Raw genomic sequence first — 57,671 nt, forward strand, 5'->3', positions numbered from 1 at the left:
CATCGGAAGCCAGGATAATGCTTTGCTGGGGTTTGATTTCAGATGGCTGGTTGGAAAAAAGGCATCTATTTACAGTCAGTTTGTTTTAGATGAATTTTTGACAAAACATATGTTTAATGGCGACGGATCCTGGACCAATAAATACAGTTTTCAGTTAGGCGGGAAGTATATTGATGCTTTTGGAATTCCTAATCTGGATTTGCAGACTGAGTTAAATATTGTGCGGCCTTATACCTACTCGCATAAAGACGGTGGGCGAAATTATGTTCATTATAATCAATCGCTGGCGCATCCGTTGGGAGCCAATTTTAAAGAGTTGCTGGGCATTGTAAGGTATAAGGTTACGCCGCGACTTTCGATCTACGGCACGCAAATGTTTGCGAAACAGGGAAAAGATCCGACAGGATCGGGGGCAAATTTCGGGAGTAATCCCTTGCTGGATTATGATACCAGGACAGCTGTAATCCCGGGGAATAATAATCTGGGCCATAAGATAGGGCAAGGTATGCTGGCAAAAACATCCTTTACTGATTTACGTCTGACCTATTCACTGGCACATAATTTCTTTCTGGATGCCCGTTGTTTGTTCAGAAATTTAAAATCAGAGGATGTCAACGTTGCGGAAAAGTCTAAAATTTTCTCTTTTGCGATCCGTTACAATATGGCATACCGGAATCAGACCTTCTGATTTTTTGTGACTTCATTATTAAAAAAACGTATTCATAAAGTATTGAAGATGACGAATAATTTCTGTTATGATTTTATTTAATTCTTCAATACAGATCATTCTCAAAATATGGAAACCAACCCACACGTATTACGCGATTTAATTCAGTTGGCATTGCTGGAAGATATCGGCGACGGAGATCATTCTTCCCTTTCCAGCGTCCCGGCTGGTGCGATGAAAAAAGCGCGTTTATTGGTAAAACAGGAAGGAATTTTGGCGGGTGTTGAAGTGGCGCTTGTTATTTTAGAAGAAACGGCAACTTTATACAATCATCCAAAAGCGAAAGTTGAAGTGTTAATTCACGACGGAACGCGGATAAAAGTTGGTGACATTATTCTGACGATCGAAGCAAGTGCGCAGCTGATCTTAAAGGCAGAAAGATTGCTCCTGAACATTATGCAGCGTATGAGTGGTATTGCCACTTACGCGAGGGAAATGGTTGATATCATTGGTGATCTGCCGGTGAAATTACTGGATACGCGTAAAACGACGCCTAATTTCCGTCTGTTTGAAAAAATGGCAACAAAAATTGGTGGCGCGGTAAATCATAGAATGGGCCTTTATGATATGATTATGCTGAAAGATAATCACGTTGATTATGCCGGAGGCATTGAGGCGGCCATTACCAACGCAAGAAATTATCTGAAGGCTACGGGAAAAGATCTGAGAATTGAAATAGAAACACGTAGTCTGGCTGAGGTGGATGAAGTTTTACGTGTCGGCCAGGTTGATATTATTATGCTTGATAATTTTTCTCTGGAAAATATGCGTGAAGCTGTGAAGCGGATTAACGGCCGTTTTGAAACAGAAGCTTCCGGAAATATTACTGAAAAAACTTTACGCGCAGTCGCAGAAACCGGCGTTAACTCCATTTCCAGCGGCGCATTGACACACCAGATACAAAGTCTGGATTTAAGTTTGAAGGCTTTCTAACCCTGCTAAACAAATCCGTAAAGGATGACGAACGATAAAGAAAAATCGCACATGAAGCCGCAATACAGGCATTCATGTGCGATTTTTCGGTTAGGTGTTTTAACACTTTTTTGCATATTTTTTCTTGCCACAAAACTTTCCGCCCAGGAACCGCCACGTCCGGAAATTGACATCAACCAGTTTATTCAGGATCTTATTCCGATTGCTACGGAAGAAAATAGTAATGAAGGTTTGTATGAATTGTTATTTCAATTATATACCAATCCGCTGGATCTGAATACTGTTACGACGGATGAATTAACGGCTACACTAATTCTGTCAGAAGTACAGATAAGATCATTTTTTGATTACCGTCAGAAGCTGGGGCCATTTTTATCGCTTTATGAGTTACAGGCAGTGCCGGATTTTGATATCATTACGATCAGAAAATTAATGCCTTTTGTAAACGTCAGACCGAAAGCATTGCCTTTTAAGGAATCCTTACAAAATCCGTCTCAGCATTTTTTATTGTTAAGGTCCGGCCGTGTACTGGAAAAACAAAAAGGATTTACGTCGATCGATACGTCTGGCCGTTCAACTTCCCGCTATCAGGGAAAACCCTTGTATGGAAATATCCGTTATCGTTATGCCCGGGCGGGTTCATATAGTTTTGGTTTTGTCATGGAAAATGATGCCGGCGAAGTTCTGAGCTGGCAGCCGAAAAAACAGATTTTTGGTGCTGATTTTTCTTCTTTTCATGCACAGATCATGAATCGAGGCAAATTAAAAAATCTGATTATCGGAGATTATCAAATGCAGGCCGGTCAAGGTATGATCATGTCCGGCGGATTTTCTTTGGGAAAAGGCTCGGAAGTGATCAGGACAACTTATCGCAGCACGTTGGGATTACGACCTTTTACTTCTGTTTTAGAATCAGGTTTTTTCAGAGGTCTTGCTGCAACTTATGCGCTCAGAAAACAACTTGATGTTACATTATTTTATTCCTACACAAGACGTGATGGAAATCTGGAAAACAATGCCACTATTCAGGACGAACTTACGGTTTCATCGTTACAAATTTCCGGTTATCACCGCACAAAAACAGAGCGTGAAAACCAGGGAACGATTGGTGAGCAAAATGTAGGTTTTCATGCGCTTTACAAATTGTTATCCCAACGCGGACAGATTGGAATTACGGTTTTGAATACCTTTTACAGTGCAACTTTACATAAAAAGGATGAGCTCTTTAATAAATTTGAATTTGAGGGAAACCAAAATACCGTAATAGGAGTCCACGGAGATTATCGCTGGCAGAATATGCACTTTTTTGGAGAAGTTGCAAGATCTAAAAGTGGCGGATTGGGTGGAGTTGGAGGTTTGATTGCAGGCTTGGGAAGAACGATCGATTTCACTCTTTTGCTCCGGCATTACGACCGGAATTTTCACTCCCTTTATGGCGGTTCAATCAGTGAAGCAACACGTCCAATCAATGAAACCGGTACTTACTGGGGACTCCGTTATTCGCCAAACCGGCGCTGGCAATTCAGTGGATTTTATGATCGTTTTTATTTTCCATGGCTGAAATATCAGATAAACGCGCCTTCGGACGGGGTTGATTATTTCCTGCACGCACTTTGGAAACCGAATAAAAAGCTAAATATGTATGCCGTTTTTCACGAAAAACACAAAGCGCATAACGAGCCGGATTCTCCGTTTCCGATACCGCAGGTTTTAACAACGATTCGGCGAACTGCGATGATTAATTTTGAATATGAAATTCCGTTAAAATTCTCAGTTCGTACGCGCTTGCAGGGTGGTGATTTTTGGTATGAAGGAAAATCGAAATCTTCCGGATTTACCATTGTGCAGGATATCACTTACCGGCTTTCCAAACTGGAATTGAGCGGACGAATTGCTTTTTTCAAAACAGACAATTACGATAGTCGGCAATATGTTTATGAAAAGGATATGTTGTACGCTTTTTCACTTCCGGCTTATTATGACCAGGGAACAAGGCATTATTTGATGCTGCGTTATCCATTGACACAAAAGATGAAACTCTGGCTCCGATGGTCTCGGACGAATTACTCAAAACTGGAAACGATCAGTTCCGGACTTAATGAGATTGAAGGTAAAAAACGGAGTGAATTGAAAGCGCAGGTCATGTATCAGTTTTGAATCGTTACTTTTGCGGATATTTTCGTTTTATAATAAAATACATACCGGATTTGACATTAGGAATAATCCCTGAGTTCGAATTTATATTGGCTTACCGCTTAGAAACCACTTCATCATGTCTATAAATAAAGAACAGGCTCTAAAACAATATTTTGGCTACGATACTTTTCGTCCACAGCAGGCCGAAATAATCGATACCGTAATGGCCGGAAAGGATTGTCTTGTACTGATGCCAACTGGTGGAGGAAAATCGGTTTGTTTTCAGATCCCCGCCATCATGCGTGAAGGTTTGACAGTTGTGATTTCTCCGTTGATCGCTTTGATGAAAGATCAGGTTGAGGCACTCAGGGTAAATGGCGTTAATGCAGCTTTTCTGAATTCTTCACTTTCTTCGGCAGAACAGGATCAGGTGATGTGGCAGGCAAAAATCGGAGAATTAAAATTACTTTATATAGCACCGGAACGGTTATTTTCAGGAAATACATTTGAGTTTTTGCGGGAGTGGAATGTTTCTCTTTTCGCCATTGACGAATCCCATTGCATTTCTTCCTGGGGCCATGATTTTCGTCCGGAATATCGTCAGCTGAATGCGTTGAAAAAATATTTCCCGGAAGTCCCGGTAATAGCTTTGACAGCCACAGCCGACCGGGTAACCCGCCGTGATATTTTAAAACAAATTGGTATAGAAGAGGCACAAACTTTTGTCGCCAGTTTTGACAGACCGAATTTGAGTTTGAATGTTTTGCCGGGAAGAGGCAGGATTCAACAAATTCAAACCTTTCTAAAAAAACATAACGGTCAGGCCGGAATAATTTATTGTCTGAGCCGGAAAGGTACAGAAACAGTAGCTGCCAGTTTGCAAAAAGCAGGATTTGAGGCTGAGTTTTATCATGCCGGACTAGCCTCCGAAAAACGATCCAAAGTTCAGGAACAGTTTCTTCGGGACGATATCCAGATTATTGTTGCAACAGTGGCTTTCGGAATGGGGATTGATAAATCCAACGTCCGCTGGGTTATCCATTATAATCTGCCTTCCAACGTAGAAAGTTTTTACCAGGAAATCGGCCGGGCAGGGCGTGACGGGTCGCCTTCTGATACGGTTTTGTTTTATAGTTATATGGATATCATCACCCGCCAGGAAATGATAGCGAATTCGGATCAGTCCGAAGAACAGAAAGAATTATTGAACGCGAAACTAAACCGGATGAAGCAATATGCCGAAGCGGATATTTGTCGGAGAAGGATTTTGCTAAGTTATTTTAACGAAGCCGTAGATCATGATTGCGGAAATTGTGATGTTTGCCGGAATCCACGGTCACGTTTCGACGCGACTGTAATTGCGCAAAAAGCATTGTCAGGAATTGCCCGTACAAAAGAAAAAGTGGCAATGGGTATGCTGATTGACATTTTGCGTGGCAGCCGGAATAAAAATGTTTTGCAATATGGTTATGACAAATTGCCCACTTTTGGCGTAGGTCACGATCTGCGCGGGGAAGAATGGGCGGAATATATCAGCCAATTATTAAATTCCGGAGTGATGGATATCGCTTATGATGAAGCGCATTCCTTCAAATTAAATCCTGCAAGCCAACAGGTTCTATATGGAAAAAGGAAAGTGGAACTGGTAAGATTTATCCCGCTTTCTGAAAGAAAAGCGAAAGAAGAAGCGCAGCTTCCAAAAGAAAAACCGAAACAGGAAATTATTCGTGATGCCTTGTTTGAACGTTTAAGAATGCTTCGCAAGCAAATTGCAGATCGTATGGGTGTTCCGCCTTATGTCGTTTTCACAGACTCGACGTTATCTGAAATGGCACAAAAAAGGCCTGTATCCGAAGCACAGATGAAGGCAATTTCAGGTATTGGTACGGAGCGTTTCCGGAATTATGGAGAAACTTTTATCAAGGAGATTGTTGATTTTGCAAGGGAAAATACCAAACCCGGAACACGTGTAGCCAAAGGAATGACTTACGTTGAAACCTGGGATTTATTCAAAGCGGGTTATTCTTTAAAAGTAATAGCAGAAAAACGGGACCTGAATCCGGTAACGATCATTTCTCATCTGGTGAAATTAAAGGAAGACGGCCATGAGATCAATTTGAAGGCATTAATAGATCCGAACGTCTATAAAATCATTGTAACGGCTGCACAGGAATTAAGTATCCGCCGCGACGAGCCTCTGAAACCTCTTTTTGAAATGTTGAATGAAAAGTATGATTATGGGCAGATTAAGCTGGCGTTGGCGGTTTGGGAGGAAGAAAATCAAAGATAAAAAGTAAATTTACCTCAACTAAGGCCACAGTACTAGTTATATTTATAGTTTTGAGGTAAATTTACCTCATTATGATAGGAGATATTCTAAATAGAAGTTTTTTGGTCGAAAAATCTATTAAACAATTGTTTAATAGTAAATTGGATGAGGCTGGTCTAAGTAAAACACAGTTCGAAAAGCTTTCCGGCATTCAAAGAAGAAGCCTGGATGGTATACTTGATAAATCATCAAAGCAAACTGATATAATTCATTTGCTAAAATTGAGCGAGTTTTTGGAGCTTAGTGTTGATGAAATTTTAGTTTATCATTTTAAAGACAGAGCTTCCGAAGAAATCAGAGAATTACAAGAAGCTATTGAAATAACATTTATTAATAAATACTTTGACTTGAAGGCCTTGTCTAATCTAGGTTTTTTCGAAAAAGAATCTTCACTGTCAGCGTTAAAGGATCGTATCTGCAAGTTTTTTCTATTCGAGACTATTTTCGACTTTGAGAATGACTTGAATGGGGTTCTTTATAGTAGAACCAAAAGGTCGTTTAGTGATAAGATGAAAGATTTTTGGATCAAATCATCATATAAATACTTTGAGCTTATAAATAATCCGAATGAATATTCAAGAAAGGATTTGGTTGAGCTAATTCCTAAAATCAAACCTTATACACAAAATATAGAAAAAGGGTTAATTACAGTTTTTAGAGCCTTGTATAATGTGGGTGTTACAGTTGTGTTCCAACCCTTGTTACCTAAAACACAGATAAGGGGTGCAACTTTTATCGTAAACAAGAAGCCCTGTATAGTAATAACTGATTTCAACAAAAATTATGCAACGATATGGTTTTCATTAATTCATGAGTTACACCATGTTTTGTACGATTTAGAGTTGTTGGAGCGCATAAAATATCATCTTACAGGAGAGCCCGATTTATTTTTAATCCAGGAAGATAAAGCAAATAAATTTGCAGGAGAATATTTGCTGTCGTCTGAAAAATTGCAATACATCGAGCCAATGATACATAACTCGTTCATGGTTAAAAATTTTGCATCTGAATGTCAAATTCATCCTTCGATCATTTATTCTCAATATCAATTTAGACAATCCGAAATTGGAAATAATTACTGGGCTGCTTTTAAAGATTTTTTTCCTGATATGGAAAAAGTAAAAAGAGGCTTAACTGTCAATAATTGGGACACCGAATCATTAGAAGAAGCAGCGGTCAAAACGAAGTCGTCACTCACTATTTAATCATTCCAATGGCTAAAATAATTAAGAAACGGGATCTGACAAAAGAGGATATCGAGCGGCTTGAATTACTTCAAAAAGCGGAGGAAGTAAAGGGAGAGCAGCTGCAACTGGATTTGAGTGAAGGTGTACGCATTGAAAATGAGGCAGAGAGACTAATTGGTCAGAAAATTGATGACCCGGTAGCAAAATTTCAGTTGTATTATAAGGGATTAAATAATCTTTTAAGGGAAAATCTGCCCTCTGGAAAGGATAATGAGCTCGTCAGGAGAGTTATTTATGACGAAAAGAATATTCTGATTAACAGAGGTGCTAAAAAGGATGAAAAAGGGATAAGGGGTAGTGATGGTCGAATGGCGTACCTTGAAGATTTGGAATTAGCAATCCAGGTTGTAGCACAATGGCTTTCTAGGAGAGGTACATATCAGGATTTGTATCTAGCCTTTTGGGATAAAAATGAAGAGCTGAATTATGGTCATCAAGATTAGATTATTTTAAATTTTCCTAACCTCCAAATACACCGGACACCCAACACTATGCGCACCAGGCAAATACCCGGTGCTCATGAGGAATTCATTTACAATTTCTCCGCCAACAAATTTGAAATTCTTCTTGAATAATTTCAGCCAATCGGGTAACGTTAATGGATGATGCGCATCCAGCCAACCTTTAAAAGAGCCGTATTCCAGTTTCAGCAAAACAATTTTTTGTGCGTTAAAAATGGCTGCGTTAATCTTTAACCGATTACGGATAATTCCCGGATCAAGTAACAGTCGTTCACGATCTTCTTCTGTACAGGCCGCAATTTTTTCGATACAAAAGTTACTGTAAGCCTTTCTAAAACCTTCTTGTTTTCTTAACATCAACGTCCAGCTCAAACCTGCCTGATTAATTTCCAGAATAAATCTGCCAAAAAGCTCATCATCGTCATCAATCTGAAAACCATATTGATGATCGTGATAATGCTTGTGCAATAAATAATCCGGAAGTTCGGATGGATTGTTGTTGACGTAATCGCAGTAAGACATAGAATTTTAATGCTCGGTAATCCCTATTTGAATTTCAGTAATATTAGCTTCCGGATTTTGAAAATCCATATTTAAATAAATTTCACGATTTTCTCCACTCATGTTCAATCCGCCAGAAATGATGGTCGGAATTAATGATCCGTATGTTTCGCCTAATTTATTCCAATCCCCTAAATGTTGCTCCGAAACGCATTGAAATGCACGGAGGCTTTTTAGTTTGAAATCTGAGTTTTCAAGATGTTTTTCTTTAAACGAAATTGGCAGGGCAATTGTCAGTGAAAAAATAGTTTCGGGATTTCCATCCATACCTTCATAAACCCAGTAAACCGGTCCGGTGATTTCAAGGTCATTTTGGACGGCTGTCTGATACATCTTATGCGCAACCACGCGAACAAATTCTCCAATTTCTGAAAGTTTAGTTTTTGTTTCAAAACATAAAACCTGCATTGGATGTATTTTCTTCAATTCCATAATCATTTATTTTGTTTGTTGTTCAGGCAAAATAAACGACGCCTACCGACAACCCTATGTCAGCAGGAACTTAGAAATGGAAATTATTTTTATTTATTTCTTCCGGATTCGACGAACCTTCTGTTTCAACCACGGATAACTGATGTAAACGACTTTTGTCGCAGCAATACCAATTCCTGCACCCATCAGCACGTCCGCAAGCCAGTGTTTATTTTTAAGAATACGCATTGTACCAACGGTTGTTGCGGCAGTGTAGCCACCTACGCTATACCAAACACTTCGTTGACCATACTCTTCATGCAATATTGTGGCACTCGTAAAAGCGTTGCTGGTATGTCCTGAGGGAAAAGAATGGTTATCTTCTCCGTTTGGACGAGGATATTTCGATATCAATTTTAAACTGCCGGTAACACCTTGGGCAACAAGATTGGAAAGCAATGCAAGAATAAGCTGATCGCCAAAAGAATGTTTTCCCTTCACACCGGATGCGCCCAGACTTAAACTGACTACGGCCGGTAAATAGTGGAGGTAATTATCAAAATTTTTTGTGTTGAAATTTGGATATTCACTTACGACATGAGATTGCAGGTGTCTGCTGATAGATCCTTGCGTCACAAATGCTGCCAACGCGAGCGAAACTGGTGCTACGGCTTCAATAGGCCTAAACTGCCAAAGTTTTTCTTCTTTTTTCTGAACCAGCGTATCGTGATAAACCGAGTCAATCGCCTGAGCAGCTACCTGATTTGAAAATAACCCCTGACAGATAAAAGTTACAAGAAAGATGCAACGTGTAAACTGTTTTTTCATAAAAGAGTTTCTATAAAAATAAGATTGCGGACTGAACCACAATCTTATTTTAAAAAGCAATGATTACAAAATGGACTCTCTAACCCGCACTAATTTTTCCAATAATCCTTCAAGCTGATCAAGCGGCAACATATTGGCTCCGTCTGATTTCGCTTCTGCCGGGTTAAAATGCGTTTCGATAAAAAGCCCGTCTGCACCTACCGCAATGGCTGCTTTGGCGATTGTTTCAATTAATTTAGGCTTTCCGCCGGTAACGCCGGATTCCTGATTTGGTTGTTGCAATGAATGCGTACAATCCATAATAACCGGAACATCAAAAGCACGCATGGCGGGAAGATTGCGATAATCCACGATCAATTCGCCATAACCAAAACTATTGCCTCGATCGGTCAGTAAAACCTGGCAATCCGGATTCGTTTCATTTATTTTTTCAACCGCAAATTTCATTGAAGCACCTGAAAGAAACTGTCCTTTTTTAACATTTACAGCTTTTCCGGTACGTGCTGCCGCTGCAATTAATTCGGTTTGACGACATAAAAATGCCGGAATCTGCAATACATCCACATATTCCGCCGCAAAAGCCGCTTCATGTGATTCATGAATATCGGTAACGGTTGGAACACCAAAAGTCTGGCTGATTTCCTGCAAGATTTTTAAAGCTTTTTCATCACCAATCCCCGTAAAAGAATCGACTTTAGTACGGTTGGCTTTACGGTATGATCCTTTAAAAATATAAGGTATTTTGAGCCTGTCTGTCAGAGTAACAATATGTTCCGCAATACGCAATGCCATATCTCTTCCCTCAATCGCACAAGGGCCTGCCATAAGGAAAAACTGGGGAGAATCAGTGTTTTTTAATTTCGGAATTGACAACATAATACGAATAATCAAAAATTAATAAAGTTCTGTAAAGGTACGGTTATCTGCAATCTTCTCTATGTGATTCGTTGTATTCGTGGAACTTATATGGTTAAGCATTTGATATTCTGTTTCTTTTATTTCCCTTGCTTTTGGGATAGTATTATTACACGTTTTAAAAAAATGTTGACAAAGTGAAGTAGAATATCTTTCTTTGTTGCGATTTTAACCAAAAAGTGTTTACAAAATGTCAGCAATTGCAGAAAGAGTTAAGCAAATTATCGTCGAAAAACTCGGCGTAGAAGAGTCGGAGGTAACGCCAGAAGCAAACTTCCAGAACGACTTGGGAGCGGACTCTCTAGATACCGTTGAGTTGATTATGGAATTTGAGAAAGAATTCAATCTTTCTATTCCTGATGATCAAGCCGAGAACATTGGTACAGTTGGTCAGGCTGTTGCATATTTGGAAGAAAACGTAAAATAGTTTTACGCCTTTCCAGTATCATCTTCTTTTTCTGTCCCTATTTTATGAGTTTTAAGCGAGTTGTAATTACCGGTATGGGCGCTTTGACGCCTATTGGAAATGATGTTCCTACCTATTGGAAGAATTTAGTTGCAGGCGTGAGCGGTGCTGCGCCTATAACAAGGTTTGATGCCGAACGGTTTCGGACCCGATTTGCCTGTGAGGTAAAAGGGCTGGACATACATGATTACATTCCGCGTCAGGAAGCTCGTAAAATGGATCCATTTACCCAGTATGCCGTAATTGCAACTGACGAAGCAATGAAGGACGCCGGCTTTGACGCAGATACACTTGATCTCGACAAAGCCGGTGTAATTTGGGGTTCGGGAATTGGTGGTTTAAAAACATTTGAGGACGAAGTTTTGAACTTCTCAGATGGTGGGAGAAATCCGCGTTTCAATCCATTCTTTATTCCTAAAATGATTGCTGATAGCGCGTCGGGAGTTCTTTCCATTCGTTATGGCTTTCGTGGACCAACTTTCATTACGGTTTCAGCATGTGCTTCCGCAACCAATGCCCTGATCGACGCATTTAATTATATCCGTCTGGGTATGATGAATGTGTGTATTTCAGGCGGTTCCGAGGCGGCAATTACGAATGCAGGTGTGGGTGGATTTAATGCTTTAAAAGCATTATCAGAAAATAACGCTTCACCAGAAACAGCGTCACGTCCTTATGATAAGGATCGGGACGGATTTGTTTTGGGAGAAGGTGGTGCAGCATTGATTTTGGAAGAGTATGAGCACGCCAAAGCTCGCGGCGCAAAGATTTATGCCGAAATGATTGGTGGAGGTATGTCATCTGATGCATATCACATTACTGCTCCGCATCCGGAAGGTCGCGGTGCCTACATGGTAATGAAAAATACGCTTGAAAATGCAGGATTACAGCCAGAAGATATTGACTATATCAATACCCACGGTACTTCAACACCTATTGGTGATCCGCAGGAAATTAAAGCAATCGAGAAATTCTTCGGTGAGCATGCCTACAACATGAGCATCAGTTCTACCAAATCCATGACTGGGCATTTGCTTGGTGGTGCGGGAGCAATTGAGGCAGCTGCATGTATCATGGCGATCCAGGATCAGATTATTCCGCCGACAATCAATCATTTTACGGATGATCCGGAGATTAATCCCCGATTGAACCTTACTTTTAATACAGCACAAAAACGCAAGGTCGATATAGCCCTAAGTAATACTTTTGGTTTTGGCGGTCATAATGCTTCCGTTATTTTCAAGAGGTTCGAGGAATAATTAACTTATTGATTTTGGCAAAACGAATTCTTTTACCGATCCTCGCCCTTTTTAGAACAGGGAGTCCCGAGGATAAGAAATTTAAGGAATCTATTGCGCATGTAATTGGCGACCGCCCTTCAAACCTGGGCGTTTACCAGTTGGCATTTCGCCATACGTCGGCCTCCCGTGAAACAGCTATTAAAGGTTTTCGTGAATCGAACGAAAGGCTTGAATATCTGGGTGATGCGGTGCTGGGAATGGTTGTTGCCGAATTTTTATTTACCAAATATCCTTACAAAGACGAAGGTTTTCTAACTGAAATCCGCTCACGGATTGTTAACCGTGAATCGCTTAATCAAATTTCCCGGAAGCTCGGTTTAGACCGTTTGATCGAATACGATGGAAACCGTCGCGGTATGTCGCCGAGATCTTCCATGTATGGTGATGCGCTGGAAGCATTTGTCGGAGCAATTTATCTGGATAAGGGATTTCGTTTTACACGAAAATTTATCATCAGTAAGCTTTTAACGCATTACGATCTGGACGATATCATCCAGAATAATATCAACTTCAAAAGCCTTATCATCGAATGGGCGCAACGGGAAGGAAAGGAAATCCGCTTCGAAATTCTTGAAGAAAGAGGAACTCGCCATCACCGCGAATTTATCTCCCAAATTTTAGTCAACGAGCAGCCATTTGCTACTGGTAATGGTTTTACCAAAAAGAAAGCGGAACAATCGGCCTCTGAAAGAGCTTGTGAACAGCTTGAATTGAAATAAAATCTTCCAATCGATTTATGAAAATAAGTCACCTTTCGTGAATTAATGCACTGATTTGGTTTTGCTTGCGGTATTTCAGAATCGTAATACTCTCTACATAATAAATTGCATTGCTACAATTTCAATTGCGTTTATGCAATTGCTGCATCTCGTTTTCATGACCAATACGAATTCTAACCATCCTGATCTTTCAATCTAATCTTCAATTATCAAGAAAATATTGTCAGAAATTCTGTCTTAAAATAAAGCTATCGGCCATTGTGTCACTAAAATTTTACTTTTAACTAATTTAGTGTCATTTTGTCTTGTTTTTTAGTCGTTTTTTCTCATCGGTACAAAAGTTTTAAATTCCTTCACATACCGCAACGGTACTTAAACTTTAAATCACAAAAAATTAAAACCTATAAAACCATGAGCACATTAGTAAAAACCCACTTCGCGAATCCTAAATTGTATAACGGATTTTTTGGTAAAGAAGCTTTAAATGAATTTTTCGCACCAGCTTATGCGGGCAGTGTTCCAGCAGTTAATGTCGTTGAAAACAAAGAAGGTTTCAGAATTGAAGTTGCAGCACCTGGCCTTCAGAAATCTGATTTCAAATTGAACCTGGAAAAAAATCAGTTGACAATTTCAGCTCAAAAAGAACAAACTGAGCAAGAAGCAAATGAAACATATTCTCGCAGAGAATTTAAATATAGTTCTTTCCAAAGGACGTTCACCTTACCAAATTCGGTAGACGGTGAAAAAATTGCTGCAACTTACGCGGATGGTATCTTAAAAGTAGAACTTCCAAAACGCGAAGAAGCAATTGAAAAACCATTGCGTGAAATTGAAATTGCTTAAAATTTAATTTCGGAAAAGGCGTTATTTGTCATGAATAACGCCTTTTTTGCTGTATAAATAATTAAATATTGGCGGTGAATATATTACAGTGAATTTTCAGATTCATACCTTTGTTAAAATATGTTAAAAGGCTTAGGAAAGGGAATAGTTTGCAGGTTCGTTTACGTTATTTGTTCAATATAGTTATAACCCCAACATATGGAAATGAAAACAAACTGGAAAGCTTTGGTATTGGTTGGGCTGCTTTCGAGCGCATCAACTCTTGCAGGCTTTAAACTTTTAAATTCAGATAGTGATAAGGATGTTATTTTTAAAGAATCTCCTTCCGAATCACTGGCACGTTTCACCTCGACCGGCGCACCTGCTGGCGCTCCGGGTGATTTTGTATACGCAGCAGAAGCAACTACGCCAACAGTAGTGCATATTAAATCTACGATGACAAGATCATCACGCGGCAGTCAGGGAGACATTCCTGATATTTTCCGTGATTTCTTTGGAGATGATTTTGGTGGCGGCGGTTCTCGTGGACCACAATCGTCAGAAGCTTCGGGATCGGGTGTTGTGATCTCTGCGGACGGATATATTGTAACCAATAACCACGTTGTGGAAGGTGCTCAGGAACTGGAAGTTACTTTGTCGAATAAAAGTAAATTCCGTGCAAAAGTTGTAGGAGCTGACCCATCAACAGATATTGCAGTAATCAAAATTGAAGGCAAAAATCTTCCTGCTATTACCTTTGGCAGCTCTGATGCAGTGAAAGTAGGAGAGTGGGTTGTAGCCGTTGGTAATCCTTTCAATCTGGAATCAACAGTTACTGCCGGAATTATCAGTGCAAAGGGACGTGGATTGGGAATAATTGGACAATCTCAGAATCGTCGCGGTAATGCAATGCCTACTTCGGCAACTACCGGCGATGTTCCTTTGGAATCATTTATTCAAACGGATGCGGTTGTTAACCCAGGAAATAGTGGTGGTGCCTTGGTAAATTTAAAAGGTGAATTGATCGGCATCAATACAGCGATTGCAAGTCCGACAGGTAGTTTTGCCGGATATGCTTTCGCAGTTCCTTCAAGTATTGTGAAAAAAGTTTCTGGTGACCTTATCAAGTTTGGTAATGTTCAGCGCGGATATCTAGGTATATCTCTTGACGAACTTGACAGTCGCAAAGCGGAAGAATACGGTGTGAAAGTGAACGACGGTGTATATGTTCGTGATTTCACAGAAAACAGTGCAGCCAAAGCCGGTGGCGTTACGAAAGGTGACGTAATTGTGAAAGTGGATGGAATGAATACACATTCAATTCCTGAATTGCAGCAGTCAATAGGTTTACACAAACCTGGTGATAAAGTTACTGTGACCGTAAACCGTAATGGTACTGAAAAAGATTTGAGTGTTACATTACGTAACCGCACAGGTGGTGCCGAAGCTTTAAAACGTGATGAATCTGCGGTAGTAATGAGCGTTTTAGGAGCTCAGTTTGGTAATATCAGCGATCAGGAAAAACAACGTCTTACACGTTATAAAGTGGAAGGTGGCGTAAAAGTTCTTTCTATCGATGGTGGAAAACTGGCCAGAACAGGAGTTGAAGAAGGTTTTATCATTACAAAAGTGAATGGCAAACCGGTAAAATCTGTAAAAGAACTGGAAGCTTCACTTGCCGGTAAATCTGATTCTATGGTTCAATTTGAAGGTTTATATATCGATGCTCCTTATGATGTTTATTCATTCGGATTTAGATTTTAGAATAGCTTTTAGCGATTAGGTGTTGGCTTTTAGCTGGTACAAATCGCTTAGGTTGTAGATAAAAAATGGTCCCGGAAAATTAATTTTCCGGGACCATTTTTTATATTTCGTGTTGAAGATTGCTCGATTCATTAAAGCATAAACTTCAATCTAACCACTTCTTTTTCACTTAGGAAACGCCATTTTCCGCGAGGTAAATCTTTCTTGTCTAATCCGGCAAAAACGGTACGATCCAGTTTTTGTACTTCGTAACCAAGGTGTTCGAACATACGACGCACGATACGGTTCTTTCCGCTGTGAATTTCCAGTCCGACAACCATAGCATCCGCAGTGACGATTCCCAGTTCATCAGGTTTCACAAAACCATCTTCCAGTTCTAATCCTGCCTGAAGTTGTTCGAAATCCTCTGTTGTAATTGGTTTGTCAAGTTCAGCCTGATAAATTTTCTTGATTCCGTTTGAAGGGTGCGTCAGCTTTTCAGCCAGTTCTCCATCATTTGTCATCAAAAGTAATCCTGTTGTATTTCTATCCAAACGACCTACGGGATAAATTCGCTCAAAACAAGCCCCTTTAATTAAATCCAAAACTGTTTTACGTTCCTCCGGATCGTCAGTTGTCGTGATATAATCTTTTGGTTTGTTAATCAATACATAAACCAGTTTTTCACGGCTTAATGCTTTCTTGCCAAATTTAACTACGTCAGATGGTTCAACTTTATGACCCATTTCCGTAACAACTTTTCCATTTACAGAAATTTGTCCGGATGCGATCAAATCATCTGCTTCGCGACGAGAACAAATACCCGCGTTGGCAATATATCGGTTCAACCGCATTTCAGAACTTTCCTGCTTTCTTTTTGCGCCTGGTTTTTTATCGTAACCACTTAAATTATAACGTGGTGCAGTTTCAAATCTTCCAACACGGCGGTTGGCTGCTTCTTCAATTGCACGCTGCTCTGTTGTTGGGTCTTGATCAACTACCTCTTCGAAATCACTTTTTTTTTTAAAAGCCGGTTTTTCGTGTCTTCCGTTTGAAGGAGTAGGTTTGAGAGAACGTGGCGCATCGCTGCTTCTTTCTGAACGAGGTTTGTCGAAGCTTCTTCCTTCTCCTCTCGGAGCAAATTCACCTCTTGGCTTAAAGCCACGGGAATCTCCATCACGGTCTGACGAACGTGGTTTGTCGAAAGAAGCTCTTTCAGGTCTGTCTGATCTCTCAAAACGAGGCTTATCAAATCCCGGCTTATCAAAACTTCTTCCTTCTGATCTTTCTCTTGGTGCAAATTCACCTCTTGATCTATCCTGGCCGGGTCTAAATTCACGGGAAGCTCCGTCACGGTCCGAAGAACGTGGTTTGTCGAAAGAAGCTCTTTCAGGTCTGTCTGATCTTTCGAAACGCGGCTTGTCAAATCCCGCCTTATCAAAACTTCTGCCTTCTGATCTTTCTCTTGGTGCAAATTCACCTCTTGGTCTATCCTGACCGGGTCTGTCAGAACCAGATCTTTCAGATCTTTCGAAACGCGGCTTGTCAAATCCCGGCTTGTCAAAACTTCTTCCTTCTGATCTTTCTCTTGGTCTGTCCTGACCGGGAGCAAATTCACCTCTTGGCTTAAAACCGCGGGAATCGCCATCACGATCTGACGAACGTGGTTTGTCAAAAGAAGGTCTATCTGAACCTGATCTGTCAAAGCGAGGGTTGTCAAATCCTGGCTTAGAAAAACCCGGTTTGCCAAAATTCGGTTTGTCGTAACGTGGACGTTCCGAGTCGAAGCGAGGTTTGTCGCCGCTTGGTCTGTCGCTATAAGATCTTGATGATTCAGCACTTGGGCTGGCTACTCTAAGACTGGATTTTTTAATACTTGGCTTGCTGAAGCGGCTTTCTGCTTCCGGACGTTTTTTACCAAATGGGCGGCCTGAGGCATCACCACTTCTTCCTGGAGCGCGCGAAGAGATCGCATCACTCGATTTTGTTATTCTTTTTCTCATTAGGAATGCAGTATCACTACTGGATTTTTTTTCCTCTCTACAAACTTGTCGTTACTTCGGTTAGTGATTTTGATGACCGTTGTCATAACAAAATGCCACTAAAACGCATTTACAAACGTATCTGATGTTCAGAGTACTTATGTGTTATTTATGTTTTGAAATGCAAAGATACACTAATTTTTATTAGTAAATATTTTCGTTTCTTTTATCCGAAAAGTGTCATTACGACGTTACTAATGATCGTTACCTGAATCTTGCTTACCGGCAACAAAGAAAATGCGAAGAAGAGTTCCGGTCAGCAGAAATTTGATTGACGTTTTTTATCTAAAAAACGTCAGTTATTACCCGATATTCATTAAATTTTGCATGTCCTATGCCAACGAATACTCAGTTACAACCACTTTGGAAACCAGGCAAAAAATTAACGGAACAGTCTAATCTCAAAAAATACATGGATTGGCTTTTCGTAAAAAAAGGACTTTATTTTCGTGGATATCATGATTTATGGGAATGGTCGGTGACGGATCTGGAAGATTTCTGGGAAAGTCTCTGGCAATATTTTCATATCAAATCGCATGATATTTATCTGGAAGTTTTGCGCAGGCCAAAAAAGGGAATGATTGGTACACAATGGTTTAGAAGATCAAGCCTTAATTATGCCGAACACATTTTCAGAAATAAAACAAAGGATCATCCTGCCATACTTTTTCAATCTGAAACACAAGGATTAACAAAAATTTCCTGGGAAGAGCTTGAATTGCAGGTAGCTGCTGTTTCAACATGGCTTCGTCAGCGGGGTGTTCGGCCGGGAGACAGGGTAGCGGCGGTTTTGCCAAATATCCCTCAGGCGGTTGTAGGATTTTTGGCTGTTAATGCAATCGGCGCGGTCTGGTCCAGCTGCTCGCCGGATTTTGGAAAAGCAGGAATTGTAGAGCGGCTCTCTCAAATTGAACCCAAAGTATTGTTTGTTACCGATGGATATCATTACAACGGAAAAACCTTCGACACTACGGCGACAACCATGGAGCTTGGATCTTCTCTGCCGTCCGTAAAAGATATTGTCATGATTTCCAACATCGATTCCCGGTCAAAACCCGAAGGTATCAGATCCTGGGAAGATATTTTACATTTACCCAATTTTGGAATTGATTTTGAAGCCGTTCCCTTTGAGCATCCGATCTGGGTTTTATATTCTTCCGGAACCACGGGGAAACCGAAAGCGATCACGCACAGTGTTGGTGGCTGTTTACTGGAACATTTGAAGATATTAGCAATTCACCAAAACGTAAAACCTGGCGACCGCTATTTCTGGTATTCTACCACCGGCTGGATGATGTGGAATTTTGCCCTGGGCTCCATGTTATGCGGAGCGACGTTGGTGCTGTATGATGGTTCCCCCGCATTTCCAGGTACTCAGGTATTATGGACATTAGCAGAACGTGCGAAAATCACACATTTTGGAAGCGGTGCAGCTTATTTTATCAATTGTATGAAAAGCGGCACGACTGTTCCTGTTGAGAAACTTTCGCATCTGGAAACCATCGGGTCCACAGGTTCTCCGCTTCCGCCGGATGTTTACGAATGGATTTATCAACATGTGAAAAAAGAAGTATGGCTAATTTCGCTGAGCGGCGGAACGGATATTTGCAGTGCTTTTGTCGGTGGAAATCCGATGGAACCCGTTTATCCGGGAGAAATTCAAAGCCGTGCATTGGGGGCGAAAGTTGAAGCTTTTGATGAAAACGGAAATTCCGTTATTGAAGAGTTGGGAGAAATGGTCATATCTCAGCCAATGCCCTCTATGCCGATTTATTTCTGGAATGATGAAGATAATGAGCGTTATGAAAGCAGCTATTTTGAAACCTATCCAAACGTCTGGCGCCATGGCGACTGGATCAAAATCACATCCAGAGGTTCCGTTATCATTTACGGAAGGTCAGACGCAACCTTAAACCGTGATGGAATCCGGATCGGTACTTCCGAAATTTACAGCGCGGTTGAAAGTCTTCCTGAAATTAAAGACAGTCTGGTCGTTTATCTTGAAAAGGAAGATGGTGGAGGGTTTATGCCTTTATTTGTTGTTTTGGAAGAAAATAAAAAATTAACCGAAACATTAAAAGAGGAAATCAAGCATGCGTTAAGAACGCAATACAGTCCACGTCATGTACCTGATACCATCGAAGCGGTTGCCGCCATTCCCTATACGATCAATGGAAAAAAGATGGAAGCACCGGTTAAGAAAATACTGATGGGTATGGATCCCGCAAAAGCGGTCAGTAAGGATACAATGCGGAATCCTGAGGCTTTGGATGGGTTTGTTTGAAAGTTATTAAGTTTCGTAAATATTGGTGCTGTCTTTAACAATGGTCCATTTGTCTTTTGATTTAATTAAAAAATAATGGGCCCAGACACCTTCGTTTGGTATACGAAGCGTAACCCTGCATGAGGAGGGAGTATAGTTTTTAATCTCATAAAAAACGAACAAAGTGTCTTTTACGGTTGGTTTTTCCTCGGAATGATCATCATAATAAAAGCCTCTCGGTGGTTTTAAGTCAGACATTGATTTTATAGATATAGGTACCGCTCTTTTTCTATAACTATCTATAAAATAATTATTTAACATAGAGTCCGCAATAGATGTTTCTATAATAGCGGTACTGTCAGAGGGGGATTTTTTAGCATCGTCTTGACTTTGACAGGAAAAGATAATTATTGTAAGAAATACAATGTATATCCAATTTTCATAAAAAAATTTATCTGATTTCATTGCCGCTTTTGGAACAGTTTATTTAACGTTATATAAAGCTATTCAATTAATTAAATCGTTTCCCAACCGAAATAGACAAGTTTGTTATTACATCGCCATTCGTATCAGCCTGGAAATTTGCAGTAGCTCCCAGGAATAAAGATTTTCCAATGGAATGGTTATAAAATAATTCCGGTGATACTCCAATAGCATAAGTCTTTTGTGGCGAGGTGTTTATAATATATGTTGCCGGATAAGGAATACCAGTTGTTTTTGGATCGAAAATAATAAATAATTGGTCAAAATAAGATGAAGATTGATAACGCAAAATGCCATCAATTTTTAAACCTAACTCGTTTCTTTTTGTCTTTATAAAATTATATCCAAGGCCAACAGAAGTCTGAATCCCCCCGGCAGTATATCGAAAAGAATGATCCAGAACCGTACCGTCGGATTGTGTGGTGCTACTACGAAGTGAACCATCATGAATAGATGCTCCCACTGAAATAGACCAGACTAGTTTTTTTCTAAAATATTTACCATAGGTAATTTTTTGTGAAATTCCTTTCATATCTCCTGTTCCGTGTGTGCTCCGTCCCGCGGTTATACTTGCGTATTTAGTAAACTGATTTGGGTTGGTTTGGGCATATAATGTCTGAGACAGACAGATTATAATCAATAAGTATAATACTCTCATAAAATAAATGTGTGTTAAAACCTTCTTCCAATCGTAAATGCCAATTGAGGGAAAATGGTATCTCCATTCGTATCCAATTGCAAACCAGTTACTAATCCAAGAATTATTTTTTGCTTAATGGTGTAACTGGCAAAAAGCTGTGAGATCCCGCCGACGGAATAAGTTCGTTGCGGGGAGGTATTTTCATTGATAAAGACGGGTACGGGTAAGCCTGTTGCAATAGGGAATAACATGGTTACGTCATCCGGAACTGATGAAGACTGATAACGAAAAAGTCCGCCAATTCGAATTCCTGCATCCCAAGATTTTGTTCGAAAAAAATGGTAACCTATTTTCCCGACCAGTTGAGCACCCGAGGTGGTATATCGATAAGACAAATCATGAACCTCGCCGTTCGCTTCGGTAACTAGTAGAAGATCTGATCCATCATGTATTGTCATTCCCAATTCGGCAGACCATGATAATCTTTTTTGAAAAAACTTTTCATACTCTACGCCAAGCATTAAGCCTTGTATATCACCGCTTCCAAGTCTTCCTCTACCAATGTTGAAGCTAAGCGATTTAGTTGGCAATAATCGAGTACTTTGAGAAATTGCTTGTTGGAAATTGCAGATAAGAAAGAATACGAGAAAGAGATTTTTTTTCATAGTTTTAGAAAAAGCGAACTGGTCTTTATAGACAAGTTCTGAGTACAAAATTATTTTTCTTAAAATTTTCTTTTGAAATTCATATAACTAAGTTGGTATAGCTGTGTCAAAGGGTCGGTAAATTGAACAGTTGCTTTCCCAAGATCATTATCCCAAGAGCCGTGATTAATGGTATAAGAAAAATTCGGACCTCCATTTGTAGAAGGTATGCCAATGGTAGAAGTGGAAGATGAGCCTCCAGGCTTTAGATGGGTTTTTGTAACATATAACCTTGCAGTCGGGGTTCATCAAGCCGACTGCAAGATTATTACTATTTATGTCAAGTACATATTTGTGCTATCTTTAACCACTTTCCATTGGTCTTTTGATTTTATTAAAAAGAATTGGATGTATAACCCCCGTCCAGGTATGATAAGCTGGACTCTAGATGAAGAGGGAGTATAGCTTTTAATATCTTGAAAGATAAAAAGAGTATCTGTCATATCGTAATGGCCTTTTCGGTAGTCCCTAAAATAAAATCCCTTTTTTAGATTCATAAGTTTTATAGGTTTTACATATATGGGTATTTTCTCCTTTTTATAAAAATTTAAAAATTTATAATTTAGTACAGAATCTAAAAGAGCTGCACTTACAATCATTTCGCTGTCTTGCTTGTATGTATTTTTAGAATTATTCTCTTCGTTTTTACAAGAAAATAGAACCAAATGGCAGAGTATTACCAATAATTTATTTTTCATAATGTCATTTTGGACGTCCATAAAGTTTTATAAATATGTTATCTGCATTAGTTTTATCAACAGATACTCCAAAGACTTGAAGTTCAAAGGCATCACCCATTTCTGTATTAAATTCTAATGCGGAAAGATTACTACCATAATGAACATATTCATGGAGAAGAGTAACAGCCAATAAGAAGGCGGTTGCTTTTCTCGTGGATTCATAAGTGGCCTTCTCTAATCCAAGAACATAATCCTTATCTATTCTTACTACGTTTGGTTCATATGCATTAAACTTCCCATATTGCTTCTTCCCATATATATCGACTAAGTGAACTATTGTTATTGATGGTCCACTGCCAAAAGTCAAATGAGACAATATCTGATCTTGACTTAATCCTGTCCAGTCTTTTAAACCCGTCATTATCTTAGGATCGTCAACTACCATTGATTTAATATTTTTGAACATTTCCGTAAACCTTGGATAAGCGGTCTGATCAGTATTAGACATAACATATTGGCCGACAGCCGAGTATAAGGTTAAGTTTGAGTTGGGATTAATAACAGTAACTGGCGTCAGAGTTGTACCGCATGGCAATGCTTGATTAGTCCCTACCGAAGTTCCAGGAGCAATGTTTGGATTGCAGTTCAAAAGGTAATTTCCTCCAATAGTATTCCCTCCTCCTCCATTCAGACTTCCCGTATAAGTAGTTCCGTCACCAGTTCCGCCTGAACCATTGACAGGAACAACCGGATCAGTAATTAATGTTACAGTAAAACAAACATATGGAGCACAAATTTCGCACATATCGCAATTGTTTTTATCCTGGCAGGTACAAGTTGCGTTTGATCTCATGTTCATACATTTGGTGGATGTTGTGGAAGCACTTACTTTCCCACTTTTTAAATCCTTGGAATTTACAACGTTATAGGGCTGAATGGAACCATTCTTTTCATATCTATAAACTTTAATAAATTCTCCTTCCCAATTCCGCACTAGAATATCACCCGTGTATATATTCCTGTTCCCATAAAACCATGAAGAATCTGGCATTAGCGTTACCCATTCTGTTCTTACAGATTTTTGCTTATCCTTATAAATCATTAAGTAATTCAATTGGTTATACGGAACATAAGCACGTGTTTTCTCATCAACGACTAAATTTAAATTTTCGAATTCCATAGGAACGATAACAGCTTCTCCAAAAGATATTTTTTTATAGCCAGCTTTGTCCCATTTGAGAGTTTTATTTTTCAAGCTACCTTCTACTGTTCTTTTGTTTTCTTTTCCCACAGTTGCAGAACTAAAATTTTTATCAAAATAATCTTTTGCTTCTTCGATGGATACTGACATCGAATCCGGAACTTCACTTAAATCACTTTTTTTAACAACATCGTTTTGATCATCCTGGCAACCTGATAATAACAACATACCAGACACGCAAATAGCCGGAATTAAACGGCAGATGGAGTTGACAAATTTTTTCATAATTTTGTCTTGGTTTAATTGTAGAAACAGTTGGACTCTGCAAAGTCACCTGCTGCCCGTGGGGACCAACCGAAGGGTGAAGGTGGCTTTGCTTCTTGTAAACGTAAAGCTTAAAAGGTGGCCTGTCAATAGCCAAGTAGCTTTCTCAACATAAGTTGATTCATGTACCTACATTAATTTTTGCAGCGTTTTTGTAAGCCTTCCAGGCAAATTCTCTTCGAATGCGAGAAAGATGAGTAGGTGTAATTCCCAGATAACTGGCAATGTGCTGCATTTTAACTCGATTGGCAATATGCCGGTGTGTTTCTATGAAATCTTCATAACGTTTGTAAGCTGTCTGCATGTGAGAACCATAAAGACGTTTTTCTGATATATGCAGATAACTTTGAAGAAGATGAAAGGCTGGTTGATAAAGCTCAGGGAATTCTTCCATTAAGGTTTGGTAGTCTTCTCTGGTTATTTGATAAAGTATTACCGGAGTACAGGTTTCAATATATTCAGGTGACGGATTGCCATTCAAAAAGCTTTCTGTCGAAAAAATCGGGCTTTCTTCCGCAGCAAAACAATTTGTCCATTGCATTTCCAGCGACTGATAATAGCAACGAACAACGCCTTCTTTTATAAAATATAAATTTTGCTGGTATTGACCGGGAGAAAGAATCGTTTCTGATTCTGCTAATTTTTTGACGGTAATTTTGGAAAGAATTGCTTCAAGTGCTGATGGACTAGCAAAATTTTGCAGGTCGTAGTTTAAAAGTTTTAACATCTCGGTATGAGTAGTAAGTGTGGAATTTTTATTCAGAAGACTTTCATACCGTTGCGTAAAAGTATTTAATTAAAAATCACAAACTGTTACTACAAGTCACCTTTTTTAATCAAATATTGACTATCTCAAATTTATTTTTATTGCTTAAAACCGCTAACAGTATTAGTCTTAAAATCATAGAAAACTGCTTTGCCATTATATTTAAAACCAGCACAAGGATTTATCCCGGCCAATCGTTAGTGACATGTTTATATACTCAAATAAAATTTTAACTTTACTTATTAAAAAAGTAATTTATAAATGAGCCAGGAAATTCCGGAAAAGCCCGTCAGCAATTCAAAATCTGTCATCCGTTTACCCATTATTATCAGCATTACGCTGGCTGCCGGTATGTTACTGGGCAGTACTTTTTTTAGCGGAGGCAAAAAGCTGACCGACGTGGCAAAAGGTTATGCCAAATTCCGGGAAGTTTTGCTGCTGGTGGAAAATAATTACGTTGATTCTGTCAATACTGAAGAGCTTGTGGATTATTCAATTTCTAAAATGCTGGAAAAGCTGGATCCCCATACGGCGTATTTTAATACGGAAGAAGCGACAGCGGCGAGGTCGCAGCTGGATTCAGGATTTGACGGCATTGGTGTAGAATTTAACATTTATAATGATACGGTTTATGTCGTAACACCATTAAGCGGTGGCCCTTCTGAAACTGTTGGTGTTCAAAGCGGCGATAGAATTCTTAAAGTAAATAAGGAAATACTTTCTGCGCCAGGCGTTACCAATGCCCAGGTCTACAAATTACTGCGTGGCAAACGCGGAACAAAGGTTACGCTTACCATTGAACGGCTTGGTTTAAAAGATAAATTAAACTTTGAAGTGGTGCGTGACCGGATTCCTACCTACTCCGTCGATGCGGCTTACATGGTTGATAAGGAAATTGGTTACATTAAAGTGACCCGTTTTTCGGAAACAACTTTTGACGAATTCAAAACCGCGTTAAGTACGCTGAAAGCCGCCGGTTTAAAAAAACTTGTGCTCGACCTTCGCGGAAATCCGGGCGGTTATATGGAGCGCGCCACTAGTATTGCCGATGAATTTATTTCGGGCGATAAATTATTGGTGTACACCGAAGGAAAAGACAGTCGCTTTGACCGGAAAACGCGTTCGCATGTAGAAGGTGGTTTTGAGCAGGGAGCATTGGTGGTTCTGGTGGATGAAGGCAGTGCGTCGGCATCTGAAATTTTGGCCGGTGCGTTGCAGGATCATGATCGTGCGCTGGTAGTAGGCCGCCGTTCCTATGGAAAAGGATTGGTGCAAATGCCGATCAAACTTTCGGACGGTGCAGAATTACGTTTGACAATTTCCAGATATTATACGCCAAGTGGCCGCAGTATCCAGAAGCCTTACCAAATGGGTAAAGGTGAAGATTATAACCAGGATCTGACGCACAGATACGACAGCGGTGAGTTTTTCAATGCGGACAGTATCAAATTTGATAAAACAAAAGCATATAAAACAGATGGCGGAAGAACTGTTTATGGCGGCGGCGGCATTATGCCGGATGTTTTTGTACCGCGCGATACGCTTATGAACAGTAAGTATTTGTTTGAGCTTTATGCCAAAAATATTATTCGTGAATATGCACTTCGCTATGCGAATGAAAATCAGAAACAACTTGAAAAACAGACTTTTCCGGAATATTTAAAAACTTTCCAGATTTCTGATGACATGATTTCCGAGCTTGTAAAAGACGCAACAAGATCCGGAATCAAGTTGAATGAAAAAGAGTTGAACCGCTCAAAACCAGTTATTCAATCGCAGACCAAAGCCATTATTGGTCGTTATGTCTGGGGAAGAAAGCATAAAAATGGTTTGAACAACGAGATATACGAAGTGCTGAATCCAATGGATAATGTGTATCAAAATGCTTTGAAACAGTTTGGCAAAGCTACTGAGCTGGAAAATGGGAATTTCAGCAGTTTGAACACGAAAAAAATTGATAAATAGTTAAAGTGTCGGCTGGGAATTTCTGTCTGATAAATACAAAATTTAGTTAAATAATGTCCCGAATTGCATTAATAACCGGAGCAACATCCGGCATAGGAAAAGCCACGGCAGAAGCATTCGCTGCGGCAGGAATCGATCTGATACTTTGCGGCCGTCGCCAGGAAAAACTGGAAAGTTTAGTAACTGAACTGTCTGATAAAGTGAAAGTTACAACTTTACTTTTTGACGTCAGAAATAAAAAAGCAGTATTTGATGCCATAACGTCTCTTCCGGAAGAATGGAAAAATATTGATATCCTGATTAACAACGCCGGAAATGCGCACGGACTTGGTTCGCTGGATGAGGGCGATACAGACGATTGGGACGCGATGATCGATGGAAATGTAAAAGGATTGCTTTACGTATCAAAAGCAATTATTCCAACACTGTTAGCAAATAAAAAGGGACACATTGTCAATATCAGTTCTGTTGCCGGAAAGCAGACTTACATTAACGGAGCTGTGTATTGTGCATCAAAAGCAGCGGTTGAGGTATTGAGTGAAGGTATGAGGCTGGAATTGACCGAACATGGTATCAAGGTGACAAATGTGGCACCGGGAGCTGTGGAAACAGAATTTTCACTCGTTCGTTTCAAAGGTGATGAAGAACGCGCTGAGAAAGTTTATCAGGGTTTTGATCCGTTACAGGCAAGTGATATTGCAGATATGATTTTATATGCCGTCAATGCACCTGCACGAGTAACGATCGCTGATGTGACCATTCTTGCAGGCGCGCAGTCTGCCGCAACAACGATATACAGAAAGTAACAATTCGCGGGTTTTGCGTAATAAAGGGAGATAAACCAAAATTTTATTTGGTATATCTCCCTTTATTTTTTGTTAAAATAAAATTCTTCATACCTTTGAAACATCAGATGATATGATGAATAAAGAAAATATTATAAAACGGTTAAGTCTGGCAGATGATGTAGCCAGCAGATTACAGCAAAAGATCCAGGATGGAGATTTTGTGATCGGCGAAAAACTGCCGACAGAGCCTGAATTAATGGAAATTTTTGGTGTTGGAAGGTCAACGATTCGGGAAGCTGTAAGAAATTTATCAAACGCCGGACTGGTTCGCGTGCAGCAAGGTTTGGGCACTTTTGTCGAACAAAAACAAATTGCCTCAGAATCTTTAACCGACAGGTTTTTAAGAGCAAAAGGGCAGGAATTAAATGAAATCCGCCAGCTGTTTGAAATAAAAATTGCTGAAAAAGCGGCACTTAACCGGACAGAAAAGGATATTTCAGAAATGAAAAAATATCTGGCAGAACGCAAAAAACTGGCATTGGCCAACATTCCGGATGCCTGTATCGAAGCCGATATAAATTTCCACTTATGCATTGCCACAGCATCTCAAAGTGAAATTCTGCTCGATTTGTATAAAACGGTAGCGCGTAATATGAAAGAGTATTTTTCGGGAATATATGTTGATACAGAGAGTTTTATCAATACGCAGGAATATCACGAAGCTTTGCTTCAGAGTATTATAGATCAGAATCCACAAAAAGCATGGGAGTGGGCCGCGAGAATAACCGGTCAACCTGTTTAGTATCCGTTTTTTAAGCATAATAGTTATGAAAACCATCGAAAAAAATCCCTCAGAACCTTATCAACAACCGATTGTCAGCGCAGAACAGGCCGTATTTCCAATCTTATTGGCATTAAGTTTTTCTCATCTTTTAAATGATACACTACAATCACTCATTCCATCGATTTATCCGATGGTGAAAGATTCTTTTAAACTGAGCTTTTCTCAAATTGGATTAATCACATTTACATTTCAATTAAGTGCATCCGTATTTCAGCCATTAGTAGGGTTATATACCGATAAAAAACCTCAGCCATTTGCCCTCGCAATCGGAATGTGTTTTACCATGCTTGGCCTGGTTTCATTGTCTATGGCACCTAGTTTTGAGTTTATTCTTCTTTCTGTTGGATTGATCGGAATTGGTTCGGCCGTTTTCCATCCGGAAGCGTCGCGTATTGCGCGTATGGCCTCTGGTGGGCGTCATGGTATGGCGCAGTCGCTGTTTCAGGTGGGCGGGAATGCTGGTAGTTCTCTTGGGCCATTGTTAGCGGCTTTGATTATTTTGCCATACGGCCGTCATCAGATTATCTGGTTTTCGCTTGTAGCACTAATCGCCATCATCATTTTGTCAAAAGTGGGCGGCTGGTATAAGAAAAATATGCATCTGAATCTTAAGAAAGCAGGTGCGGCCACGGGACAGGAATCTTCTCTTAACCTTTCAAAAGGCAAAGTAGCTTTTTCCATTGGTATTTTATTGATGCTTATTTTTTCAAAATACATCTACATGGCAAGTCTGACGAGCTACTATACTTTTTACCTGATCAATAAATTTGGTATTTCAGTACAAAGCTCTCAAATCCATTTATTTATATTCTTGTTTTCTGTTGCAGCCGGAACATTCATTGGTGGACCGGTAGGAGATAAGATTGGCCGGAAATATGTGATATGGATTTCAATTCTGGGCGTTGCGCCATTCGCTCTGTTATTACCTTATTGCAATCTCTTCTGGACAGGCGCATTAACCGTGATTATCGGTTTGGTATTGTCATCAGCATTTTCGGCAATCCTGGTTTATGCACAGGAATTGATTCCAGGTAAAGTCGGAATGGTGGCCGGTTTATTCTTTGGATTTGCCTTTGGAATTGCTGGTATCGGATCTGCACTTTTAGGGAAATTAGCAGATAGTACGAGTATTGAATACGTATTTTATGTTTGTTCCTTCTTGCCTCTTATTGGATTATTAACAGGATTCTTGCCAAATCTTGAACGTAAAAAGGGTTAAACGCAGCGTTAGGGGAGTAAAAAGGAGTTTCGCAGAGATTTTTATTATTCTCTGCGAGACTCCTTTTATCTATTAGAGAATATTTAAAAATTCTTTGAGGTTATAAACCGGAAGTGAGGCGATGGCAGATTTTTGAAGGATTTTATCTCTGCTAATAAAAAAATCTATCTTATGGTGAATAGCAGTATAATATTGAAGGGCGTCTTCAATATCATCAATTCTAGAGTTTAGCGCAGTTAGTGTAATTTCATGTGTGCAATCAATCACTGTAACATCTGCTAATAAAATCAGGAGCAACTGTTTTGTTTTTGTAATTCCATATGCCTTAGTTACCCAGTATGCAACAATATGAACAATAGCCGGAGTTACAAAACCACGTATCTTTTTTTCAATAATAAGTTGAATTAATTTTTTTGCATCGTTGTAATCTTCTCGTTTTAATAAGAAATCGAGCAAAATATTGGCATCAAGAAAAATTTTAGAAGCCATATTTTCCAGCTTGTTCTTCGTAAAATATTTTCTTTAAATCTGTGTCCTTATTGAGTATTGGAGAATCCAGTTTTTCAACTATATCAATAATGCTTTCTTTCTTCGGAGATGGCTGGGTGATATTTTTGAAATAATCTTCCACCATTTGAGAAATACTGATTTGCTTTGAGGCAGCATATTCCTTGACATGCTGAATTAGAGAATCCTCAATTGTCAGATTCAACCTTGTTTTCATAAAATAAATATACGCATAATTTATTTTAATACGTATAATATTGAATCAATAATCTTGATTTGAAAAGCAATAATTCCCTGCGAAACTCCCTTTTTAACTCAATTACCTCTACGTTTAAACTCTCAAGATCAAATTCGGATCAGGACACAGTTCAAGAAAATATTCCCTTTTTTCCAAACTACTCACACCTGGAAAATCTCCTTTATATTCTCCTATTTCACTTATAACCTGAAAATGGAGATGCGGTGGCCAGTCGCCATTTTCAGGGAAATTGCCAATTGAAGCAATTTTTTCTCCGGCATTTACAGGTTTTCCTTTGTATAAGCCGTCCAAAGATTCAAGCGAAAGATGTCCGTATAAAGTATAAAACTCAAATCCACCTAATTCATGTTTTAAAATGATCGTCGGGCCATAATCCCCGAAGTTGTTATTAAATGCAAAACTGTGGACTGTTCCAATTAAAGGCGCATAGACTGCTTCTCCCGCTTCTGTCCATATATCAACGCCTAAATGAACACTTCGTGGATTTTCCTGATTTGTAAAATGATCGCGTTGCCGGTAAATCACACGGTTTTCATCATAACCACCAATACCGATGTATTCATTTTTTGAAAGCATTACCTCAAAAACATAATCAGAAAATACAGCTGTTTCCGTCAGATCCTGAGCCAGCAAATCTTTATTTGATTCCGAAAAATCAAGTTTTCGATATGGCTTTGGACTTGAAATTATTTTTTCAAAACGAGGATGTTCGCGTAGTATTTCGGCTAGTATTTTCATTTTATATCAAATCTAAAAAAATAAAAAGCAGATCAAACCACGCACAGTGAATTTGATCTGCCTGTTTATTTTGAGTTGTTATTTAGGATCCAAGGCTAAATCAATTCTTTGCAAAAGATCTTTTAAATGGTATTTGCTCAATTTATCGGTTTCCAGTGGAATTGCCTTTTTAATTGAGGCTTTGAGAATCTCCAAATGTCCGCGTGCAACAGAAGGAAGATCTGTCTTATCGAGTTCTACAACGCGTGAATTTGACGCATAGAGCGCTCCCGCAGGTATCGACACAACAGTTGCCTTGCCAGGTTTTAACAGATCAATCAATTTATCAACATGAATTTTTTGCAGATTTCTACGATAAATATCAATTGCCTGTCCGCTTTTCACCTCCGACCAAAGTCCTGTATCAATGTCTGTTAACAGATCATCAATGGTATAGTATTTAGCAGAAATTCCTGTTTCCATCAAACGAACCGCTCTGTCGCCGGCAAACAAGGAAGTAAGTGCATATTCCTGTAAAGACTTAATAGCTTCCACACCCGACTCAGGTTTTATCTTTTTTAATACATTCTGGTCCAACAGCCAGGTTGGTGTTTTGAACAGCTGTGTGTTCAGGAAATTCATAGCTTCCTTTTGCGTGGATTTTGGAACAGTAGTGAATCCTTCTTCTTCCATATCGTAGGTAACCGGCGTATCATAAATTCCACCAATATTTTTAATGACATGCCCCAAATACCGGCGATACTGAGCAATAACATTACCATACAATTCGTCCAGTTCCTTATAGCTTTCTCCGTCTTCCCTGCTCCACGTAATTAAATTTGGCAAAATTCTCTTTAAATTTTTAATACCATATTCAGAAGCTTTCATCGCATTATCGCTTAGGTCTTCTGTTTGGTATCGCGGATCATACGGGCTGTTTTCCGTTCCAAAATGTAAACTCTGATCCTTGTAAGCCTCTTTCGTCCATTTGTTCAAAATGGCTTTTTCCTCCTTCAAACTGGTGTTGGGTAAATGGCTATATCCCCACTGAATGGCCCATTTGTCATAATTACCAATTTTTGGAAAAAGATTAGTAATACTGTCTTCTGGTTGGGCTACATAATTGAAACGGGCATAGTCCATGATCGAAGACGTATGTCCGTTTTTTTCAAGCCAGGCTTTGTCCCGTAATTTTTCCACCGGCGTTGCGAAACTTGCACCCATATTATGTCTTAAACCTAACGTATGCCCAATTTCATGTGACGAGACGAAGCGTACTAGCTGCGCCATTAATTCGTCATCAAATGTCTTTTTCCGTGCCGCAGGGTCAACCGCAGCGCCCTGGATCATATACCAGTTACGCAGCAAGCGCATCACATTATGATACCAGCCAATATGGCTTTCAATAATTTCACCACTTCTCGGATCGTGCACATTGGGCCCATAGGCGTTTTGTATATCCGCCGCAAAATATCTGATTACAGAAAAACGGGCATCTTCAAGGCTCATTGTTGTATCTTTTTCCGGCCAGTATTCTCCGCGTATCGCATTTTTCCAGCCTGCTTTTTCAAAAGCAACCTGCCAGTCGTCAACGCCGGCTTTTAAGGCTTTTCTCCATTTTTCAGGTGTTGCAGGATCGATGTAATAGATGATCGGTTTTTTAGGTTCGATCAGCGCTCCGTTTTTCTGACGTGCGGCATCTTCTGCATTTTTCGGTTCCAAACGCCAGCGAACTGCAAAAATCTCGTTTTCCGATTTCTGGGATTCTTCTCCAAAAACAGCGTACTGATTGGCAAAAAAACCGATTCGATTATCAAAGATCCGCTTGCGCATCGGTGCTTTTGGAAGAAGAATTAAGGAAGTATTCAATTCCAAAGTAACCACGCCGGCATCATATCCGGATGGTAAATAAGAGCCGACCGTTGGAGTTGGCGACAAAGAAATGGCCGGCGGAATAACTGTAAAAGTTTTTACCGTACGGATTTCTGTGTTGATAGGATAGGCGCTCATTTTTTCAATATATGAGGCTTCCTTTTTAAATGTAGATAATTTGTGAATCTGTTTTACGATCGGACTTAATGAAAACGTCTGATTGTCAGCGTTAAAAAAATCTGTTACTTCAATCACAGAAGATTTTTCATTGTCTCCCTTTTTCAAAGCTTTTATGTCAAAAACACCAATTATCGGATCGGAATTTGAATTTTTTACAGCCTGGAAAATGGGTTTAGTACTATCCGGACTAGCCATTACAACGGTTTCGGAGCGAAGCAAAATGTTATTATCCTGTCCTTTTTCCCAGCGCAGCATCTGTCTTTTTACTTCTTCCCCGCCAAAAATCCCGCCACCGGCTGCTGCTTTTGAATAGCGGGTCACAGCCATAATATCTCTGTTCAGCAAAGTATCCGGAATTTCGAAATACCACTTTTCAGCCATTTTATAAACTGAAATCATCCCTTTCTGACTTTTTGCAGAATCGTCGATAAAATCTTTGAAATCTTTTGGACTTTTTTTCTTTTCGTCTTTCAACTTGTCTTTGACAGCATCTGCAACGGCATCTACTGCCTTTTCAACTTTTTTTTCGTCTTCTTTTTTATCTTTTTTCTTTTGAGCCTGGGCAAAAGTAAATGTTAACAGGAAGCATAGGAGCACGAGGACTTTTTTCAATTTCATGAAGTTTGAGAAAGAGTTTTAGGATTGATATAACAAAAATAGGAATTTGATTGGTATGACAATTAAGTTTTGATTTTGTCAAATAAAAATCCAGGAGATAATTTTGATATCTCCTGTTAAAATCCTGTAATTCAGAAGATTATATATTTAATAATTTTGCCAGAACACCTTCTTTTAAGGCATGACTGGAAACCTGGATCTGCGGAATATTGTGGTTTTTTAAAACATAATCCACAAGACAAACCGCCACAACAATCATATCTACACGTAAGGCGATCATTCCGGGAATTGCCATTCTGTCGTCATGACTTCCTGAAAGAATCAACGCATAGGCACGATAAAACTCTTCGAGCGAAAGAGGGAAATCTGTCCGGTCTTTTGGAGGCCATTCTCCCGTCCGATACTGATAATCTATATCAATCAATGTATCGAAAGTCCCGGAAGAACCGACAAGTTTTGTAGGTGCATATTGATGAACTGCGTTGGCTAGCGGAATCAGGTTTTCATCAAAATAATTATATAAACGTTTTTTATCGCTTTCCGAAATCGGATCATTTTTCATGAACTTTTCCATCAGACGCTGTCCGCCGATTTCAAAACTTTGTTTCCAGAATATCTGCTTTTCGTTACCGATAATAAATTCAACACTACCGCCACCGATATCCATAATCAGCGAAGGTTCTTTTCCCAACTTCACACCGGTCCTGACACCGTTGTAAATATATTCCGCTTCCTCGTTACCGTCAATTACGGTAATTGTTATGCCGGTTTCCTTTAAAATCGTTTCACAAAAATCATTTTGATTATCAGCATTCCGGATTGCACTGGTTCCAAAAGCAAAAGTGTTTTCTTTGGAAACTTCAAAAATATCCAGTTGTTCACGAAAATACAGAAGGACTTTCAATGCACGGGCCGTTGCTTCCTCAGTGATCACTTTTTTATTGATTCCACCCAGGCCAATCTGCGTTGGCTGACTTTTATGGAAAAGCGTAGTGATATTTTCACCGTTTTTTTCAACAATCAGCAGATGAAATGTATTCGTTCCTAAATCAATAATACCCAATCGGGAGCTCATAGGCGATGGTTAATGGGTTAATCCCTTCATTATAATGGGCAAGTTGCAAAAAATACCTAATCTTTAATGAGTTATTTCTTGATTTTCTGTTTAATAAGTCTTTTCTTTGCAGTCCAATTTCAGAAAACCAGTTCAAAGAACATTATATCTTATAAGCATGCTTATTATTAACATTAAGGACAACGAATCGATCGATCGCGCTTTGAAGCGTTACAAAAAGAAATTTGAAAGAACTGGCACAATGCGTCAGCTTCGTTCTCGTACCGCATTCGAAAAACCATCAGTAAAGCGTCGTTTCGAAGTTTTGCGTGCGGTATACAAAGAAAAAACTTACGGTCACCTGGAAGACTAGTTCTTTTGAATTGTTTTTCTGTTGAAAAGTAGGATGGGAAAGTTATATCCCATGCAATAACATTACGGAAAAGGGTTATCTTGTATAAGATGACCCTTTTTTGTACGTTAGGGCTATGATAGAGCCATTTTTGGAATTTTTAGCATTTGAAAAACGATCCAGTGCACACACGGTAACCTCTTACCGGACTGACCTGGACCAGTTTAGAAAATATTTATTGTTCCAATACGAAGTGGATAAACCCGAAACTGCAACTGCGGTGATGCTTCGTTCCTGGATTGTGAGTTTGATGGAAGAAGGATTAAATCCAAGTTCTGTTAACCGGAAAATGGCATCGCTCAGGTCTTACTACGGATTCTTACGCCGTAGAAAACATATACTCAAAGATCCTTCAACCATTTTGTCTTCCATGAAAACACGGCGAAAGCTTCCCGCTTTTGTTGAAGAAAAAGCCATGGAATCACTTTTTGATTCGGAAGGATTTACGGATGATTTTGTCGGTAAGCGGGATCGGGTGATCATGGAATTGTTATATGGCACAGGGATGCGGCTTTCGGAGCTGATTGATCTTGAAGTGAATAATCTTGAACTGGAAGCCAGGATAATCCGGGTAACGGGTAAAAGAGGAAAAGAAAGGTTGATTCCCATTTCCAGTCTCCTTGTTCAGTTCCTGAAAGAATATCTTCCACTGAGAGCTCCGGAGGAATCGACGAAAGCGTTGATTTTAACCGATTCAGGTAAAGCTGCTTATCCCGTTTTTATACAACGAACTGTTAAAAAATACCTTTCAGAAGTTACTACATTGTCGCAGAAAAGTCCGCACGTATTACGTCATACTTATGCAACACATTTGTTGAACCGCGGTGCTGATCTGAACGCAATTAAAGAACTATTGGGTCACGCAAATCTCGCAGCCACCCAGATTTATACACATAATTCCATAGAAAAACTTAAAAAAACGCATCAGCAAGCCCATCCAAAGGCCTGATCCCGATTTTTTAAGGTATATTTGTTTTGCATTGCCAGTCTCAAAATAAAATTTTGTCACGCCATTATGAATAACAATTTCCAGGACGCAGTTGTTACCAAGTACAATATTTTCAATAGCCTTTTTCTGAGTTTGCCTTACCGGGGTATCTTTCAGACAGGCTCATTGCTTCCATTGCTGACACAGCATAGTGAGGTAGGATTTCAGGAAGGGAAATCTCCTAAGCAGATAATTGAACTTTTCTTCGAGGAGTTATTGGTAACGGCCACACCTAAGGAAAGAACAGATCTTTTGTTTGCCTTTATTCAATATATTGAAAGACAGGTAGTTTTGTTCGATTCGGTTGAAGATGCAGCTTTTGATCAGACGCACGAATTGAACGGGAAAGGATCGATAACATATCTGACGGACCGTCTCGACAATGATTCTTTAAAACAAAAACTCTTAAATAAACTGGAAGATTTTAGTGTGCGTATCGTGCTTACTGCGCATCCGACACAATTTTATTCCGGTAAGGTTTTGGGGATTATCAATGATCTTGAAGATTCAATCAAGGTGAACGATTTCACCGAAGTGAATCAGCTTCTTCTTCAGCTTGGGAAAACGGCATTCATTAATCATGAAAAACCGACTCCTTTTGATGAAGCGGTGAGTTTGTGCTGGTTTTTGGAAAATGTATATTATGATGCAATTCCTGCGATTCTTATCAAATTGATCGACGGCCTTGGTATGAGCGCGCACGACTGGCCTTATCCGAATGTCTTCCGTCTGGGCTTCTGGCCGGGTGGCGACCGTGATGGTAATCCTTTTGTAAGTGCGGGAACAACTTTGCAGGTAGCTGACCGTTTGCGTGAAACGCTTTTGAGAGGTTATTATCGTGATATCCGCAACCTGAAACGTCGTTTGACTTTCAAAGGTGTTGAAGATACGATTGCACTTGCCGAGCGCAAAATGAATAGTACCATCTTCGGGCCTTTTGAAGAAGGATATAAAAATGCTCAGGAATTAATTGATGAACTTTTGCTTGCCCGCGTTGTGCTTGTTGGCAAACATCAGGGACTTTTTGTTGAGCTGCTGGATAATTTTATTTTGAAATTAAATCTTTTCGGATTTTTCTTCGCCAGTCTTGATGTACGTCAGGATAGCCGGAAACATGGAAAAGCCTGGGAGGATATTTTGAAAAGGCTTGAAAAGAAAATTCCGTTATTGAAATATAGTGAGTATGAAGAATGGGAAGAAAGCAAAAAAATTGATTTGCTGCTTTCTCTGAATATTCCTTTGCGTGTTGAAGATTATGAAGATGAGCTGACAAAAGATATTTTGGGCTCAATCAGTGCAATTAAAACCATTCAGGCCCTTAACGGAGAGCAAGGTGCGCACCGTTATGTGATCAGCAATAACACTTCTGCGCTTAATGTGATGCAGGTTGTTGCTTTGGCGAAAAACCTGATTGCCGATGAAAATGGATATCTGGCTCTGGATGTAGTGCCGCTGTTTGAAACAGTGGACGATTTGGCCAATGCGCCGGAAATTATGCGTACGCTTTATACCAACGAATATTACAAAAACCATTTATTGAAACGTGATCAGCACCAGACGATCATGGTTGGCTTCTCGGATGGAACAAAAGATGGTGGTTACCTGCGCGCCAACTGGTCAATTTATCGTGCAAAAGAGGAATTAACAAAAGTCTCCCGCGAGTTTGGAATCAAGGTCACCTTCTTCGACGGTCGTGGAGGTCCTCCGGCGCGCGGAGGTGGAAATAACCATAATTTCTATTCTTCATTAGGGAAAGATATTGAGGATAAGGAAATCCAGTTGACTGTACAGGGACAAACGATCAGTTCGAATTATGGAACGGTTACTACTGCCATGTACAATCTGGAAAGACTTTTCACAGCCGGACTGGAAAATCACCTTTTCCGCGGGGATAGAAAGGAAGAAGAGTTAAACGCCGAGGATAAGGAATTGTTGGAAGAAATGGCAACGGCTGCCTATACTTCCTATCTCGATCTGAAAAACCATCCGATGTTTGTAAAATATCTGGATAAGAAAACGCCGTTGCGTTTTTATGGCCAGACCAATATCGGTAGCCGCCCAACGAAACGTGGAAATGACGACGAAGGGTTGAAATTTGAAGATTTGCGTGCAATTCCGTTTGTAGGATCCTGGGCGCAAATGAAGCAAAATGTACCTGGTTTTTACGGATTTGGTACCGCGATTCAGGAACTTTCAAAAGATGGCAAAAAGGAAGCGATTAAAGATTTGTACAAGAAATCTTTATTCTTCCGTACGTTAATTGAAAACTCGATGCAGTCATTGTCAAAAGCGTTTTTCCCGGCAACGAAATATCTGCGTGATGAAGAAGATTACAAAGAATTCTGGGACAAAATGTATGCTGAATTTAAACTGACGCTGGATACACTACTCGACGTTTCTGAACAAAAGGAATTACTTGACAGTAACAATGTGACGAAGGTTTCTATTAAAGTGCGTGAGCGTATCGTTTTGCCTTTGATCACGATTCAGCAGTATGCCTTGCAAATGCTGGCAGAAGATCCGAAAACATTACCTGTTGATGTTGAGACCTATAATCAGCTCATTATGCGTGCTATGTTTGGAATTATTAATGCGGCGAGAAATTCTGCGTAGTCAGATTTCCGTTTATCCATATTTATACCGTTAAATAAGCCAGACAATTTATTTTTGTCTGGCTTATTTTTTTGTGACTATTTTAAGAAAATTACGTTCAAAGTTGGTGTTGTATAACTTTGAAATATTGCGAGTATGATGAGAAAAATGAGAAAAGCTTAATCAAATGCGTGGTAAAAGGATTAATTGTTTAAAATTTGTTTCAATATTTACATTATAATTATTAGTAGACCAATTGTCGGACAATAACGATGGCATTTAATAATTACTTTTGAACATTTTTAATGAATTTATAAATGACACACCGCTCCGATCATCGTGCCTATTTTTTTAAAATTGACACAACAATAAAAAAAATCCGAAATGCGCTGCAAAAACAGTTGATCGACGCAGGTTTTGATCTGACCGTTGACCAATGGGTTTTAATCGATCATATATACCGCGAACAGGGAATCAGCCAGAACGGCCTGGCAGAATTAACTTTCAAAGATCCGCCGACAGTAACCCGCATTATTGATTTATTAGAAAAAAAAGGTTTGGTAGAACGCGGACTTGCCGTTGGCGATAGAAGAAAATTCAATCTTTTCCTTACCGAGAAAGGACAAACAATATATAACGAGGCTTTTCCAATTGTTGCTGAAATTCGAAGAAAAGGGTGGGGCGATCTGGACGAGGCAGATTATCAGCATTTTGTGAGAATTATGGACTCGATATACAGCAATTTCACTTAACGGTAAATGTTAACAGATGTGAATCTTTAAATCGCTGTTTAAACCTTTCAGCCAGTTTTGGCATCTTATTATCGTATTTGCAGAAGTAAACGGCATAATCATGAGCCGGAACTTTGCAGATACGATAATTTTTTATCAATCAATTTATTTATTACGCCATGAAAAAGGTCATTCTTTTTAGCATTTTTTTTATCACCGCTTTGTCATCATTCGCACAAACTACCATCGTTCAGCAGCCGTTGCAACGTAAAATTGAAGTATCCGGTTTTTCTGAAATGGAAGTTGTTCCGGATGAGCTTTATTTTAGCATTTCATTGAGAGAATATTTCAATGATGAGAAAAACCAGAAGGATAAGATCATTATAAGCACATTGGAAAAGCAGCTATTAAAAGCCGTTGCCGAAGCCGGATTACCAAAAGAAGCACTGTCAATCAGTTCAGTAGGAGGTTATCAGAATTATGTTGATAAAAAGAAAAAGCCAGCCAGCTTTCTTGAAAACAAACAATATGAACTGAAAGTAGATCGCGCGGATAAGCTGGATGGCATTTTGTCAAAGGTCGAAAGCCGTGGAATCCAGTATGCTAATATTGCCCGTGTGGATCATTCGAAAAAAGAGGAATTTAAAAAACAGGTAAAAATTAATGCTTTAAAAGCTGCCAAAGAAAAAGCTGCTTATTTATTGGAAGCGGTGGATCAGAAACTTGGGCCGGTTTTGGAAATCAGAGAAGTGGAAGACAACGTGAACTATCCGCAGCCAATGTATGCAAAAGCGAATATGCGCATGATGGCGGCTTCGGAATCTGCGGATGCAGTTCAGGATAGCGATATTCAATATCAGAAAATAAAGATCAGTTATCGGATGCAGGCGGTTTTTGAGATAAAATAAGGTGGAACAATATTTTAATACAAGCAACTTGTTTTAAATATTTGTATATTCATCTTGTCAAACGAACCACATAAAACAATGAGCATCAACGCAAAACACCTCGCAACATTTATTCTTGGCGCAGCCGTCGGAGTAGCTGCACATAAATATTTACAAACCGAAGAAGGCGAAAAACTTCTGGAAGATTTGAAAACCAAAGCAAGTGATTTAAAAGCAGAAGCCGAAGGCGCTGTGGATAAAGCACCGGAATATTTTCAGGAATTGAAGACAAAAGGATCTGAAGCGATCAAGTCAAACTTCCCTGATGCAGAAAAGTTTTTACAGGATCTGATCGATAAATTCACAACCGCAAAAACGACCGCTGAAAACGAAGGAGATATAAACACCGCAACTCCTTCAACGGCTCAACTATAAAATATCTAACGGCGAAGAATTTTCCCTTCGCCGTTTTTTTATGATACCAGGGCATGAATCTGTGCATACTGTAAAAGCATAATTGTTTTCCCGTCTTTGATCTCTCCTGAACTGATCATTTGAAGGGCTTTGTCAAAAGGAATCTCCATTACTTCAATATTCTCCTGCTCAGTCTCACAACCGCCTCCGTCACCTACTTTCATATCAGCAGAATATTCTGCGACGAAGAAATAAAGTATTTCTGTTACTGATCCGGGAGACATATACGCTTCAAAAATTTTCTTAACAGACTTGATTTTATATCCGGTTTCCTCCTCCGTTTCCCGTTTAATACAGTCTTCTGCATTATCTTTATCGAGCAATCCGGCGCAGGCTTCGATTAACATACCGGTTGTGTTACCGTTGGTATAAGTAGGCAAACGGAATTGTCTGGTCAGGATTACGGTTTGTTTTTCTTTATTATAAAGTAAAATGGTAGCCCCGTTTCCGCGGTCATAGGTCTCGCGCGACTGTCGTTCCCAACGACCGTCGGGCAGCATATAATCGAAGGTAAATTTGCGTAAGGTGTACCAGTTATCGGAAAGGATTTCTTCGGAAACGAGGTTGACTTTATCATTCATAGCTAATTGATCGTTTTTGATTAAAAATGATTATATTTGAACAAATGTACAATTTCTTATGAACTTTCAAAAAAGAAAGAATATTATTTTAAATATTCTGGATGAACGTGGTGAGGTGACTGTGAAGGAATTAGCAGACGAACTTGCTATTTCTGAAATTACCATACGCCGTGATTTAACGATTTTGACAGCCGATGGGCTTGTTTATCGTACGCACGGCGGTATCATGAAAGTGGAACTGACCAAAATTCCATTTCATTTTGCCAATAAGGCTGCGGTTAATGTGGAAGAAAAAGACAATATCTGCCGGCTGGCGGCGAAAGAGATTCAGGAGAATGATATTATTTTTATGGATTGCGGAAGTACGGTATTTCGTTTATGTCAATTTATTAAAAACAAAAAAATCCATGTGATCACGAATTCTTTGCCTGTGGTTTATGAATTGATGAATTCGTCCGTTAAAATAAATTTGATCGGTGGAGAAATTGATCCGGAGCGACAGGCTGTTCATGGCCGTATAGCAGAAGAACATATCAGGCGCTACAAAGCAGACCGCGCTTTCATAGGTGTGGACGGGATTTCGGTGGAAAATGGACTCAGCGCCTTTAGTGAAATTGAGGCTGGAATTACTTTGGCGATGTTTGCCAATTCAAAAATTTCTTATCTTTTGTGCGACGCGTCAAAAGTTGGGCAGGATAAATATTTCCGGTTTTCTCCGCTTGACGCGCTGGATGTGATGATCACAAACAAAAAAACGCCGGAAACCGATAAAATCAGGAAGAAAGGAATAAAAGTTATCGCTTTTGACGAGGTTGAAAAAGCGGTTAAATCAGGCAAATAAATAAAGCTACAAACTATGAAAAAGGCCAGCTACTGGATTGAAAAATATAATCTTCTGGATCATCCGGAAGGCGGGTATTATGCTGAAACCTATCGCTCATTCGATACCATTCCGCAAAATGCATTACCAGCAGGTTTTACCGGAAACCGGTCATTCTCAACCGGCATTTATTTCCTTTTGGAAAAGCATAATTTTTCAGCATTTCACAAAATTAAATCAGATGAAATGTGGCATTTTTATCAGGGCGAAGCGCTGGATATTTTCTTGATTTATCCCGTTTCAGGTAAACTGGATGTGATTAAGCTGGGTGATAATCCGGATAAAGGAGAAACCTTCCAGGCTGTGGTTCCGGCAAATACCTGGTTTGCATCGCGCCCGGCATCAGGAAGTAAATATGCGTTGGTAGGTTGTACCGTTGCGCCGGGATTTGATTTTGAAGATTTTGAAATGGCTGACCGTGAAACATTACGGGCCAGTTTTCCGCAGCACACAAAGCTGATCGAAGAACTGACCCGTTAAGTTTTTTCACAGATTAATAACCAATACTCGTATCGTCGCCGCGCGGATCAGATCCGCCTTCGAGCGAGCCGTCCGGGAGCACAAGTATACAATCCATCCGACCGATAGAATTGCGTTGTTGTTCAATGATATAACTTCTGCTTTGCAATTTATTAATCGTATTGGGAGTGAAAGCTCCTGCTTCAAAAACGGTTTTGTCGGGAAGCCACTGGTGGTGAAATTTAAAAGCATTCACGGCCTGTTGCATCGTCATGCCATGTTCCAGCACATTCAGAATGGTTTGGTAAACAGAGGTGATGATTGTAGAACCACCAGGCGTACCTACGACCATAAACAGCTTTCCGTCTTTTTCAACAATCGTTGGCGTCATAGACGATAACATCCTTTTTCCCGGTGCAATCGCATTTGCTTTGTTTCCAACCAAACCATACATATTGGGCGCTCCGGCCTTTACGCTGAAATCGTCCATTTCGTTGTTCATAAAAAATCCTGCACCTTTTACAATCACACGACTGCCATAACCGCCATTTAAAGTCGTGGTTACAGAAACTGCATTTCCTTCTTTATCAACCACCGAAAAGTGCGTGGTTTCGGTACTTTCATAACCGGGGAAAACACCGCCGCTTATATTCTTGGAATCCGTAGCTTTATCAAAAGAAAAATCTTTCCAGCGTTGCTGTAAGTAATCCTTACTCAGCAAAGTTTCAGTCGGGATTTTGACAAAATCAGGATCGCCCAGGAATTTCGCACGGTCGGCATACACGCGTCTTTCCGCTTCAATCATCACCTGAACCGTTGAATCCGTATTCCATCCCCATTTTTTCAAAGGATAAGGTTCCACCATTTTCAAAAGCTGAGCCAAAGCAATTCCGCCGCTTGAAGGCGGAGCCATGGTGATGATTTTATAGTTTTTATAGCTGTCCGAAATCGTTTCCCGCCATTTTGCATGATATTCCGAGAGATCTTTTTTGCTGATAATCCCTTCATGATTATACTTCATGTCCTTTGTCAGCAGCCGGGCTACTTTTCCGGAGTAAAATCCTTTACGGCCTTTTTTCTGGATCCGCGTTAAGACTTTCCCCAAATCTTTCTGCACCAAAGTATCTCCTGCTGCCCAGTCTTTTCCATCCGCCCGCTGAAAATATTTTGTACCTGGATTTAGTTTTATAATATCTGTTTTAATTGAATTAAGACTTCGCGCTTCTCTTTCAGTTTGAACAACGCCTTTGGTTGCCAGATCAATAGCCGGCTGCAAAATTTCTTTCCAGGAAAGTTTTCCGTATTTGGCATGCGCTTCAACCATACCATCCACAGAGCCCGGAACACCGGAAGCGAGCCTGCCTAAAATGCTGAGCTGGGGAATTACGTTACCGTCCTTATCCAGATACATATCTTTAAAACTTTTCGCAGGCCCTTTTTCGCGATAATCGATACTGGATGTTTTTCCTGATTTCTCACGAATTACCATAAAACCTCCGCCGCCAATATTTCCGGCAGAAGGATGCACAACAGCCAGCGCAAACTGAACGGCTACGGCTGCATCAACCGCATTTCCACCTTTTTTTAAAATATCAACTCCCACGCGTGAAGCTTCCGGGTGTGCGGAAGCGACCACACCATTTTTTGCATAAACGCCGACACGGTCGTTATAAAATGGTTTTTGGTTAGGATCGTCGGTAAGGAACTGATAAAAACCCTGCGATTCTTTAACCGGCTGCTGAGCCGCCAAAAGACCTGATAACAAGCAAAAGGAGGAAATTAGGACGTAGCGTATAGTCATATTTTGGTGATCAGAGATTGTAATGTAATTTAGTAAATGTAAATTAGAGGAATGTCATGATCGGCGATATTTGAAATTATTTCTAAAAATTATAGTATGATTACCACCTCATTAAGCTGTTCAAACGCTGAAACTGCCTTTTATACTAATTTGCTTCTGAGGACAATCCTTTTCGGTTAACTTTTCGAATTCAATATTTTACAGGACAAATTTTACCCTAAGAGGCCACTATGAAATTTCTACGGCAAATATTTGAAAGTTTCCGGTTTGCCTGGCAGGCATTACAGTCGAATATTACCCGCACCACACTTTCACTTTTAGGTGTTACCGTTGGTATTTTCGCTATTGTAGCGGTTTTTACCATTGTGGATTCCCTGGAAAAAAGTATTCGTGACAGTATGAGCGCGATTGGTGAAAAGGTTTTATATGTTCAAAAATGGCCCTGGGGTTTTGGGGGAGAATATCAGTGGTGGAAATATTTTCAATGGCCAAGTCCTTCCAATTCGGAATATAAATATCTGTACGACAATCTTGAAAATGCGAGCGCCGTTGCCGTTATGGATTTCAGGGGGAATATCACTCTAAAAAACGGATCCAATAGTATTGCCTCGTTGATTCAGGGTGTTTCTTATGAATACAATCAAATTTCTGATGTTCCATTGGCAACAGGTCGTTATTTTATTCCGCTTGAAACAACGAATGCGAGAAATGTAGCCATCATTGGTGCGGACATTGCACAGGCACTTTTCCCTGGCCAGATTGCTGAGGGAAAAGTTTTTAAGCTAAATGGAAATAAATTTACAGTTATTGGTGTCCAGGTCAAAAAAGGAGAAAGCCTCGTAGATTTTGGAGGAAACCCTGATAAAAAATGCATAATCACCTATGGCGCTTTTGCAAAACTTTTTCAATCCGGGCGTCCCGATCCGGACATTGTCGTAAAAGCAAAAGAAAGTGATGAAGGTATGAAAGAAGTGGAAGCAGAAGTTATTGGCCTTATGCGTACCAAGCGAGGGATAAAACCAAGGGACGAAAATAATTTTTCAATCAACAAACCCGAGGCTGCTGCACAGGCAGTTTCCGGATTATTTTCCGTTTTATCGCTGGCAGGATGGGTAATTGGCAGCTTTTCGATCTTGGTAGGAGGGTTTGGAATTGCCAATATTATGTTCGTTTCAGTCAAAGAAAGAACCAACCTGATCGGTATCCAGAAATCACTTGGGGCCAAAAATTATTCTATACTTTTCCAGTTTTTATTTGAAGCAGTTATGCTAAGTCTGGTCGGCGGACTGGTTGGCATCTTTTTAGTATATCTTTTATCGTTCATGCAACTGGGGACTTTGGTGATCATTCTGACGCCGGGGAACATCATTCTTGGTTTGTCTGTGTCATGCATCATCGGTGTTTTATCCGGTATTGTTCCGGCCATGCTTGCATCCAGAATGGACCCTGTAATTGCGATCAGAGCAAAATAAGGAATTGGAAAAATCATTCAGTTTTCCGTAGTTGCCTCAAATATCACACAAACACATATAACTAACGAACTAATTATGCGTAAATGGGTCATTATCATCGTTCTCCTTGTCATTGTTTTTGGAGCTCTATATTATTTAACATTTGGGTATTACAGTGAAGGTAAAAGAGGCGGATTTGTTACTCGTCTGAGTAACAAAGGATATCTTTTCAAAACCTACGAAGGAGAATTGAAAATGGGCGGTTTGTATGAGGGAGACGGTTCTTTGAATGCATCCGAATGGACTTTCTCTGTAAGCGGGAAAAATAAAGATGCGATTGAAAAACTGGAACAGGCAATTGCAAGCGGGCATCGTGTTTCGCTTACCTATGAAGAAAAATTCTTCAATCTTCCATGGAATGGAGATACGAAATTTTTTGTAACGAATGTAGAAGTTTTGGCAGGCGGTGCAACCCAGAATCCAACAAATTTCCCAAAAGTCCAGCCTGAACAGCCGACAGAAATTGACACAACGAAGGTGCTTTAATTTTGAATGATAGAATGAGTGAATGATTGAATGATAGAATGGGGGATAGGAACATAATAGCTTGAACTGCTTTTTAGTTTGGATATAATTCGCCCTACTATGTTATTCATATCAGAAAAAATTGAATGAGCCATCCCATTCATTCATTCTATCATTCACTCATTCAAAATTAATTATCCTCCCGCTTTTTTAGCTTTGTAGCCCTTCCCCACCAGCCAGGCAATTACCTTTTCCCGGTGATCTCCCTGGATCAGGATTTCTTCATCTTTTACCGAGCCGCCGCTACCGCAGAGTACTTTAATTTGTTTTCCTAAGGCTTCCAGATCTGCCAAGGTTCCGACAAATCCTTTCACCACGGTAATTACTTTTCCGCCGCCTTTTCTGTCAAGCCATACGCGTAGATCCTGCTGTGCCGGTGCCAATGTTTCTGCTTCATCCTGGCCGGAATCGGAATACTCGAAATCTGGATTGGTTGAATAAATAATCCCTGAGCGGTTCTTTTTTGACATAATCAGATTAGTAAAGGAGATTTTGACAAATCAATTAAACGATAACCCTTAAACTTTTAGGTTTGATCTTTATTTCAATCCTCGTTGTTTCCAATTGCAAAGGTTCGCCGTCATAATGGATCATCGGAGGTTTGTCGGCCTCAACAATTGCATCCTGGGCTAACTGATATGAAATATATTTTGAAGGTTTCAGCGTTTTTGTAAATAGCCGGTAGGTAAGATTTGAACCATACCATTTTGGAAAAGGAAGGATAGTACAAACATCAAGCAAACCATCATATAAACTTGCCTGAGGAGCTACCCACGCATTATTTCCATACTGCCCTGCATTGGCAAATGACAAAGAAAATACTTCAACTTTCTTTCCATTCAACTTATACGTTTGCGGTTTGTAATTCCAGTAAGATTTTAAGGAGACACTCATGTAGGTGGCCAATCCACGCGAATTTGCTTTGCTGAACAAATCACCCACATAGGCGTCAAAACCCATTCCGGCAGTACAAAAAAACGGAATCCCGTTAAGCTCGGCCGAATCTATCGTATTAATTGAACCTGAGAAGAGTCTTTTCAAACCTGCTTCCAATGTTAAAGGTAATCCCAAATGGCGGGCAAGTCCGTTACCAGATCCAAGCGCCAATATTCCCAGAGGGGTCGAACGGTTTACCAATGCTTTGGCCACTTCGTTCACTGTTCCGTCGCCGCCAACGGCAACAACCGCTTTCCAGTTTTCCTTGTCCAGGTTTTCTTTAACCAGCTCTGTGGCATGCCCGCGCCCTTTCGTAAAAATAATCAGCGATTTTCCACCTTTGCTTTTTACAAAGTTTTCAATTGCATTCGAGATTTTTTCAGGGTGCTGTCCGATAGAAGTTCCGGAACTTGGGTTAATGATAAATAGATAGGAATCTGCCACGGATCAAGCGAAAAATAAAAAAAGAATACCTATGAAAATGATAATGAAAAGGTAGTATAAGCCGTCGATAAAAGGATATTTTTGTCGGTCAAGCTTTTTAAAAATATCATCAAACTTGCTCATTTTGCCAGTCAATTTTGCTAATTTTTGGGTTCCGGGACTAATTTAAACTTAACTATCCCGGAAAGAATCTTTCCTGTATCTTTAAACGAAAGAAACATTTTACAAAAATCCGTAAAAAATATGAGAAACTGTGTTTTAACATTACTTCTATTATCACTGACCACTTTTGTAATGGCCCAGTCGAAGGCTGACCGGGATGAAATTTATTCTATTTTGAAACGCCAGAATGCAGATTGGAACCGCGGTGATGTAAAATCTTTCATGAATGGATACTGGGAATCCGACTCCCTGATGTTTGTGGGGAAACCCGGCGTTACTTATGGCTACAAAAAAACATATGAAAATTATTTAAAGCGTTATCCTGATCGTGCTTCGATGGGAACCTTGACATTTACGTTTATCAATTTGACATTTCCTGCAAAAGATATGGCTTTTTTGGTTGGAAAATATAGTTTGAAACGACCGGTGAAAGGAGATGTAAGCGGCCACTATACTTTGCTTTGGAAAAAATTAAAGGGAAAATGGACGATTATTTGCGATCATTCGAGCTAATAAGCGGTTATTAATAGAAATTGTTTGACTAAACAATACCAGATTTGAAAAAAGTACGATTAAAAAAGATATTAATACATCCAATAAGGGATCTTGCAGATACCGGTAGATTGTCGGGAATACTTTTGCTGATTGCGACAGCAATTTCTTTGCTTTTGGCCAATTTATCCGGGGGAGAAAATTACCTTTCTTTTTGGCATAAAGAAATCCACATCGGACCACTGGAAAAAAGTATCGAACATTGGGTCAATGATGGATTGATGGTTGTGTTTTTCTTTTTTGTCGGACTGGAAATAAAAAGGGAAGTTTTGGCCGGTGAACTCGCATCGGTTCAAAAAGCACTATTACCAACCCTGGCGGCCGTAGGAGGTGTGATGATGCCGGCGATTATATATTTTTTATTAAATAAAACAGGTCCGTCATCCCACGGCTGGGCTATTCCGACAGCAACTGATATTGCTTTTTCATTAGGCATTTTATCGCTTTTGGGAGATAGGGTCCCTTTCAGCCTGAAAGTTTTTCTTACTGCACTTGCGGTCATAGATGATTTAATTGCAGTACTTATCATTGCTGTTTTTTATACGAGCAATATCCAGACAGATATGCTATTGTACGCAGCGGGTATTGTTGCGGTGCTTTCTATGCTGAATTATTTTAAAGTGGAAGGAACGATCTGGTATCTTTTGCTTGGAGGAATTCTCTGGTATTTTGTATTAAAATCCGGAATCCATGCCACCATTGCGGGTGTGCTTTTGGCGATGACCATGCCGCTGCACAAAATTCCTAAACTGGAACATATATTGCATCAGCCAGTTAACTATCTGATTATGCCCATTTTCGCATTGGCCAATACGGCAATAATCCTGCCCTCCAATATTTCTGAATCACTGGTTTCGCCGTTGAGTTTTGGTGTGATACTGGGTCTCATTGTTGGGAAACCTTTGGGTATTGTGGGTTTATCCTGGTTGGCGGTCAAAGCAAAACTTGCCAGATTACCAAAGGGAATTAGCTGGAAACATCTGATTGGCCTTGGTTTTACGGCCGGAATTGGTTTCACAATGTCCATATTTATTGCTTCACTATCTTTTAAAGATATCGAACTTCAGAATAGTGCGAAAATTGCCATCATCGCCGGAACATCACTTTCTGCCATTATTGGATTGATCTGGTTGACACAAATTGGTAAAATGTCCGCCAAAAAAAATTAAATCGTTTATGGTTTTGATATAAAAAGGCCGGATTTGTTTGACAAATCTGGCCTCTTCAATAAAGCAATATTCTTCTTTAAAGTCTCTTCAAACTTAGAACTGCGTTTACAGGAGCACCTGTTCCGGTTGTATTTGTATTGACAACGATTTGCATATCGTTCGTATTTTGTGTCAAACCAAATGTATTGGTTGTTGTTCCGTTTGTCAAAGTCAATTTTCCACTATCAACTTTCCATGTTGTCGTGCTTTCAATTTTTATCAGTCCACCAATCAAAGTTACTGCCGCGTCACAATCCGAAAGGGCTACTTTATTATCTGATGTAAAAGTAAATTTCAAACTATAAATACAGGGAGCCAAAGCAGGAAGTAAATCAAGGCCGGCGATTGTAGTTCCGGCTGTTTCCGGCGTAATAGAAGTCAGCTGCCATTTTCCAACAATTGGATTGTTATCAACAGGTGTTGTTGTTTTATCATCGTCGTCTTTGCAGGCAACAAATGCAAAAGCAATAAAAAAGAAAGCAAGAAAGGCCGTTTTATTGAAATAGTTAAAAATCTTCATGGTGAAGGAGTTAAGCGTTAAATGTTCAATATGATATTCAAACTTCAAAAATACTGTAAAAATTGTGCTGAATGATAATTTCAGGCAGAATGAGTCGTAAATCTGAGTTAATGGCGAAGAATTGCCGCCGGAATTGAAGCGGATTTATTTTGTTATAGTTTTCCTGAAAATATCCAGCAATCTTTCAGCGGCTGCCACAGGAAGTTCGTTTCCCTCTTTTACGGAATTTTCTGAGGTGGCGATAGCTTTTTTTATGATGCTGTTTTCATAAAACTGATCTTCCAGCGTTTGCCGGATATAATCATGCATCCATTCCAGATTTTGCGCTTGTCTGTTTTTTTGAAAATAACCGTTTTTAATTGTCGCTTCCTGATATTCTGTAATCAATTCCCAGATTGAAGAAATTCCGAACTTTTCCAAAGCAGAGCAGGTTAGCACTTTTGTGATAAAATCAGAATCGGATTTTGGAAATAAATGGAGGGCATTTTGATATTCTGATACCGCCAGTTCCGCAGCTGTTTCATTGGCACCGTCTGCTTTGTTGATTGCAACGGCATCAGCCATTTCCATAATCCCTTTTTTGATTCCCTGGAGTTCATCTCCCGCACCTGCAAGCATAAGCAGAAGGAAAAAATCACTCATGCCTTTCACCAGCGTTTCGGATTGTCCAACGCCGACGGTTTCAATGATAATAATTTCATAACCCGCAGCCTCACATAATAAAATGGTTTCCCGCGTACTTCTGGCAACACCACCAAGAGACAATCCGGAAGCAGACGGACGAATAAATGCCAACGGGTCTCTGGCAAGTTCTTCCATCCGGGTTTTATCCGCCAGAATGCTTCCGGCGGTTTTTTTGCTTGAAGGATCAATTGTTAATACTGCAACCTTTTTTTTCAGGGATGTGATATGTTTTCCAAAAGCTTCAATAAAAGTGCTTTTTCCCACACCCGGAACGCCGGTAATACCAACACGTATCGATTTGCCTGAATTAGGAAGAATATTTTCCAGTACCGTTTTAGCCAGAATTTTGTCGTTCCTGAGTTTACTTTCAATCAGCGTGATTGCGCGGCTTAGAATAATCCTGTCGCCGGAAAGGATACCTTGTGTATAGGCTTCAACAGTAAGGCGATGGCGCATGAATTGGGCGTTATTGATAGGAAGTTTGTAAAATTCGCTAATGAATAGCAATAATGAAACCTTTTTTGTTTGGAAAAAGGCTAAAAGCCGTATATTGTTCGTTTAGAATTAATATTTTACTTTTCAACAATACGAATGAAAATCTTCTCTTCACGCTTATGGGTGATGGCCATGTGTTGCCTTGGGACCATAAGTGTTTCTGCTCAGGAAGCGGACAAGCCAAAGTATGATGCGCATGTGCTTTTTCATCCTTTATTTAATTTCCAGCCAGGAAGTGAGTATCGTACGGGTAGCGGTGCTCCTGGTCCTGCTTATTGGCAAAACCGTGCAGATTACAAGCTAAATGTTGCTCTGAATGAAAAAGAGCAGACAATAACAGGTGATGTTGAAATTACCTACAAAAATAACAGCCCCCAGGCACTTGAATTTATCTGGCTTCAACTGGATCAGAATTCTTTTAATACTGAATCCCGCGGAGGAAAATCAACGCCAATTACGGGTGGCCGTTTTGGTAATGTTAATTTCAATGGGGGAGATGCCATCAAATCCGTCTCTGTTCAGCAGGGAAAAGATAAGGCGGTTGAAGCAAATTATATCATCACGGATACACGTATGCAGATCCGCCTGACCAATGCTGTGAAAGCAAGCGGGGATGTGATCAAAATAAAGATTGCCTATTCTTTCAAAGTACCTGAATACGGTTCTGACCGTATGGGAACGCTGGAAACGAAAAACGGTATTGTTTATGAAATGGCTCAGTGGTATCCGCGTGTTGCTGTTTTTGACGATATAGAGGGCTGGAATGTGCTTCCATATCTTGGTGCCGGTGAGTTTTATCTGGAATATGGTGATTTTGATTATGCGGTTACTGTGCCCTGGGATCACATTGTTGTAGGTTCAGGAGAATTGGTTAATCCGGCAGAAGTTTTGACCGCTGACCAAAGAAAACGTTTGGCTGATGCAGCAAAAAGCGATCAGACAGTAATGATCCGTACGGCTGAGGAAGTTACCAATCCTTCGTCGCGTCCAAAACAATCGGGTACGTTAACATGGAAATTTCATTGTACCAACGCGCGTGATGTGGCCTGGTCTACCTCAAAGGCATTTGTCTGGGATGCGGCACGTATGAATTTGCCAAACGGGAAAACAGCTTTGGCGCAATCTGTATATCCTGCTGAGGATGGCGGATTGGAAGGATGGGGGCGTGCTACGGAATATGTGAAAGGCTGTATCGAGTTTTATTCAAATTATATTCATGAGTATACTTACCCGGTTGCAACCAACGTGGCTGGAATCGTAGGTGGAATGGAATATCCCGGAATCGTTTTTTGCAGCAGCAAAAGCCGTAAAGATGATCTTTGGGGTGTAACGGATCATGAATTTGGTCACAACTGGTTTCCAATGATCGTGGGTAGTAATGAGCGTAAGTATGCCTGGATGGATGAAGGTTTTAATACTTTTATCAATTTTCTTTCCGGCGATAATTTTAATAATGGAGAATACAAGGATAACCAGATGGGGGATATGCACCGCCTGGCACCTGTAATGTTCCGTGATAATGCAGATCCGATCATGACAATTCCTGATGTGGTTCAGCCTTCAAATCTTGGTTGGGAAGCCTATTACAAGCCGGGTTTAGGTCTGAAAATATTGCGTGAGCAGATTTTAGGAAAAGATCGTTTTGACTATGCTTTTCATTTGTATGTAAAACGCTGGGCATTCAAACATCCTACGCCTTACGACTTTTTCCGTACGATGGAAGACGGAGCAGGTGAAGATCTGGGATGGTTCTGGAAAGGCTGGTTTTTTGAAAATTACAAACTTGATCAGAGCGTAAAGGAAGTCTCTTATGTTGAGCAAAACCCTCAGAAAGGTTCTGTCATCACAATCGAAAATCTTGACCAGATGGCCATGCCGGCAAAAGTTGATGTTGAAGAAATCAGCGGTAAAAAGACAAGAGTAGAATTGCCCATAGAAGTTTGGCAGCGTGGTGGAAAATGGTCTTTCCGCGTAGATACACAGCAGCCAATCAAGTCGGTTACGATTGACCCGGATAATCAGCTTCCGGATATCAATCCACAAAATAATACATGGAGGCCGGTTAAGTTTGCTCCAACGGAGGCGAATTAATCGTAACAGACCAATTTCAAAAAATAAAAATACCTCGCAGATTTCTACTTCTGCGAGGTATTTTTATTTAAAAGTATATCAAATTGTTATCAACATGGCACCATAGGAATATCCTCCGCCAAAAACGGTAATAACAATATTTTCTCCTTTTTTGAATTTTGATCTGTTTTCAGAAAGTGCAATGGCGCAGCCTGCACAGCCGGTATTTCCCAGATACTGAATATTGGAGATTAACTTTTCAGCCGGAATCCCCAAAGTATTGATCACATTCAGACTAATCCGGTGATTGGCCTGATGGGGAATCAGGTAATCAAGATCATCGATCGTTAAACCGCAGGCCTGCAAAACCTGCTGACTAACCTTTGGCATATATATACAGGCATTCTGAAAAACATCACGACCAAAAGGCATAACCACACCACGGTCGTTCGGGCGAAGTACAACTGCTTCAATGGCTTTTCCACTGGTAGCTGCACCACCGGTAATCAGTTTCTTGATAAACATATCCGATTCGGACTGTCTTTCTTTTGAAATCAACATGGCAGAAGCACCGTCGCCCCACAAATGCCCGGAAACGGTATCGCTTTCGTTATAATAAGCTGTGTTATGATCGGAAACAATCACCAGCGCTTTGGATGCTTTACCCATGGCAAAATATCCCTCGACAATTTCAATGGCGTTCAGCAAGGAAGAACATGCGGAAGAAATGGTTACGACAGGAATATCCGGCAACGAAAGATGATGCTGAACCGCGTGTGCAACAGTTACGATGGTGTCGTAAGGTGTGTAGGTCCCTCCTACGATCAAATCAATTTCATTTTTGCTATATGGGACGTTATCATCAGCCAGTAATAAATTTACAGCTTCAATTGCCATGGTTGCAGTATTCTCACCTTCTCCGGCTTTGCGACGCTCGTAAATTCCGGTGCGTTCTACAATCCATTCGCTGGAAAGATTATTAAGTTTTGTAAAATATTCATTACCAATTACTTCACTTGGTAGATAATGACTGAGTGTATTAATATACATGGTTGAGAAGTTGACTTCGCAATCTACTATTCTGTTTAATTCCGAAAGTTAAATATTTCGTAGAAAGCATAGTACTAAATATTTGAACAATTCAATAATAAGTTTATAAAATTATACAAATATTTAAATTGTTAAAAAGTATGATTTTTTAGGTTTCAATAAATTTGTATAAAAATTAAGCAAAATCTTTTCTTCGTTTGCCCAATTGTAATAAGTTTCTGTTGAGATTCTACCCTTTCGGCCCATAATCCCGGCTTTTTCCGGATTTTCTACGAGCCACTCCAATTTCTTTGCCAACGTATCTGAGTCGTAGGGTGATATACAAAAACCACACCCTGCGTTTTCTACCACATCCCGGTATAAGGGAAAATCGGAGGTGATCACAGGTAATTGCATGGCCATGTATTCAAATATTTTCGTAGTATAAGAATCCGTATAATCTGCAACCGGTTTTAATAATGCAATTCCTGCTGTTGCTCCTCTGGCAAATGGCAGCGCATTTTTCAGATCTGTATAACCGTGAAAAACGATATTTGACTGGATTTTGAAAAAACCCGGTAACTTTTCTGCATCCATTATATCAAACTGTAACTTACCAAACATATGCATCCTAAAATCCGGATGTCTGGATTTTAATCTGATCAATGCTGCTACCAACACATCAAAAGACCGTTCCATTGAAATTACGCCGCAATAGAAAAATACAGGCGGCTTTGTTATTTGCTTCTCATGTTTTCCATAATAACGGTCAATGAACGGCAATGCAACATAGTTATGAACAACTGCGGAGGTGAGAGGCAAATTTTTATATTCATTCAAATAAGCGTGTTCGGTAAAAAGGCAATAAAATTTTTTCCTGGCGGCCCGATCGAAAAATTTAAAAAGTAGTTGAAAGACAACTGCTTTGTTAAACTGTTTGATAGAGAATTTTTTATAAAGGTTTTCCTGTACTTCATAAATCACTTTCGCACCCAACCAGTGAAAAAGAAACGCTATCGGTATCAATTCGGGCACAAAGATATGCACAATTGCCGGACGAAAACGCAAACATCTCCAAAGTAAAACCGGGTGGCAAAGTAAAATCCTCAGCAGTAAATTTCGAAAAAATGGTAAAGATATCGTTTCAAAATCCTTTTTACCCATAGCTCTTTCCAGCTTTGGTAAAACACAAATCACAGCATAATCCGTAGCAAGCGATGGCGCAATCTTGTACATAATACGCGGATCGGTCGGCGGATGCACTGTGCTTAGCAGCAAAACGCGTGGTTTCATTGTGCTGTCATCATCATAACACCTGATGAAGTTCCGATTCTATCGGCTCCGGCTTCTATAAACGCAAGAGCCTGGTCGTAAGTCCTGATTCCTCCCGATGCTTTTATTTTGATTTCAGATGGCAGGATTGAACGCATCTTTGTGACCGTTTCAAGATCCGCACCGGCCGGTGCAAATCCTGTTGATGTTTTTACAAAATCGACTTTTGCTTCGGCACAAATTTCGCAGGCCGTGTAAAGATCGAATGAATCAAGATAAGCTGTTTCGATAATGACTTTTAATAATGCATTGTGCTCATGCGCCAAATCAGACAATTGCCTCAATTCTTCCCGAATGCTCAAATAAGCCATGGACTTGAATTGAGCAATGTTCATCACCACATCCAATTCTGTCGCTCCATCCCTAAGCGCGTTTATTGCCTCTGCAATTTTTGTTACCGTTGTTGAATAACCCAACGGAAAACCGATAACGGACACAATTTCAATTCGTACAGGACAAAACTCAAACATTTCCTTAGTGTAGGCCACGTAAGTAGGCGCAACACAAACTGCCTTGAACTGATGAATCCAGGCCTCCTCACAAATTTTCCGGATATCCGTTTCGCTTGCGGTTGGTGAGAGGAGTGTGTGGTCGATGTATTGGGAAATGTTTGTCATGAGCGGAGGAATTCGTATAATGAAGATAATGCAAAAACCCCGTCTGGACGACGGGGCTTTGCTCAATCTTATACAATACTATTTTTACATTTCAGTTTTCGGCGTCTCAACCTCAGCTTCCGCTTCAATTTCCGGAGTTTCTTCCGCACCGGCTACAAAAAGCTCAGGGATATATTTCGACAACAAATTATACCAGGTAATTACCTTTTTAATATCAGAAACATAAACTCTTGAACGGTCGAAATCAGGAAGAATTTCATTCAAAAATTCAATAAGATCTTTGTCTGATGCGCTCTTAACCTGCAAAGTGATTTCTTCGCCATGTACTTCTCTGATTTTAAGAAATACATCTGCCAAAGGAATTGATTCTTGTTCACCTTCCGTAAAAATAGAAACGTCTTTCAAAACAGAAACACGTGCAGTTGGCCCAATTAGTGATTTTTCGTGTTTTTCATCCAGGCTCTCAACTATAACACCTGCGCGACTTGGTTTCAAAATACGGAACAATCCGCCTTTCCCTGAAACATTAGCTATCTCTTTCAACAATTCCATTCCTGTTGATTCTACTTTCTCGCTCATCCTTAGTTATGCTATTAGTGGTCTCTTTATTTATAGACTATGATTGCCAAATTATTGAATATACAATTGTGACAAAATTAAATTTTCCGCAAAATAACGGAAAGATTGCTCGGTAAGCAAACCTTATTCCACGCCAGGTTTTTCAAACGTTTGATTATAAGATTGTATTGTGTCAAGAATCCCGTCACGGCCTTCTCCTTTTTCAGCTGACGTCACAAACATTGGTGGAATCTCTTCCCAGATTTCTGCAAGTTTTTCAGTATATTTTTTTACTTGTTCAGCCTGCTGATACGGTTTTAGCTTGTCTGCTTTGGTGAAAATAATATGAAAAGGAATGCCGCCCTGACCAAGCTCTTCCATAAATTCGAGGTCGGTTGCTAGCGCTTCATGACGAATATCAATCAAAACAAACGTACAGATAAGATTTGGACGGTTATGTAAATAATCGCCGATCATTTTTTCCCATTTTTCGCGTTC

General features: G+C 39.8%; 56 protein-coding genes (2 of these 56 cut by a window edge). 29 read left to right on the forward strand and 27 right to left on the reverse strand.

Annotation, left to right across the window (positions count from 1 at the left end; all coding sequences use genetic code 11):
- The 6 genes from LXL81_RS26725 to LXL81_RS26750 form a co-directional block, all read left to right on the forward strand.
- Positions 1 to 688, forward strand: partial view of a capsule assembly Wzi family protein gene (locus LXL81_RS26725; protein WP_234650701.1) — the 3' end only. It extends 1,088 nt beyond the left edge of the window; the window shows 688 of its 1,776 coding nt (coding positions 1,089-1,776); its start codon lies off the left edge, out of view; it ends in the stop codon at positions 686 to 688.
- Positions 689 to 796: 108 nt separating this feature from the next.
- A complete protein-coding gene (gene nadC / locus LXL81_RS26730; protein WP_234650703.1) occupies positions 797 to 1,660 on the forward strand; it encodes a carboxylating nicotinate-nucleotide diphosphorylase in 864 nt (287 codons plus the stop codon).
- Between the two features lie 24 nt (positions 1,661 to 1,684).
- Positions 1,685 to 3,817: a helix-hairpin-helix domain-containing protein gene (locus LXL81_RS26735; protein ID WP_234650705.1), complete on the forward strand. Its 2,133-nt coding sequence runs from the start codon at positions 1,685 to 1,687 to the stop codon at positions 3,815 to 3,817.
- A gap of 115 nt (positions 3,818 to 3,932) precedes the next feature.
- Entirely contained in the window at positions 3,933 to 6,086 is a 2,154-nt protein-coding gene (gene recQ, locus LXL81_RS26740) for a DNA helicase RecQ (RefSeq protein ID WP_234650707.1), read from the forward strand.
- A gap of 71 nt (positions 6,087 to 6,157) precedes the next feature.
- Positions 6,158 to 7,330 (forward strand): helix-turn-helix transcriptional regulator, encoded by a 1,173-nt coding sequence (locus LXL81_RS26745; protein WP_234650709.1) that lies wholly within the window; start codon positions 6,158 to 6,160, stop codon positions 7,328 to 7,330.
- An 8-nt stretch (positions 7,331 to 7,338) separates the two neighbouring features.
- Complete coding sequence (locus LXL81_RS26750) at positions 7,339 to 7,815, forward strand: hypothetical protein (protein WP_234650710.1); 477 nt, start codon at positions 7,339 to 7,341, stop codon at positions 7,813 to 7,815.
- A 6-nt stretch (positions 7,816 to 7,821) separates the two neighbouring features.
- Here the strand turns inward: LXL81_RS26750 and LXL81_RS26755 are convergent, their stop codons facing one another.
- From LXL81_RS26755 to kdsA, 4 genes are all read right to left on the reverse strand, one after another.
- Positions 7,822 to 8,355 (reverse strand): DNA-3-methyladenine glycosylase I, encoded by a 534-nt coding sequence (locus LXL81_RS26755; protein ID WP_234650711.1) that lies wholly within the window; start codon positions 8,353 to 8,355, stop codon positions 7,822 to 7,824.
- Between the two features lie 6 nt (positions 8,356 to 8,361).
- Positions 8,362 to 8,826, reverse strand: a complete 465-nt coding sequence (locus LXL81_RS26760; RefSeq protein WP_234650712.1) for a GyrI-like domain-containing protein — start codon at positions 8,824 to 8,826, stop codon at positions 8,362 to 8,364.
- 93 nt (positions 8,827 to 8,919) lie between these two features.
- Positions 8,920 to 9,633 carry a phosphatase PAP2 family protein gene (locus LXL81_RS26765; protein WP_234650715.1) on the reverse strand — a complete coding sequence of 238 codons (714 nt, stop codon included), beginning with the start codon at positions 9,631 to 9,633 and terminating at the stop codon, positions 8,920 to 8,922.
- Positions 9,634 to 9,696: 63 nt separating this feature from the next.
- On the reverse strand, positions 9,697 to 10,509 hold the full coding sequence (gene kdsA, locus LXL81_RS26770) for a 3-deoxy-8-phosphooctulonate synthase (protein WP_234650717.1): 813 nt from the start codon (positions 10,507 to 10,509) through the stop codon (positions 9,697 to 9,699).
- A gap of 229 nt (positions 10,510 to 10,738) precedes the next feature.
- Here kdsA and LXL81_RS26775 point away from each other — a divergent pair, with 229 nt between their 5' ends.
- The 5 genes from LXL81_RS26775 (at position 10,739) to LXL81_RS26795 (ending at position 15,620) form a co-directional block, all read left to right on the forward strand.
- Positions 10,739 to 10,975, forward strand: coding sequence for an acyl carrier protein (locus LXL81_RS26775; protein WP_015813362.1), 237 nt, complete (start codon positions 10,739 to 10,741; stop codon positions 10,973 to 10,975).
- A 44-nt stretch (positions 10,976 to 11,019) separates the two neighbouring features.
- Positions 11,020 to 12,273, forward strand: coding sequence for a beta-ketoacyl-ACP synthase II (fabF, locus tag LXL81_RS26780; RefSeq protein ID WP_234650720.1), 1,254 nt, complete (start codon positions 11,020 to 11,022; stop codon positions 12,271 to 12,273).
- A gap of 14 nt (positions 12,274 to 12,287) precedes the next feature.
- Complete coding sequence (gene rnc / locus LXL81_RS26785) at positions 12,288 to 13,034, forward strand: ribonuclease III (protein WP_234650721.1); 747 nt, start codon at positions 12,288 to 12,290, stop codon at positions 13,032 to 13,034.
- A 411-nt stretch (positions 13,035 to 13,445) separates the two neighbouring features.
- Positions 13,446 to 13,877, forward strand: a complete 432-nt coding sequence (locus LXL81_RS26790) for an Hsp20/alpha crystallin family protein (protein WP_234650723.1) — start codon at positions 13,446 to 13,448, stop codon at positions 13,875 to 13,877.
- A gap of 204 nt (positions 13,878 to 14,081) precedes the next feature.
- Complete coding sequence (locus LXL81_RS26795; protein WP_234650835.1) at positions 14,082 to 15,620, forward strand: Do family serine endopeptidase; 1,539 nt, start codon at positions 14,082 to 14,084, stop codon at positions 15,618 to 15,620.
- Positions 15,621 to 15,751: 131 nt separating this feature from the next.
- On the opposite strand, the gene LXL81_RS26800 is transcribed toward LXL81_RS26795, so the two are convergent.
- Positions 15,752 to 17,602, reverse strand: a complete 1,851-nt coding sequence (locus tag LXL81_RS26800; RefSeq protein WP_234650725.1) for a pseudouridine synthase — start codon at positions 17,600 to 17,602, stop codon at positions 15,752 to 15,754.
- 373 nt (positions 17,603 to 17,975) lie between these two features.
- Here LXL81_RS26800 and LXL81_RS26805 point away from each other — a divergent pair, with 373 nt between their 5' ends.
- Positions 17,976 to 19,925, forward strand: coding sequence for an acetoacetate--CoA ligase (locus LXL81_RS26805; RefSeq protein WP_234650727.1), 1,950 nt, complete (start codon positions 17,976 to 17,978; stop codon positions 19,923 to 19,925).
- Positions 19,926 to 19,931: 6 nt separating this feature from the next.
- Here LXL81_RS26805 and LXL81_RS26810 read toward each other — a convergent pair whose 3' ends face one another.
- The 6 genes from LXL81_RS26810 to LXL81_RS26835 all read right to left on the reverse strand — a co-directional run bounded on the left by LXL81_RS26810 (position 19,932) and on the right by LXL81_RS26835 (position 24,663).
- Positions 19,932 to 20,162: a hypothetical protein gene (locus LXL81_RS26810; RefSeq protein WP_234650729.1), complete on the reverse strand. Its 231-nt coding sequence runs from the start codon at positions 20,160 to 20,162 to the stop codon at positions 19,932 to 19,934.
- A gap of 253 nt (positions 20,163 to 20,415) precedes the next feature.
- Positions 20,416 to 21,045 (reverse strand): hypothetical protein, encoded by a 630-nt coding sequence (locus tag LXL81_RS26815; protein ID WP_234650731.1) that lies wholly within the window; start codon positions 21,043 to 21,045, stop codon positions 20,416 to 20,418.
- A 14-nt stretch (positions 21,046 to 21,059) separates the two neighbouring features.
- Positions 21,060 to 21,692 carry a hypothetical protein gene (locus LXL81_RS26820; RefSeq protein ID WP_234650733.1) on the reverse strand — a complete coding sequence of 211 codons (633 nt, stop codon included), beginning with the start codon at positions 21,690 to 21,692 and terminating at the stop codon, positions 21,060 to 21,062.
- Between the two features lie 314 nt (positions 21,693 to 22,006).
- Positions 22,007 to 22,429 carry a hypothetical protein gene (locus LXL81_RS26825; protein WP_234650735.1) on the reverse strand — a complete coding sequence of 141 codons (423 nt, stop codon included), beginning with the start codon at positions 22,427 to 22,429 and terminating at the stop codon, positions 22,007 to 22,009.
- A gap of 4 nt (positions 22,430 to 22,433) precedes the next feature.
- Positions 22,434 to 23,897: a hypothetical protein gene (locus LXL81_RS26830; protein ID WP_234650737.1), complete on the reverse strand. Its 1,464-nt coding sequence runs from the start codon at positions 23,895 to 23,897 to the stop codon at positions 22,434 to 22,436.
- A 160-nt stretch (positions 23,898 to 24,057) separates the two neighbouring features.
- Positions 24,058 to 24,663: a Crp/Fnr family transcriptional regulator gene (locus LXL81_RS26835; protein ID WP_234650738.1), complete on the reverse strand. Its 606-nt coding sequence runs from the start codon at positions 24,661 to 24,663 to the stop codon at positions 24,058 to 24,060.
- 300 nt (positions 24,664 to 24,963) lie between these two features.
- On the opposite strand from LXL81_RS26835, the gene LXL81_RS26840 reads away from it, so the two are divergent.
- From LXL81_RS26840 to LXL81_RS26855, 4 genes are all read left to right on the forward strand, one after another.
- Positions 24,964 to 26,667 (forward strand): S41 family peptidase, encoded by a 1,704-nt coding sequence (locus LXL81_RS26840; protein ID WP_234650739.1) that lies wholly within the window; start codon positions 24,964 to 24,966, stop codon positions 26,665 to 26,667.
- A gap of 53 nt (positions 26,668 to 26,720) precedes the next feature.
- Entirely contained in the window at positions 26,721 to 27,473 is a 753-nt protein-coding gene (locus tag LXL81_RS26845) for an SDR family NAD(P)-dependent oxidoreductase (protein WP_234650741.1), read from the forward strand.
- A 112-nt stretch (positions 27,474 to 27,585) separates the two neighbouring features.
- The gene (locus tag LXL81_RS26850) at positions 27,586 to 28,257 is read left to right on the forward strand and encodes a FadR/GntR family transcriptional regulator (RefSeq protein WP_234650743.1); all 672 of its coding nucleotides are present in this window, start codon (positions 27,586 to 27,588) and stop codon (positions 28,255 to 28,257) included.
- A gap of 25 nt (positions 28,258 to 28,282) precedes the next feature.
- On the forward strand, positions 28,283 to 29,518 hold the full coding sequence (locus LXL81_RS26855; protein WP_234650745.1) for an MFS transporter: 1,236 nt from the start codon (positions 28,283 to 28,285) through the stop codon (positions 29,516 to 29,518).
- Positions 29,519 to 29,590: 72 nt separating this feature from the next.
- Here LXL81_RS26855 and LXL81_RS26860 read toward each other — a convergent pair whose 3' ends face one another.
- The 5 genes from LXL81_RS26860 to LXL81_RS26880 form a co-directional block, all read right to left on the reverse strand.
- A complete protein-coding gene (locus LXL81_RS26860; RefSeq protein WP_234650747.1) occupies positions 29,591 to 30,007 on the reverse strand; it encodes a PIN domain-containing protein in 417 nt (138 codons plus the stop codon).
- Positions 29,997 to 30,242 carry a DUF6364 family protein gene (locus tag LXL81_RS26865; protein ID WP_234650749.1) on the reverse strand — a complete coding sequence of 82 codons (246 nt, stop codon included), beginning with the start codon at positions 30,240 to 30,242 and terminating at the stop codon, positions 29,997 to 29,999. The genes LXL81_RS26860 and LXL81_RS26865 overlap by 11 nt, the downstream gene beginning before the upstream one ends.
- A gap of 114 nt (positions 30,243 to 30,356) precedes the next feature.
- Positions 30,357 to 31,022, reverse strand: a complete 666-nt coding sequence (locus LXL81_RS26870) for a peptidoglycan DD-metalloendopeptidase family protein (RefSeq protein WP_234650751.1) — start codon at positions 31,020 to 31,022, stop codon at positions 30,357 to 30,359.
- A gap of 78 nt (positions 31,023 to 31,100) precedes the next feature.
- Positions 31,101 to 33,671, reverse strand: a complete 2,571-nt coding sequence (locus LXL81_RS26875; protein WP_234650754.1) for a zinc-dependent metalloprotease — start codon at positions 33,669 to 33,671, stop codon at positions 31,101 to 31,103.
- Positions 33,672 to 33,810: 139 nt separating this feature from the next.
- Complete coding sequence (locus LXL81_RS26880; protein ID WP_234650756.1) at positions 33,811 to 34,746, reverse strand: phosphatase; 936 nt, start codon at positions 34,744 to 34,746, stop codon at positions 33,811 to 33,813.
- A gap of 157 nt (positions 34,747 to 34,903) precedes the next feature.
- Here LXL81_RS26880 and rpsU point away from each other — a divergent pair, with 157 nt between their 5' ends.
- The 6 genes from rpsU to LXL81_RS26910 all read left to right on the forward strand — a co-directional run bounded on the left by rpsU (position 34,904) and on the right by LXL81_RS26910 (position 40,770).
- The gene (rpsU, locus tag LXL81_RS26885) at positions 34,904 to 35,098 is read left to right on the forward strand and encodes a 30S ribosomal protein S21 (RefSeq protein WP_090336895.1); all 195 of its coding nucleotides are present in this window, start codon (positions 34,904 to 34,906) and stop codon (positions 35,096 to 35,098) included.
- A 115-nt stretch (positions 35,099 to 35,213) separates the two neighbouring features.
- Positions 35,214 to 36,086 carry a tyrosine-type recombinase/integrase gene (locus LXL81_RS26890; protein WP_234650758.1) on the forward strand — a complete coding sequence of 291 codons (873 nt, stop codon included), beginning with the start codon at positions 35,214 to 35,216 and terminating at the stop codon, positions 36,084 to 36,086.
- A gap of 66 nt (positions 36,087 to 36,152) precedes the next feature.
- Positions 36,153 to 38,738 carry a phosphoenolpyruvate carboxylase gene (locus LXL81_RS26895; protein WP_234650759.1) on the forward strand — a complete coding sequence of 862 codons (2,586 nt, stop codon included), beginning with the start codon at positions 36,153 to 36,155 and terminating at the stop codon, positions 38,736 to 38,738.
- 296 nt (positions 38,739 to 39,034) lie between these two features.
- Complete coding sequence (locus LXL81_RS26900; protein ID WP_234650764.1) at positions 39,035 to 39,469, forward strand: MarR family winged helix-turn-helix transcriptional regulator; 435 nt, start codon at positions 39,035 to 39,037, stop codon at positions 39,467 to 39,469.
- A gap of 158 nt (positions 39,470 to 39,627) precedes the next feature.
- Positions 39,628 to 40,356, forward strand: a complete 729-nt coding sequence (locus LXL81_RS26905) for an SIMPL domain-containing protein (protein ID WP_234650766.1) — start codon at positions 39,628 to 39,630, stop codon at positions 40,354 to 40,356.
- Positions 40,357 to 40,434: 78 nt separating this feature from the next.
- Complete coding sequence (locus LXL81_RS26910; protein WP_234650768.1) at positions 40,435 to 40,770, forward strand: YtxH domain-containing protein; 336 nt, start codon at positions 40,435 to 40,437, stop codon at positions 40,768 to 40,770.
- A 38-nt stretch (positions 40,771 to 40,808) separates the two neighbouring features.
- On the opposite strand, the gene nudK is transcribed toward LXL81_RS26910, so the two are convergent.
- Entirely contained in the window at positions 40,809 to 41,390 is a 582-nt protein-coding gene (gene nudK / locus LXL81_RS26915) for a GDP-mannose pyrophosphatase NudK (RefSeq protein WP_234650770.1), read from the reverse strand.
- 58 nt (positions 41,391 to 41,448) lie between these two features.
- Between nudK and LXL81_RS26920 the strand changes: the two genes are divergently transcribed.
- Positions 41,449 to 42,231 (forward strand): DeoR/GlpR family DNA-binding transcription regulator, encoded by a 783-nt coding sequence (locus LXL81_RS26920; RefSeq protein WP_234650772.1) that lies wholly within the window; start codon positions 41,449 to 41,451, stop codon positions 42,229 to 42,231.
- Positions 42,232 to 42,246: 15 nt separating this feature from the next.
- The gene (locus LXL81_RS26925) at positions 42,247 to 42,750 is read left to right on the forward strand and encodes a cupin domain-containing protein (RefSeq protein ID WP_234650774.1); all 504 of its coding nucleotides are present in this window, start codon (positions 42,247 to 42,249) and stop codon (positions 42,748 to 42,750) included.
- A 13-nt stretch (positions 42,751 to 42,763) separates the two neighbouring features.
- Here the strand turns inward: LXL81_RS26925 and ggt are convergent, their stop codons facing one another.
- Positions 42,764 to 44,530, reverse strand: coding sequence for a gamma-glutamyltransferase (ggt, locus tag LXL81_RS26930; protein WP_234650776.1), 1,767 nt, complete (start codon positions 44,528 to 44,530; stop codon positions 42,764 to 42,766).
- Positions 44,531 to 44,760: 230 nt separating this feature from the next.
- Between ggt and LXL81_RS26935 the strand changes: the two genes are divergently transcribed.
- A complete protein-coding gene (locus LXL81_RS26935; RefSeq protein ID WP_234650778.1) occupies positions 44,761 to 46,002 on the forward strand; it encodes an ABC transporter permease in 1,242 nt (413 codons plus the stop codon).
- Between the two features lie 75 nt (positions 46,003 to 46,077).
- On the forward strand, positions 46,078 to 46,527 hold the full coding sequence (locus tag LXL81_RS26940; protein WP_234650781.1) for a hypothetical protein: 450 nt from the start codon (positions 46,078 to 46,080) through the stop codon (positions 46,525 to 46,527).
- Positions 46,528 to 46,700: 173 nt separating this feature from the next.
- Here LXL81_RS26940 and LXL81_RS26945 read toward each other — a convergent pair whose 3' ends face one another.
- Positions 46,701 to 47,036, reverse strand: coding sequence for a translation initiation factor (locus LXL81_RS26945; RefSeq protein ID WP_234650782.1), 336 nt, complete (start codon positions 47,034 to 47,036; stop codon positions 46,701 to 46,703).
- Between the two features lie 34 nt (positions 47,037 to 47,070).
- Positions 47,071 to 47,946, reverse strand: a complete 876-nt coding sequence (locus LXL81_RS29205; protein ID WP_234650784.1) for a diacylglycerol kinase family protein — start codon at positions 47,944 to 47,946, stop codon at positions 47,071 to 47,073.
- 243 nt (positions 47,947 to 48,189) lie between these two features.
- Between LXL81_RS29205 and LXL81_RS26955 the strand changes: the two genes are divergently transcribed.
- Together LXL81_RS26955 and nhaA are read left to right on the forward strand one after the other, a co-directional pair.
- Positions 48,190 to 48,621, forward strand: coding sequence for a DUF4440 domain-containing protein (locus LXL81_RS26955; RefSeq protein WP_234650786.1), 432 nt, complete (start codon positions 48,190 to 48,192; stop codon positions 48,619 to 48,621).
- Positions 48,622 to 48,665: 44 nt separating this feature from the next.
- Positions 48,666 to 49,829: a Na+/H+ antiporter NhaA gene (nhaA, locus tag LXL81_RS26960; RefSeq protein WP_234650789.1), complete on the forward strand. Its 1,164-nt coding sequence runs from the start codon at positions 48,666 to 48,668 to the stop codon at positions 49,827 to 49,829.
- Positions 49,830 to 49,905: 76 nt separating this feature from the next.
- On the opposite strand, the gene LXL81_RS26965 is transcribed toward nhaA, so the two are convergent.
- Together LXL81_RS26965 and meaB are read right to left on the reverse strand one after the other, a co-directional pair.
- Positions 49,906 to 50,388: a DUF5004 domain-containing protein gene (locus tag LXL81_RS26965; RefSeq protein ID WP_234650791.1), complete on the reverse strand. Its 483-nt coding sequence runs from the start codon at positions 50,386 to 50,388 to the stop codon at positions 49,906 to 49,908.
- A 144-nt stretch (positions 50,389 to 50,532) separates the two neighbouring features.
- Positions 50,533 to 51,528 (reverse strand): methylmalonyl Co-A mutase-associated GTPase MeaB, encoded by a 996-nt coding sequence (meaB, locus tag LXL81_RS26970; protein ID WP_234650792.1) that lies wholly within the window; start codon positions 51,526 to 51,528, stop codon positions 50,533 to 50,535.
- Positions 51,529 to 51,663: 135 nt separating this feature from the next.
- Between meaB and LXL81_RS26975 the strand changes: the two genes are divergently transcribed.
- Entirely contained in the window at positions 51,664 to 53,658 is a 1,995-nt protein-coding gene (locus LXL81_RS26975; RefSeq protein ID WP_234650794.1) for a M1 family metallopeptidase, read from the forward strand.
- Positions 53,659 to 53,736: 78 nt separating this feature from the next.
- Here LXL81_RS26975 and LXL81_RS26980 read toward each other — a convergent pair whose 3' ends face one another.
- The 5 genes from LXL81_RS26980 to yihA form a co-directional block, all read right to left on the reverse strand.
- Positions 53,737 to 54,687: a 3-oxoacyl-ACP synthase III family protein gene (locus LXL81_RS26980; RefSeq protein ID WP_234650796.1), complete on the reverse strand. Its 951-nt coding sequence runs from the start codon at positions 54,685 to 54,687 to the stop codon at positions 53,737 to 53,739.
- A 123-nt stretch (positions 54,688 to 54,810) separates the two neighbouring features.
- On the reverse strand, positions 54,811 to 55,959 hold the full coding sequence (locus LXL81_RS26985) for a glycosyltransferase (protein ID WP_234650798.1): 1,149 nt from the start codon (positions 55,957 to 55,959) through the stop codon (positions 54,811 to 54,813).
- Entirely contained in the window at positions 55,956 to 56,615 is a 660-nt protein-coding gene (gene deoC, locus LXL81_RS26990; protein ID WP_234650800.1) for a deoxyribose-phosphate aldolase, read from the reverse strand. Before deoC ends, LXL81_RS26985 begins: the two co-directional genes overlap by 4 nt.
- Before the next feature lie 84 nt (positions 56,616 to 56,699).
- The gene (locus LXL81_RS26995) at positions 56,700 to 57,194 is read right to left on the reverse strand and encodes a DUF5606 domain-containing protein (protein ID WP_234650802.1); all 495 of its coding nucleotides are present in this window, start codon (positions 57,192 to 57,194) and stop codon (positions 56,700 to 56,702) included.
- 123 nt (positions 57,195 to 57,317) lie between these two features.
- Positions 57,318 to 57,671 carry the 3' portion of a ribosome biogenesis GTP-binding protein YihA/YsxC gene (gene yihA / locus LXL81_RS27000; protein WP_234650803.1) on the reverse strand. Its footprint extends 261 nt past the window's final position, so the window shows 354 of its 615 coding nt (coding positions 262-615); the start codon falls outside the window, past its right edge; it ends in the stop codon at positions 57,318 to 57,320.

It is taken from the genome of Dyadobacter sp. CY356 (assembly GCF_021440195.1).
In the GTDB taxonomy this organism is placed as follows: Bacteria; Bacteroidota; Bacteroidia; order Cytophagales; family Spirosomataceae; genus Dyadobacter.

Bases quoted from the DNA above. Each gene is read 5' to 3' on its own strand.
- nadC (WP_234650703.1), top strand. From the start codon at position 797: ATGGAAACCAACCCACACGTATTACGCGATTTAATTCAGTTGGCATTG.
- LXL81_RS26735 (WP_234650705.1), top strand. From the start codon at position 1,685: ATGACGAACGATAAAGAAAAATCGCACATGAAGCCGCAATACAGGCAT.
- recQ (WP_234650707.1), top strand. From the start codon at position 3,933: ATGTCTATAAATAAAGAACAGGCTCTAAAACAATATTTTGGCTACGAT.
- LXL81_RS26745 (WP_234650709.1), top strand. From the start codon at position 6,158: ATGATAGGAGATATTCTAAATAGAAGTTTTTTGGTCGAAAAATCTATT.
- LXL81_RS26750 (WP_234650710.1), top strand. From the start codon at position 7,339: ATGGCTAAAATAATTAAGAAACGGGATCTGACAAAAGAGGATATCGAG.
- LXL81_RS26755 (WP_234650711.1), bottom strand. From the start codon at position 8,355: ATGTCTTACTGCGATTACGTCAACAACAATCCATCCGAACTTCCGGAT.
- LXL81_RS26760 (WP_234650712.1), bottom strand. From the start codon at position 8,826: ATGGAATTGAAGAAAATACATCCAATGCAGGTTTTATGTTTTGAAACA.
- LXL81_RS26765 (WP_234650715.1), bottom strand. From the start codon at position 9,633: ATGAAAAAACAGTTTACACGTTGCATCTTTCTTGTAACTTTTATCTGT.
- kdsA (WP_234650717.1), bottom strand. From the start codon at position 10,509: ATGTTGTCAATTCCGAAATTAAAAAACACTGATTCTCCCCAGTTTTTC.
- LXL81_RS26775 (WP_015813362.1), top strand. From the start codon at position 10,739: ATGTCAGCAATTGCAGAAAGAGTTAAGCAAATTATCGTCGAAAAACTC.
- fabF (WP_234650720.1), top strand. From the start codon at position 11,020: ATGAGTTTTAAGCGAGTTGTAATTACCGGTATGGGCGCTTTGACGCCT.
- LXL81_RS26790 (WP_234650723.1), top strand. From the start codon at position 13,446: ATGAGCACATTAGTAAAAACCCACTTCGCGAATCCTAAATTGTATAAC.
- LXL81_RS26795 (WP_234650835.1), top strand. From the start codon at position 14,082: ATGAAAACAAACTGGAAAGCTTTGGTATTGGTTGGGCTGCTTTCGAGC.
- LXL81_RS26800 (WP_234650725.1), bottom strand. From the start codon at position 17,602: ATGAGAAAAAGAATAACAAAATCGAGTGATGCGATCTCTTCGCGCGCT.
- LXL81_RS26805 (WP_234650727.1), top strand. From the start codon at position 17,976: ATGCCAACGAATACTCAGTTACAACCACTTTGGAAACCAGGCAAAAAA.
- LXL81_RS26810 (WP_234650729.1), bottom strand. From the start codon at position 20,162: ATGTCTGACTTAAAACCACCGAGAGGCTTTTATTATGATGATCATTCC.
- LXL81_RS26815 (WP_234650731.1), bottom strand. From the start codon at position 21,045: ATGAGAGTATTATACTTATTGATTATAATCTGTCTGTCTCAGACATTA.
- LXL81_RS26820 (WP_234650733.1), bottom strand. From the start codon at position 21,692: ATGAAAAAAAATCTCTTTCTCGTATTCTTTCTTATCTGCAATTTCCAA.
- LXL81_RS26825 (WP_234650735.1), bottom strand. From the start codon at position 22,429: ATGAAAAATAAATTATTGGTAATACTCTGCCATTTGGTTCTATTTTCT.
- LXL81_RS26830 (WP_234650737.1), bottom strand. From the start codon at position 23,897: ATGAAAAAATTTGTCAACTCCATCTGCCGTTTAATTCCGGCTATTTGC.
- LXL81_RS26835 (WP_234650738.1), bottom strand. From the start codon at position 24,663: ATGTTAAAACTTTTAAACTACGACCTGCAAAATTTTGCTAGTCCATCA.
- LXL81_RS26840 (WP_234650739.1), top strand. From the start codon at position 24,964: ATGAGCCAGGAAATTCCGGAAAAGCCCGTCAGCAATTCAAAATCTGTC.
- LXL81_RS26845 (WP_234650741.1), top strand. From the start codon at position 26,721: ATGTCCCGAATTGCATTAATAACCGGAGCAACATCCGGCATAGGAAAA.
- LXL81_RS26850 (WP_234650743.1), top strand. From the start codon at position 27,586: ATGATGAATAAAGAAAATATTATAAAACGGTTAAGTCTGGCAGATGAT.
- LXL81_RS26855 (WP_234650745.1), top strand. From the start codon at position 28,283: ATGAAAACCATCGAAAAAAATCCCTCAGAACCTTATCAACAACCGATT.
- LXL81_RS26860 (WP_234650747.1), bottom strand. From the start codon at position 30,007: ATGGCTTCTAAAATTTTTCTTGATGCCAATATTTTGCTCGATTTCTTA.
- LXL81_RS26865 (WP_234650749.1), bottom strand. From the start codon at position 30,242: ATGAAAACAAGGTTGAATCTGACAATTGAGGATTCTCTAATTCAGCAT.
- LXL81_RS26870 (WP_234650751.1), bottom strand. From the start codon at position 31,022: ATGAAAATACTAGCCGAAATACTACGCGAACATCCTCGTTTTGAAAAA.
- LXL81_RS26875 (WP_234650754.1), bottom strand. From the start codon at position 33,671: ATGAAATTGAAAAAAGTCCTCGTGCTCCTATGCTTCCTGTTAACATTT.
- LXL81_RS26880 (WP_234650756.1), bottom strand. From the start codon at position 34,746: ATGAGCTCCCGATTGGGTATTATTGATTTAGGAACGAATACATTTCAT.
- rpsU (WP_090336895.1), top strand. From the start codon at position 34,904: ATGCTTATTATTAACATTAAGGACAACGAATCGATCGATCGCGCTTTG.
- LXL81_RS26890 (WP_234650758.1), top strand. From the start codon at position 35,214: ATGATAGAGCCATTTTTGGAATTTTTAGCATTTGAAAAACGATCCAGT.
- LXL81_RS26895 (WP_234650759.1), top strand. From the start codon at position 36,153: ATGAATAACAATTTCCAGGACGCAGTTGTTACCAAGTACAATATTTTC.
- LXL81_RS26900 (WP_234650764.1), top strand. From the start codon at position 39,035: ATGACACACCGCTCCGATCATCGTGCCTATTTTTTTAAAATTGACACA.
- LXL81_RS26905 (WP_234650766.1), top strand. From the start codon at position 39,628: ATGAAAAAGGTCATTCTTTTTAGCATTTTTTTTATCACCGCTTTGTCA.
- LXL81_RS26910 (WP_234650768.1), top strand. From the start codon at position 40,435: ATGAGCATCAACGCAAAACACCTCGCAACATTTATTCTTGGCGCAGCC.
- nudK (WP_234650770.1), bottom strand. From the start codon at position 41,390: ATGAATGATAAAGTCAACCTCGTTTCCGAAGAAATCCTTTCCGATAAC.
- LXL81_RS26920 (WP_234650772.1), top strand. From the start codon at position 41,449: ATGAACTTTCAAAAAAGAAAGAATATTATTTTAAATATTCTGGATGAA.
- LXL81_RS26925 (WP_234650774.1), top strand. From the start codon at position 42,247: ATGAAAAAGGCCAGCTACTGGATTGAAAAATATAATCTTCTGGATCAT.
- ggt (WP_234650776.1), bottom strand. From the start codon at position 44,530: ATGACTATACGCTACGTCCTAATTTCCTCCTTTTGCTTGTTATCAGGT.
- LXL81_RS26935 (WP_234650778.1), top strand. From the start codon at position 44,761: ATGAAATTTCTACGGCAAATATTTGAAAGTTTCCGGTTTGCCTGGCAG.
- LXL81_RS26940 (WP_234650781.1), top strand. From the start codon at position 46,078: ATGCGTAAATGGGTCATTATCATCGTTCTCCTTGTCATTGTTTTTGGA.
- LXL81_RS26945 (WP_234650782.1), bottom strand. From the start codon at position 47,036: ATGTCAAAAAAGAACCGCTCAGGGATTATTTATTCAACCAATCCAGAT.
- LXL81_RS26955 (WP_234650786.1), top strand. From the start codon at position 48,190: ATGAGAAACTGTGTTTTAACATTACTTCTATTATCACTGACCACTTTT.
- LXL81_RS26965 (WP_234650791.1), bottom strand. From the start codon at position 50,388: ATGAAGATTTTTAACTATTTCAATAAAACGGCCTTTCTTGCTTTCTTT.
- meaB (WP_234650792.1), bottom strand. From the start codon at position 51,528: ATGCGCCATCGCCTTACTGTTGAAGCCTATACACAAGGTATCCTTTCC.
- LXL81_RS26975 (WP_234650794.1), top strand. From the start codon at position 51,664: ATGAAAATCTTCTCTTCACGCTTATGGGTGATGGCCATGTGTTGCCTT.
- LXL81_RS26980 (WP_234650796.1), bottom strand. From the start codon at position 54,687: ATGTATATTAATACACTCAGTCATTATCTACCAAGTGAAGTAATTGGT.
- LXL81_RS26985 (WP_234650798.1), bottom strand. From the start codon at position 55,959: ATGAAACCACGCGTTTTGCTGCTAAGCACAGTGCATCCGCCGACCGAT.
- deoC (WP_234650800.1), bottom strand. From the start codon at position 56,615: ATGACAAACATTTCCCAATACATCGACCACACACTCCTCTCACCAACC.
- LXL81_RS26995 (WP_234650802.1), bottom strand. From the start codon at position 57,194: ATGAGCGAGAAAGTAGAATCAACAGGAATGGAATTGTTGAAAGAGATA.